At 63.0% G+C, this 55,942-nt stretch carries 56 protein-coding genes and 4 pseudogenes (2 of these 60 only partly in view); 23 read left to right on the top strand and 37 right to left on the bottom strand.

The window, feature by feature from the left end:
- Both tilS and HGQ17_RS08480 read right to left on the bottom strand, forming a co-directional pair.
- Positions 1 to 722, bottom strand: partial view of a tRNA lysidine(34) synthetase TilS gene (gene tilS / locus HGQ17_RS08485; RefSeq protein ID WP_324615224.1) — the 5' portion only. It extends 250 nt beyond the left edge of the window; 722 of the gene's 972 nt are visible here — the first part of the coding sequence; it begins with the start codon at positions 720 to 722; the stop codon falls past the left edge of the window.
- 56 nt (positions 723 to 778) lie between these two features.
- Positions 779 to 1,858 (bottom strand): zinc-dependent metalloprotease, encoded by a 1,080-nt coding sequence (locus HGQ17_RS08480; RefSeq protein ID WP_407670766.1) that lies wholly within the window; start codon positions 1,856 to 1,858, stop codon positions 779 to 781.
- A gap of 237 nt (positions 1,859 to 2,095) precedes the next feature.
- On the opposite strand from HGQ17_RS08480, the gene HGQ17_RS08475 reads away from it, so the two are divergent.
- Positions 2,096 to 2,392, top strand: a complete 297-nt coding sequence (locus HGQ17_RS08475; protein ID WP_168887504.1) for a hypothetical protein — start codon at positions 2,096 to 2,098, stop codon at positions 2,390 to 2,392.
- Between the two features lie 13 nt (positions 2,393 to 2,405).
- On the opposite strand, the gene HGQ17_RS08470 is transcribed toward HGQ17_RS08475, so the two are convergent.
- Genes HGQ17_RS08470 through HGQ17_RS08455 form a run of 4 tightly spaced genes read right to left on the bottom strand, consistent with a single transcriptional unit; the run spans position 2,406 to position 6,356 of the window.
- On the bottom strand, positions 2,406 to 3,509 hold the full coding sequence (locus tag HGQ17_RS08470) for a cysteine desulfurase family protein (RefSeq protein WP_168887503.1): 1,104 nt from the start codon (positions 3,507 to 3,509) through the stop codon (positions 2,406 to 2,408).
- Complete coding sequence (gene nadC, locus HGQ17_RS08465; protein WP_168887502.1) at positions 3,506 to 4,348, bottom strand: carboxylating nicotinate-nucleotide diphosphorylase; 843 nt, start codon at positions 4,346 to 4,348, stop codon at positions 3,506 to 3,508. The genes HGQ17_RS08470 and nadC overlap by 4 nt, the downstream gene beginning before the upstream one ends.
- Positions 4,349 to 4,353: 5 nt before the next feature.
- Positions 4,354 to 5,637: a quinolinate synthase NadA gene (gene nadA, locus HGQ17_RS08460; RefSeq protein ID WP_211090546.1), complete on the bottom strand. Its 1,284-nt coding sequence runs from the start codon at positions 5,635 to 5,637 to the stop codon at positions 4,354 to 4,356.
- 5 nt (positions 5,638 to 5,642) lie between these two features.
- Positions 5,643 to 6,356 (bottom strand): NUDIX hydrolase, encoded by a 714-nt coding sequence (locus tag HGQ17_RS08455; protein ID WP_168887500.1) that lies wholly within the window; start codon positions 6,354 to 6,356, stop codon positions 5,643 to 5,645.
- 146 nt (positions 6,357 to 6,502) lie between these two features.
- On the opposite strand from HGQ17_RS08455, the gene HGQ17_RS08450 reads away from it, so the two are divergent.
- Together HGQ17_RS08450 and HGQ17_RS08445 are read left to right on the top strand one after the other, a co-directional pair.
- On the top strand, positions 6,503 to 7,144 hold the full coding sequence (locus HGQ17_RS08450) for a GntR family transcriptional regulator (RefSeq protein ID WP_168887499.1): 642 nt from the start codon (positions 6,503 to 6,505) through the stop codon (positions 7,142 to 7,144).
- A gap of 49 nt (positions 7,145 to 7,193) precedes the next feature.
- A complete protein-coding gene (locus HGQ17_RS08445) occupies positions 7,194 to 8,144 on the top strand; it encodes a 1,4-dihydroxy-2-naphthoyl-CoA synthase (protein WP_168887498.1) in 951 nt (316 codons plus the stop codon).
- Positions 8,145 to 8,163: 19 nt separating this feature from the next.
- Here HGQ17_RS08445 and HGQ17_RS08440 read toward each other — a convergent pair.
- Positions 8,164 to 9,171: pseudogene (locus tag HGQ17_RS08440) on the bottom strand (glycosyltransferase); the annotation flags it as partial.
- Between the two features lie 51 nt (positions 9,172 to 9,222).
- Entirely contained in the window at positions 9,223 to 9,630 is a 408-nt protein-coding gene (locus HGQ17_RS08435; RefSeq protein ID WP_168887496.1) for a glycosyltransferase, read from the bottom strand.
- A gap of 209 nt (positions 9,631 to 9,839) precedes the next feature.
- Here HGQ17_RS08435 and HGQ17_RS08430 point away from each other — a divergent pair, with 209 nt between their 5' ends.
- Together HGQ17_RS08430 and HGQ17_RS08425 are read left to right on the top strand one after the other, a co-directional pair.
- A complete protein-coding gene (locus HGQ17_RS08430) occupies positions 9,840 to 11,318 on the top strand; it encodes an alanine/glycine:cation symporter family protein (RefSeq protein WP_324615223.1) in 1,479 nt (492 codons plus the stop codon).
- Between the two features lie 48 nt (positions 11,319 to 11,366).
- Entirely contained in the window at positions 11,367 to 11,861 is a 495-nt protein-coding gene (locus HGQ17_RS08425) for a small multi-drug export protein (protein WP_229503415.1), read from the top strand.
- Between the two features lie 95 nt (positions 11,862 to 11,956).
- Here the strand turns inward: HGQ17_RS08425 and HGQ17_RS08420 are convergent, their stop codons facing one another.
- The 4 genes from HGQ17_RS08420 to HGQ17_RS08405 all read right to left on the bottom strand — a co-directional run bounded on the left by HGQ17_RS08420 (position 11,957) and on the right by HGQ17_RS08405 (position 13,250).
- Complete coding sequence (locus tag HGQ17_RS08420; protein ID WP_168887495.1) at positions 11,957 to 12,463, bottom strand: hypothetical protein; 507 nt, start codon at positions 12,461 to 12,463, stop codon at positions 11,957 to 11,959.
- A 54-nt stretch (positions 12,464 to 12,517) separates the two neighbouring features.
- The gene (locus tag HGQ17_RS08415) at positions 12,518 to 12,763 is read right to left on the bottom strand and encodes an SRPBCC family protein (protein WP_168887494.1); all 246 of its coding nucleotides are present in this window, start codon (positions 12,761 to 12,763) and stop codon (positions 12,518 to 12,520) included.
- A 64-nt stretch (positions 12,764 to 12,827) separates the two neighbouring features.
- On the bottom strand, positions 12,828 to 13,031 hold the full coding sequence (locus tag HGQ17_RS08410) for a type II toxin-antitoxin system death-on-curing family toxin (RefSeq protein WP_267873174.1): 204 nt from the start codon (positions 13,029 to 13,031) through the stop codon (positions 12,828 to 12,830).
- Between the two features lie 12 nt (positions 13,032 to 13,043).
- Positions 13,044 to 13,250: a CopG family ribbon-helix-helix protein gene (locus HGQ17_RS08405; protein ID WP_229503413.1), complete on the bottom strand. Its 207-nt coding sequence runs from the start codon at positions 13,248 to 13,250 to the stop codon at positions 13,044 to 13,046.
- Positions 13,251 to 13,330: 80 nt separating this feature from the next.
- Between HGQ17_RS08405 and HGQ17_RS08400 the strand changes: the two genes are divergently transcribed.
- On the top strand, positions 13,331 to 14,548 hold the full coding sequence (locus tag HGQ17_RS08400) for an AMP-binding protein (RefSeq protein WP_211090537.1): 1,218 nt from the start codon (positions 13,331 to 13,333) through the stop codon (positions 14,546 to 14,548).
- 34 nt (positions 14,549 to 14,582) lie between these two features.
- Entirely contained in the window at positions 14,583 to 15,497 is a 915-nt protein-coding gene (locus tag HGQ17_RS08395) for a 1,4-dihydroxy-2-naphthoate polyprenyltransferase (RefSeq protein ID WP_168887492.1), read from the top strand.
- A 21-nt stretch (positions 15,498 to 15,518) separates the two neighbouring features.
- Here HGQ17_RS08395 and HGQ17_RS08390 read toward each other — a convergent pair whose 3' ends face one another.
- Together HGQ17_RS08390 and HGQ17_RS08385 are read right to left on the bottom strand one after the other, a co-directional pair.
- Complete coding sequence (locus HGQ17_RS08390; protein ID WP_168887491.1) at positions 15,519 to 16,292, bottom strand: hypothetical protein; 774 nt, start codon at positions 16,290 to 16,292, stop codon at positions 15,519 to 15,521.
- 48 nt (positions 16,293 to 16,340) lie between these two features.
- Positions 16,341 to 16,781, bottom strand: coding sequence for a PLDc N-terminal domain-containing protein (locus HGQ17_RS08385; RefSeq protein ID WP_168887490.1), 441 nt, complete (start codon positions 16,779 to 16,781; stop codon positions 16,341 to 16,343).
- 51 nt (positions 16,782 to 16,832) lie between these two features.
- Between HGQ17_RS08385 and HGQ17_RS08380 the strand changes: the two genes are divergently transcribed.
- The 6 genes and pseudogenes from HGQ17_RS08380 to HGQ17_RS15290 all read left to right on the top strand — a co-directional run.
- Positions 16,833 to 17,126 (top strand): DUF4229 domain-containing protein, encoded by a 294-nt coding sequence (locus HGQ17_RS08380; RefSeq protein ID WP_168887489.1) that lies wholly within the window; start codon positions 16,833 to 16,835, stop codon positions 17,124 to 17,126.
- A 58-nt stretch (positions 17,127 to 17,184) separates the two neighbouring features.
- On the top strand, positions 17,185 to 18,576 hold the full coding sequence (locus tag HGQ17_RS08375; RefSeq protein WP_168887488.1) for an IS30 family transposase: 1,392 nt from the start codon (positions 17,185 to 17,187) through the stop codon (positions 18,574 to 18,576).
- 187 nt (positions 18,577 to 18,763) lie between these two features.
- Positions 18,764 to 18,970 (top strand): annotated as a pseudogene (locus HGQ17_RS08370) (IS3 family transposase); the annotation flags it as partial.
- Between the two features lie 167 nt (positions 18,971 to 19,137).
- Positions 19,138 to 20,061 (top strand): F510_1955 family glycosylhydrolase, encoded by a 924-nt coding sequence (locus tag HGQ17_RS08365; RefSeq protein ID WP_168887487.1) that lies wholly within the window; start codon positions 19,138 to 19,140, stop codon positions 20,059 to 20,061.
- A gap of 516 nt (positions 20,062 to 20,577) precedes the next feature.
- Positions 20,578 to 21,787: pseudogene (locus HGQ17_RS08360) on the top strand (IS1380 family transposase); the annotation flags it as partial.
- 287 nt (positions 21,788 to 22,074) lie between these two features.
- Positions 22,075 to 23,044: pseudogene (locus HGQ17_RS15290) on the top strand (IS110 family RNA-guided transposase); the annotation flags it as partial.
- A gap of 72 nt (positions 23,045 to 23,116) precedes the next feature.
- Here the strand turns inward: HGQ17_RS15290 and ccsB are convergent.
- From ccsB to HGQ17_RS08325, 5 genes are all read right to left on the bottom strand, one after another.
- Positions 23,117 to 24,199, bottom strand: coding sequence for a c-type cytochrome biogenesis protein CcsB (gene ccsB, locus HGQ17_RS08345; protein WP_168887485.1), 1,083 nt, complete (start codon positions 24,197 to 24,199; stop codon positions 23,117 to 23,119).
- Positions 24,196 to 25,944, bottom strand: a complete 1,749-nt coding sequence (gene resB / locus HGQ17_RS08340; RefSeq protein WP_168887484.1) for a cytochrome c biogenesis protein ResB — start codon at positions 25,942 to 25,944, stop codon at positions 24,196 to 24,198. Before resB ends, ccsB begins: the two co-directional genes overlap by 4 nt.
- A complete protein-coding gene (locus HGQ17_RS08335) occupies positions 25,941 to 26,702 on the bottom strand; it encodes a cytochrome c biogenesis CcdA family protein (protein WP_168887526.1) in 762 nt (253 codons plus the stop codon). The genes resB and HGQ17_RS08335 overlap by 4 nt, the downstream gene beginning before the upstream one ends.
- 2 nt (positions 26,703 to 26,704) lie before the next feature.
- Entirely contained in the window at positions 26,705 to 27,322 is a 618-nt protein-coding gene (locus tag HGQ17_RS08330) for a TlpA family protein disulfide reductase (RefSeq protein ID WP_168887483.1), read from the bottom strand.
- A 68-nt stretch (positions 27,323 to 27,390) separates the two neighbouring features.
- A complete protein-coding gene (locus HGQ17_RS08325) occupies positions 27,391 to 28,236 on the bottom strand; it encodes a hypothetical protein (protein WP_168887482.1) in 846 nt (281 codons plus the stop codon).
- 30 nt (positions 28,237 to 28,266) lie between these two features.
- On the opposite strand from HGQ17_RS08325, the gene HGQ17_RS08320 reads away from it, so the two are divergent.
- Positions 28,267 to 28,932, top strand: coding sequence for a histidine phosphatase family protein (locus HGQ17_RS08320; protein ID WP_168887481.1), 666 nt, complete (start codon positions 28,267 to 28,269; stop codon positions 28,930 to 28,932).
- Between the two features lie 120 nt (positions 28,933 to 29,052).
- Here the strand turns inward: HGQ17_RS08320 and purN are convergent, their stop codons facing one another.
- On the bottom strand, positions 29,053 to 29,640 hold the full coding sequence (gene purN, locus HGQ17_RS08315; protein WP_168887480.1) for a phosphoribosylglycinamide formyltransferase: 588 nt from the start codon (positions 29,638 to 29,640) through the stop codon (positions 29,053 to 29,055).
- A 29-nt stretch (positions 29,641 to 29,669) separates the two neighbouring features.
- Here purN and HGQ17_RS08310 point away from each other — a divergent pair, with 29 nt between their 5' ends.
- Positions 29,670 to 30,047: a cytochrome d ubiquinol oxidase subunit II gene (locus tag HGQ17_RS08310; protein WP_168887479.1), complete on the top strand. Its 378-nt coding sequence runs from the start codon at positions 29,670 to 29,672 to the stop codon at positions 30,045 to 30,047.
- Here HGQ17_RS08310 and HGQ17_RS08305 read toward each other — a convergent pair.
- The gene (locus HGQ17_RS08305) at positions 30,025 to 31,326 is read right to left on the bottom strand and encodes a cell division protein PerM (RefSeq protein ID WP_168887478.1); all 1,302 of its coding nucleotides are present in this window, start codon (positions 31,324 to 31,326) and stop codon (positions 30,025 to 30,027) included. The two genes, HGQ17_RS08310 and HGQ17_RS08305, sit on opposite strands and share 23 nt — an antisense overlap.
- A gap of 259 nt (positions 31,327 to 31,585) precedes the next feature.
- Here HGQ17_RS08305 and HGQ17_RS08300 point away from each other — a divergent pair, with 259 nt between their 5' ends.
- A complete protein-coding gene (locus HGQ17_RS08300) occupies positions 31,586 to 32,800 on the top strand; it encodes a glycosyltransferase family 4 protein (RefSeq protein WP_168887477.1) in 1,215 nt (404 codons plus the stop codon).
- 30 nt (positions 32,801 to 32,830) lie between these two features.
- Here the strand turns inward: HGQ17_RS08300 and HGQ17_RS08295 are convergent, their stop codons facing one another.
- On the bottom strand, positions 32,831 to 33,985 hold the full coding sequence (locus tag HGQ17_RS08295) for an App1 family protein (RefSeq protein ID WP_168887476.1): 1,155 nt from the start codon (positions 33,983 to 33,985) through the stop codon (positions 32,831 to 32,833).
- 56 nt (positions 33,986 to 34,041) lie between these two features.
- Positions 34,042 to 34,521: an Lrp/AsnC family transcriptional regulator gene (locus tag HGQ17_RS08290; protein WP_168887475.1), complete on the bottom strand. Its 480-nt coding sequence runs from the start codon at positions 34,519 to 34,521 to the stop codon at positions 34,042 to 34,044.
- A 126-nt stretch (positions 34,522 to 34,647) separates the two neighbouring features.
- Between HGQ17_RS08290 and ald the strand changes: the two genes are divergently transcribed.
- Complete coding sequence (gene ald / locus HGQ17_RS08285; protein WP_168887474.1) at positions 34,648 to 35,736, top strand: alanine dehydrogenase; 1,089 nt, start codon at positions 34,648 to 34,650, stop codon at positions 35,734 to 35,736.
- 16 nt (positions 35,737 to 35,752) lie between these two features.
- Here ald and HGQ17_RS08280 read toward each other — a convergent pair whose 3' ends face one another.
- The gene (locus HGQ17_RS08280) at positions 35,753 to 37,192 is read right to left on the bottom strand and encodes an MFS transporter (protein ID WP_168887473.1); all 1,440 of its coding nucleotides are present in this window, start codon (positions 37,190 to 37,192) and stop codon (positions 35,753 to 35,755) included.
- Positions 37,193 to 37,418: 226 nt separating this feature from the next.
- Between HGQ17_RS08280 and HGQ17_RS15885 the strand changes: the two genes are divergently transcribed.
- From HGQ17_RS15885 to HGQ17_RS08260, 4 genes are all read left to right on the top strand, one after another.
- A complete protein-coding gene (locus HGQ17_RS15885) occupies positions 37,419 to 38,252 on the top strand; it encodes an AAA family ATPase (protein ID WP_168887472.1) in 834 nt (277 codons plus the stop codon).
- Complete coding sequence (locus tag HGQ17_RS08270) at positions 38,224 to 38,463, top strand: hypothetical protein (RefSeq protein WP_168887471.1); 240 nt, start codon at positions 38,224 to 38,226, stop codon at positions 38,461 to 38,463. Before HGQ17_RS15885 ends, HGQ17_RS08270 begins: the two co-directional genes overlap by 29 nt.
- Positions 38,464 to 38,519: 56 nt before the next feature.
- Positions 38,520 to 39,374, top strand: a complete 855-nt coding sequence (locus HGQ17_RS08265; RefSeq protein WP_168887470.1) for an inositol monophosphatase family protein — start codon at positions 38,520 to 38,522, stop codon at positions 39,372 to 39,374.
- An 82-nt stretch (positions 39,375 to 39,456) separates the two neighbouring features.
- Positions 39,457 to 40,554, top strand: a complete 1,098-nt coding sequence (locus tag HGQ17_RS08260) for a VIT1/CCC1 transporter family protein (RefSeq protein ID WP_168887469.1) — start codon at positions 39,457 to 39,459, stop codon at positions 40,552 to 40,554.
- Between the two features lie 12 nt (positions 40,555 to 40,566).
- On the opposite strand, the gene eccCa is transcribed toward HGQ17_RS08260, so the two are convergent.
- From eccCa to HGQ17_RS08235, 5 genes are read right to left on the bottom strand one after another with little or no spacing between them, the layout of a single operon-like run.
- On the bottom strand, positions 40,567 to 44,511 hold the full coding sequence (gene eccCa / locus HGQ17_RS08255; RefSeq protein ID WP_168887468.1) for a type VII secretion protein EccCa: 3,945 nt from the start codon (positions 44,509 to 44,511) through the stop codon (positions 40,567 to 40,569).
- Positions 44,508 to 45,392: a P-loop NTPase family protein gene (locus HGQ17_RS08250; protein ID WP_168887467.1), complete on the bottom strand. Its 885-nt coding sequence runs from the start codon at positions 45,390 to 45,392 to the stop codon at positions 44,508 to 44,510. Before HGQ17_RS08250 ends, eccCa begins: the two co-directional genes overlap by 4 nt.
- Complete coding sequence (locus tag HGQ17_RS08245) at positions 45,392 to 46,702, bottom strand: EsaB/YukD family protein (protein ID WP_168887466.1); 1,311 nt, start codon at positions 46,700 to 46,702, stop codon at positions 45,392 to 45,394. The genes HGQ17_RS08250 and HGQ17_RS08245 overlap by 1 nt, the downstream gene beginning before the upstream one ends.
- Complete coding sequence (locus HGQ17_RS08240) at positions 46,699 to 47,217, bottom strand: OCRE domain-containing protein (protein WP_168887465.1); 519 nt, start codon at positions 47,215 to 47,217, stop codon at positions 46,699 to 46,701. The genes HGQ17_RS08245 and HGQ17_RS08240 overlap by 4 nt, the downstream gene beginning before the upstream one ends.
- Entirely contained in the window at positions 47,214 to 48,020 is an 807-nt protein-coding gene (locus tag HGQ17_RS08235) for an FHA domain-containing protein (protein ID WP_168887464.1), read from the bottom strand. Before HGQ17_RS08235 ends, HGQ17_RS08240 begins: the two co-directional genes overlap by 4 nt.
- 557 nt (positions 48,021 to 48,577) lie before the next feature.
- Here HGQ17_RS08235 and HGQ17_RS08230 point away from each other — a divergent pair.
- Positions 48,578 to 49,147, top strand: a complete 570-nt coding sequence (locus HGQ17_RS08230) for a T6SS immunity protein Tdi1 domain-containing protein (RefSeq protein ID WP_168887463.1) — start codon at positions 48,578 to 48,580, stop codon at positions 49,145 to 49,147.
- 200 nt (positions 49,148 to 49,347) lie between these two features.
- Here the strand turns inward: HGQ17_RS08230 and HGQ17_RS08225 are convergent, their stop codons facing one another.
- The 7 genes from HGQ17_RS08225 to HGQ17_RS08195 form a co-directional block, all read right to left on the bottom strand.
- Positions 49,348 to 49,779 (bottom strand): hypothetical protein, encoded by a 432-nt coding sequence (locus tag HGQ17_RS08225; RefSeq protein ID WP_168887462.1) that lies wholly within the window; start codon positions 49,777 to 49,779, stop codon positions 49,348 to 49,350.
- Position 49,780: 1 nt separating this feature from the next.
- Entirely contained in the window at positions 49,781 to 52,042 is a 2,262-nt protein-coding gene (locus HGQ17_RS08220; protein WP_168887461.1) for a polymorphic toxin type 15 domain-containing protein, read from the bottom strand.
- Positions 52,042 to 52,428, bottom strand: a complete 387-nt coding sequence (locus HGQ17_RS08215) for a DUF6507 family protein (protein ID WP_168887460.1) — start codon at positions 52,426 to 52,428, stop codon at positions 52,042 to 52,044. Before HGQ17_RS08215 ends, HGQ17_RS08220 begins: the two co-directional genes overlap by 1 nt.
- A gap of 53 nt (positions 52,429 to 52,481) precedes the next feature.
- Positions 52,482 to 52,796, bottom strand: a complete 315-nt coding sequence (locus tag HGQ17_RS08210; RefSeq protein WP_168887459.1) for a hypothetical protein — start codon at positions 52,794 to 52,796, stop codon at positions 52,482 to 52,484.
- A 36-nt stretch (positions 52,797 to 52,832) separates the two neighbouring features.
- Positions 52,833 to 53,195, bottom strand: coding sequence for a hypothetical protein (locus HGQ17_RS08205; RefSeq protein WP_168887458.1), 363 nt, complete (start codon positions 53,193 to 53,195; stop codon positions 52,833 to 52,835).
- A 269-nt stretch (positions 53,196 to 53,464) separates the two neighbouring features.
- Entirely contained in the window at positions 53,465 to 53,803 is a 339-nt protein-coding gene (locus HGQ17_RS08200; RefSeq protein ID WP_168887457.1) for a hypothetical protein, read from the bottom strand.
- On the bottom strand, positions 53,803 to 54,828 hold the full coding sequence (locus HGQ17_RS08195) for a DUF6177 family protein (RefSeq protein ID WP_267873171.1): 1,026 nt from the start codon (positions 54,826 to 54,828) through the stop codon (positions 53,803 to 53,805). Before HGQ17_RS08195 ends, HGQ17_RS08200 begins: the two co-directional genes overlap by 1 nt.
- A 201-nt stretch (positions 54,829 to 55,029) precedes the next feature.
- On the opposite strand from HGQ17_RS08195, the gene HGQ17_RS08190 reads away from it, so the two are divergent.
- Positions 55,030 to 55,485: a pyridoxamine 5'-phosphate oxidase family protein gene (locus HGQ17_RS08190; protein ID WP_168887455.1), complete on the top strand. Its 456-nt coding sequence runs from the start codon at positions 55,030 to 55,032 to the stop codon at positions 55,483 to 55,485.
- A gap of 82 nt (positions 55,486 to 55,567) precedes the next feature.
- Here HGQ17_RS08190 and sucD read toward each other — a convergent pair whose 3' ends face one another.
- On the bottom strand, positions 55,568 to 55,942 hold the 3' end of the coding sequence (sucD, locus tag HGQ17_RS08185) for a succinate--CoA ligase subunit alpha (protein ID WP_168887454.1). 597 nt of this gene lie beyond the right edge of the window; only the last 375 of its 972 coding nucleotides appear in the window; its start codon lies off the right edge, out of view; its stop codon occupies positions 55,568 to 55,570.

The raw sequence follows: 55,942 nt of genomic DNA, 5'->3' as shown, positions 1-55,942 counted from the left end.
GTCCCTGTCTCATCGGGGTCCTCCAACAGCGTGGGGAAGATCTCCTTAGCCTCAGCCTCGAGGTACTCAGCATCGGCCGCTGCAATCTGCGCGGTACGCGCCAGCGCATCCCGGATGGACTCCCCCAGCCGCTCCTGCAGCAGAGGCATGACCTCGGTCCGGATCCGCGAGCGCAGGTACTTCGGATCCGCATTGGCCGGATCACTCCACCAGTCGAGGCCCTCGTACTGGCAGATCGCCTCGGTCTCCCCCCGGCTCAGCTGCAGCAGAGGCCGGTGAAACGGCCCCCGGGAGGCCGGAATCCCCGCCAACGACCGGGTCCCAGATCCCCGCGCCAGGCCCAGCAGCACCTGTTCGGCCTGATCATCCCGGGTATGGGCCAGCAGGATCCGAGACGCACCCAACTCCCCCATGGCTTTGCGGAAGGCCTGATACCGCCCGGTACGGGCTGCCGCCTCGGGACCATGCGGGGATTCGGGGTCCACGTGGGCCGGATAGATCCGCACCGGACCCAGGCCGAGATCTTTGAGTTGCCGTACGGCCCGCCCGGAGACCTCGACAGAATCTGGGTGCAGGTGATGATCGACGACGACGGCGCCCACCCGCGCATCAGCAAGCGGCCCCGTGGTGCGCCTGTGATGCCATGCGGCCGCCGCGGCCAAGGCCAGGGAGTCCGCACCCCCGGAGCAGGCCACCAGGGTCAACCCTTGAGGCTCGAGCACTTTCCCCACAGCTTTACGCGCGGCGTGTACCGCCTGGGGGGCGCGACCGCGGTGCCTCACAGCAGGTGCATCCGCTCGATCCACTGGTCCGGGTTATGCAGTTCCTGCTCGGTTGGCAGGTGCTCGGGGGCTTCCCAGATGGTGTTGAACTTGGCCATGCCGACCTTCTCGACAATATGGCCCACGAATTTCTGGCCGTCGCGGTACTGGGCGGCCTTGGCGTCGAGCTGGAGGATTTTGCGGACCAGTTTCTCCAGCTGGGAGCGGTGTTTGCCGCGGTCCTCGAACCGACTGCGAATGGTCTTCACCGTGGGAACGATCGAGGTGTCCACCGCGTCCATCACCACATTGGCGTGCCCCTCCAAGAGGCTCATCACCGCGGTGATATGGGACATGATCTCCCGGTCCTCCGGTGACTGGATGGCTTCCAACAGCCGGTTGCGCGGCACGGGATTAGTCGCAGTGCCGGCGTCGTCGTCGCTGCCGTTCTTCTTCTGTTTTTTCTTCTCCGCACGCAGGGACTTCAGCGCCTCGGCCAACCGCTGGGGCAGCCCCTCGGTGTTGCTCATCGTCGAAGTCGACAGCTGTGTGATCTTCTCCCGCAGGTGATCGCCCAACCAGGGGGCGGCAGTGAACTGGACCCGGTGGGTCTGTTCGTGCAGGCAGACCCAGAGCCGGAAATCAGTGCGGTCAACCTGAAGCTGCTCGGCGATGCTGACAATATTGGGCGCCACCAGCAGCAGGCGGCCGTTGGGGGCCGAGGGCGAGGAGTGGAATGGATCGAATTGGCCCAGCACATTGGCTGAGAGGAACCCCAGGATCCCTCCGAGTTCCGCTCCGGTGACCGCGGAGCCGAAGACCTGCGAGTTGGAACCTTCGCGCAGGAGGTCCGGTTTTTTCTCTGCTGCGGCAGCCAGGGCGGGTGCAAGGAGTTCGCGGAAGCTGGCGGCATTGGCCTCCGACCACCCTGGCCGGTCAATCACCAGAACATCGGAGGTTGCCTCACCGAGCCCGCGGGCTGCTTCGAGGCCGGTGATCTCGTAGACGTGGCCCACGGAGTCCTTGGCGGCCTGCCGGAGGTCGGCGACCTCCTTGGCGGCCTCGCGGCGGCTGAGCCGGGGCCCGGGGGGTACCAGGCGGCGGGCCGCAGTTGTGGCGACCTCCCAGTTGATGAGGAGATCGGCGGCCTCANGCCGCAGTTGTGGCGACCTCCCAGTTGATGAGGAGATCGGCGGCCTCAGCCTGTGCGGTCGGCGCTGATGTCATTTATCCATCACACCATATGTATCTGAGTGACAGCAGGGGGTTGTTAGTCTGAGGTCACGGGGCTTGAGCGGGCTCCGGCACAGGATTGATGCGGAACGGAGTGGGATATGCCGGGTTGGGCCATTGTCGCGATCGTAGCCATTGTGATGCTGACGATCGTTCAGGTCGTAGCGATGATCACCAAACGTCCACTGCCGGGCACCCAAGATCCGGCTGAGCTGGAAGAACTGCAGAAACGGCTCGAGGCCCTGGAGAACCGGCGTCCCGAGATCGAGGCTGAACCGACTATCCCCACTAAAGCTGAGGCGAATCTCGCTGCTGAGGACCGTTGGCGTCTGGATATGTTGGAGGCCCGGTTGGAGGAGTTGGAGAAAAAGCGCGACGACGGCGCCTCCCCCGCCTGAGCCGCCCCGCGCCTCAGAGCCTGCTGAGCTGATCCACGGTGCGGTCCAGTTCCTCCGCCGTGGTCTGAGCACCAAAGGTGAACCGTACTGCTGTTTGGGTCAGTTCCGGACTGTAGCCCATGGCGATCAGTGTGGGGCTGGGTTCGCTGCTTCCGGCCGCGCAGGCTGAGCCCGAGGAGCAGGTGATGCCATGCCGCTGGAGGTCCAGCAGCACCGATTCCCCACTGCGGCCGGCGAAGACGAATGAGGCATGCCCCGGCAGCCGATGCTCCCGGTGCCCGGTCAGCTCAGCCGCGGGGACTTCTTCCTCCACCCGGGTGATGAAAGCATCCCGGAGGCCCCCCAACTGTCCGGACTCGCTCTGGGCCAGTTGAAGGGCTGTGGCCATACCCACTGCTGCAGCGACATTCTCAGTTCCTGACCGCAGGCCGCGTTGCTGACCACCACCGTGGATCAGCGGTTCAAACGGGGTCCGACGACGAACATAGAGGGCCCCGATGCCCTTGGGTGTGCCGATTTTATGGCCGGCCAGGCTCATCGCTTGGACTCCGAGGGCCTCTACTGAGAGCGGGAGTTCCCCGGCTGCCTGGACGGCGTCGGTGTGGAAGGGCGCCCCGTACTTCTGAGCCACTGCGGACAGAGCTGGGATGTCCTGGATGGTGCCCACTTCATTGCTGGCGTATTGGATGCTGACCAGGGTGGTCCCCTGCCGCAGGGCAGCCTCCAGCACCTCGGGGGTGACCCGACCGGTGGCGTCCACCGGGAGGTGTTCAACCTCGTAGCCGAACCGCTGCAGCCAGGCGGCCGATTCCAGCACTGCGGGGTGCTCAGTGGCCGATACCAGGACGTGCTGGCCCCGGGGCTGGGCCAGGGCGATTCCTTTAATCGCGGCATTATCGGATTCGGTACCGCCGGAGGTGAAGACGATCTCTGCCGGGCGAGCCCCCAGGAGGTCGGCCAGTCGTCGTCGTGCCTCTTCTAAGACTGATCTGGCTTCTTCGCCGGGCTCGTGCTGGGCCGCGGGGTTGGCGAAGGCCCCGGTGAGATAGGGCCACATGGTCCGCAGCACCTCGGGCCGCGGTGGGGCGGATGCGGCGTAGTCGAGGTATGCGGTCACCGGAAGTCCAGCCCCAGGTCCAGAGCGCGGACCTGGTGGGTCAGGGCCCCGACACTGATGATGTCCACACCGGTTGCCGCGATATCGGCCACTGTCTCCAGGCGGACTCCTCCGGATGCTTCCACCAGGGCTCGGCCGTCAATGAGCTCGACGCCGCGGCGGAGGTCTTCGAGACTGAAGTTGTCCAGCATGATGGTGTCCGCCCCGCCATCGAGTGCCCCGGGGATCTGCTCGAGGTGGTCGACTTCGACCTCCAGGTGCACTGTATGCGGCAGCCGGGCTCGGGCCTCTCGGATGGCCCCGGCCAGATCCTGACCCTGCCCGCTGACCATGGCGAGGTGGTTGTCCTTGGCCATCACCGCATCGGAGAGGCTGAACCGGTGGTTATGGCCGCCGCCGCAGCGCACGGCGTGACGTTCCAGGGCACGCAGCCCGGGGGTGGTTTTGCGGGTGTCGACAATACGGGCTCTGGTGCCAGTTGCTGCTGCCACATATTTCGCGGTGGTGGTGGCGATTCCGCACATCCGTTGCAGGAGGTTCAGCCCAATGCGTTCGCAGGTCAGGATGGGCCGGGCGGGGCCTTCGATACTGGCCAGCACCTGGCCCTGGCGGAATTCGGCGCCGTCGTCGATGGTGAGGCTGACTTCCACCTGGGGGTCCAATGCGGTCATGGCGCGGCGGAAGACCTCACCGCCACTGAAGACTCCGGCTTCCCGGGCGGTGAGCTCTGCTCTGGCCTGGGCTCCTGCCGGCACGAATGCCTCAGTGGTGAGATCACCGAAGGGGACATCCTCTTCCAGGGCCAGTTGGATCACATGGTCGATCTGGGAGGGCTTCATGACAGTCACCTCGGTTTGGCCGCCAGCATCCGGTCCAAGGCGATCTTGGCCGGAGTGGCGATGCGTTCGGGCACGGTGATCTGGTTGCTGACCTCTCCGGCCACGAGGTCCTCGAGCACCCAGGCGAGGTAGCCGGGGTGGATGCGGTACATCGTGGAGCAGGGGCAGATCACCGGGTCGAGGCAGAAGATGGTCCGGTCGGGGTATTCGGCGGCCAGCCGGTTGACCATATTGATCTCGGTGCCCACGGCGATGACGTCCTCGGGCTGGCTGGCTTCGACGAATTTCCGGATGGCATCGGTGGATCCGGCCTCATCGGCGGCGTCGACCACCGGCATGGGGCATTCGGGGTGGACGATGACTTTGACCCCGGGGTGCTCCTGCCGGGCTTTGTCAATCTGCTCGACGGTGAAGCGTTTATGCACTGAGCAGAACCCGTGCCAGAGCAGGACTTTGGCTTCTTGCAGGTCCTCAGCGCTGTTGCCGCCCAAGGGCTGCCGGGGGTTCCACATGGGCATCTGCTCCAGGGGGATGCCCATGGCTTTGGCGGTATTGCGGCCCAGGTGCTGGTCGGGGAAGAACAGCACTCGGTGGGCGCGCTCATAGGCCCATTCCAGCACGGTGGTGGCGTTGGAGGAGGTGCAGACAATGCCCCCGCGCTGACCGCAGAAGGCTTTCAGCGCTGCTGAGGAGTTCATATAGGTCACCGGGATGACCGGGAGTTTGCCGTCCTCGTCGGGCTGTGGGTTCTCCGGGTCGAAGCCGTAGACCTCGGCGATCTCCTCCCAGGCGGTTTCCACTGAGTCCTCATCTGCCATATCTGCCATGGAGCAGCCGGCGGCGAGATTGGGCAGGATGACCTTCTGTTCGGCGGTGGAGAGGATGTCTGCGGTCTCAGCCATGAAGTGGACTCCGCAGAAGACGATTGCTTCGGCCTCGGGGCGGGTCAGTGCGGCATTGGCCAATTGGAAGGAGTCGCCGATGAAATCGGCATGCTGGACGACTTCATCGCGCTGGTAGAAGTGGCCGAGGATGACCAGTTTCTCCCCGAGGGTGGCTTTGGCTTCCCGGATGCGGCGGTGCAGTTCCTCATCGTCCATCTTCCGGTAGGCCTCGGGCAGTTGGCCGGGCCGGGCGGTGGCATTGGTGGGGGCGAATCCGGGGACGGTGTCCTCCTGGGAGGATCCGGGTCCGTAGCCGGGTGCGGTGTCGAAGGCCCAGGGGTTCTCGGCCAGTGAGGTGTTGCAGGTTTTGGTGGGGGCCAGTTCGATGCGGGTGCGGATGGACAGTGCGGTCACTGATCGGTCTCCTGGATGGTGAGTGCGTAGCGGGAGCGTCCTGGTGCGGAGCGGTAGAGCTTAGGTGGCCGGTGGGCGGTTCCGGTCTGCCGGCGTCCGGTGTCCTCCACGCTGCCCTGGGCGAGGATCTGTCGGCGGAAGTTGGAAGGGTCCAGGGCCCGGTTGAGGACCGCCTCGTAGACCCGGCGCAGCTGGGCCAGGGGGAATTCCTCGGGCAGGAAGGCGTGGGCGATGGGTGAGTAGGTGACTTTTGCCCGCAGCCGGCGCAGGGCGTAGTCAAGGATGACCCCGTGGTCGAAGGCCAGAGGTTCGGCCTCTTCGGCGATCTCATCCACCGGAAACCATTCAACGTTTTCGCCGTCGACTGCTTCAGCATCCTCGTCTTCTCCAACCAGGGCCCAGTAGACGATGGAGACCACCCGGGCGTGACCGGCGGCATCGGCGCTGTGGGACCGGTCGACGTCTCCGAAGGCGTAAAGCTGCTCGAGGTGGCGTGGGGTCAGCCCAGTGGTGCGTTGAAGGGTCGCCCGGGCTGATTCCACGAGGTTCTCCTCCGGGGCCAGGGGTCCACCTGGTAGGGCCCAGCGGCCTTCATAGGGTTCGCGGATACGCCGGACCAGGGGCAGCCAGAGGGTCAGTTCCCCGGTTTCAGGATGCGGCCGAAGTGAGAAGACAACGGTGGACACTGCCAACTCAATACGGTCCTGCATTCGCCCTCTCCCCTCTTATGGTGTGAGTGACACTATGCACTGGGTCATAAGGTCACGTCAACCTGAAGTAGGGATGAGAGAAGAAACGACGACGCCGAGGGGGTCACCTTCTCCCGTAGGATGACCGCGAGCAGTAAGGAGTCTTGATGCCCAGCCAGACCCAGGAGAGCTCGGCAAGCAGAGTGGCCGCGGAAGTCAAGGCGCGGATCGTCTCCGGACAGTTGAGGCCGGGACAACGGCTGACCGAGGACCGCATTCGCGGCGACCTCGGGGTTTCCCGAAGTACTTTGCGCGAGGGATTCCGAACCCTCGTGCAGGAACGGCTCGTGGTCCACCACTTAGCCCGCGGATTCTTTGTCCGCGAGCTGACCCGAGATGACCTGGTGGACATCTATGCCCTGCGCCGAATTCTGGAGTGCAGTGCTGTGCGAAACATCGGCGAGGTCAGTCCAGAACAGCACAAACAGCTGGCTGAGGTGGTGGCCAAGGGTGAGGCCGCCACAGAACAGGAGTCCTGGCAGGAAGCGGCCCAGGCCTCGGTAACCTTTCACCAAACCCTGGTGGATCTCGCTGATTCCCCTCGGCTCAGCGATGCGGCCCATCGGACCCTCGTTGAGTTCCGCCTGGCCTATGTCTTTATGGACGATCCCTTCTCATTCCACGTTCCGTTCATCGCCCGGCATGCAGGTATCGCTGAATTGATCATCGGCGGTGAGAACCACATGGCTGCTGAGACCCTCGAAGAGTATCTGAGGGACTCCAAAGAGGCGCTGTTGGCCGGGATCTGACTTTCCAGCACACTGCCGCTGCCCGCGAGGCTCTGTAGACTCTTCTGCTGTGACTGACACGCTTCCTGAGAAAGTCTCTGACGTCTTTGATCCGCAGCAATGGCGGCCGGTGGAGGGCTTCGACTTCGCCGATATCACCTATCACCGCAGGGTCGAGCGCGACGACGACGGCGTCGTCGTACGTGATCTGCCGGCAGTGCGGATCGCCTTCGACCGCCCCGAGGTCCGCAATGCTTTCCGGCCCGGCACGGTGGATGAGCTCTACCGGGCACTGGACCATGCGCGGATGACCCCGGATGTGGGCGCCGTACTGCTGACCGGCAACGGCCCCTCCGCCAAAGACGGCGGTCATTCCTTCTGTTCCGGTGGGGATCAGCGCATCCGTGGCCGCGATGGCTACCGCTACGCCGATGGTGAGACCGCCGAGACTGTGGATCCGGCCCGCGCCGGGCGCCTGCACATTCTGGAGGTGCAGCGGCTGATCCGGACCATGCCGAAGGTTGTCATCGCAGTGGTCAACGGCTGGGCCGCCGGCGGCGGGCACTCCCTGCATGTGGTCTGCGATCTGACCATCGCCTCCCGTGAGCACGGGAAGTTCAAGCAGACCGATGCCACAGTGGGCTCCTTCGACGCCGGCTACGGTTCCGCTCTGCTGGCCCGCCAGGTCGGCCAGAAGAAGGCCCGCGAGATCTTCTTCCTGGCCCGTGAGCATTCGGCCGAGGATATGGTCGCCGCCGGGGCGGTCAACGAGGCCGTGGACCATGCGCGGCTCGAAGAAGTCGCCCTGGAGTATGCCGATGACATCGCCGGACAGTCCCCCCAAGCGGTGCGGATGCTGAAGTTCGCCTTCAACGCCGCCGACGACGGGCTGGCCGGCCAGCAGGTTTTCGCCGGTGAGGCCACCCGCATGGGGTACATGACCGATGAAGCAGTGGAGGGCCGGGATGCCTTCCTGCAGAAGCGCGACCCCAATTGGTCTGACTTCCCGTATTACTACTAGTGACGACTTAAACGCCTGGTCAGACCCGGAATCCGCGGTGCCGGCGGAGCACTTTCGTCAGCATTCCGAGAGTCAGGGCTATGGTGATGACCATCAGGACCGGCCAGCCCATGGCGATCACGCTTTCCTGCTGCTGACTGTTCAGCTGCTCCCAGGAGTAGATGAGCACGCCGCCAATCATGGCGGTGACCACCAGTGGCCAGAGCATGCCCTTGCCACCTCTGCCGGATTCCGCGCTGGCTTGTGCGCCCCAGTTGTCCCGCTCGACTTTGAAGAGCACCTGCCACCAGGAGGCGGTGAAGTGGATCATACGCAGCCACATATATATCTCGGCAGGGAAGAACAGCAGGGAGTACAACCAGTCTGAGACCGTGCGGTTCTTCATCGACCAGGTCACGCGGATGGCCAGCAGCCATGCGGCCAGAGGGGGAATCAGCCACAAGGGATGGAACTGGAAGACTCCGATGGACAGGGAGGCTGCCAGCAGGATCACGAACAACAGTCGACACAGAATGTTGAAGACCATCGAGGTGGTCTCTTTCCACCGGAGCCGGAGATTGGGGTGGAAAGGTCGTGATTTCATCAACTCGATGCCACCGGTTGTCCACTTCACCTGCTGGGCATGCAGAGAGCGGATTGTTTCCATGGCTCCCACATTGGCCCGAGCCCTGCTGCTGATTTTGGTCAGGAAGCCGGCGTCGCGAATCTGAAGCGACAGCAGTGAGTCTTCAATTTCGCTGTCGGTGGTCCACGGGTGTGACTGGTGATACCGGGTGGCTGCCTGCTGAAGGGCATCGACGCGGAAGATGCTGGCCTGCCCGCCGAGCACGGCCATATTTCTGCTGCGCAGCAGGTTATCCATGTTGAAGTCGGCGAACTGCGCTTTCTGCGCTGAGACCAGGAATTGGCGGACCGGGCTCTTGGACTTGGGAGGAGCGAAGCTGTAGATCGCCGAGAGTCCGCCGATGCGGGTGTCCCCCTCCATCTCTTCGAGCAGGTACTCCAAGCAGTGCTTATCCAGTGTGGTGTCGCCGTCGACTCCTAAGAGGTACTTAGCACCTTCAGCTCTAGCGACGTCTCACCCGTAGTTCAGCGCCCCGACCTTCTTATCTGCGTTCTTGCCGATGTCGTGGACGATCACCTCGGTCTCGTAGAAGGTGTTCTTGTGACGGGTGTGGTACATCCCGGCATACTTCTCCGCTTCCCACACAGTGTCATCGGTGACGTTATTGGCGATGACGTGGATCGTCTGCGGTGGACGAGTCTGGACCAGGAGGGACTCCAGTACATGGCCGATGGAATCTTCCTCGTTATAGGCCGGGATGATGCAGGTGACATGCGCTGTGGGGCGGATCAGTTCCGTGCTGGGTGGACGGTGGATGGTGTTGCGGAGGTTGTGTGCCAGCGCAGTGAGCATCATGGTCAAGCTGGTGCGTGGAACGACTTGCTGGGGTGCGGGGGTCAGCTCCCGGATGGGGGTCCTCATGGACGTATCCTTTTGCTTCGGTGAACGGTGAACCGAGACCTAACGTATGTAGGCGAGGTCGCCTCCGTATCCGTATTCGCGCGATTTCAGTGGCTGCCACTGAGTCCGTTCCGTGCCCAGCACGGAGTCATGAGTACCGCACTGAGATTGCCAGGGTAGGCAGGCTCTGACGCGGGGGTTTGGGCCAACATCGGGTATTGTCCCCGGTTGTGAATACTGAGACTTTCGCCGAGTTGCTCGGCCAGATCGAGGATATGTCCTGGGAACTTGTGGGCATCCCGGTCATCATCGCCATCGGCTTCTACCTGACCGTGCGCACCGGAGTGGTGCAGATCCGGCATCTGCCCGATATGTTCCGCACGATCACTGACCGAGCCACCCGGGATGAAGAGGGCCGCACACGGTCGCTCTCAGCCTTCCAAGCATTTACGATCACCGCTTCTGCCCGCGTGGGTACCGGGAACATCGCCGGTGTGGCCGGGGCGATCGCCCTGGGTGGCCCCGGAGCGGTCTTCTGGATGTGGGTGATGGCGATCTTCAACTCCGCCGCCTCCTTTGTGGAGTCCACCCTGGCGCAGTTGTATAAGACTCGGCGCTTCGACACCTTCAAGGGTGGGCCGGCCTACTACATCGAACGCGGTCTGGGCTCTCGCTCCGGCGGAATCGTCTTTGCGGTGATCTTCATCTTCTGCTTCGCGCTGAGCTTCACCTCTCTGCAGGCCAATACGATCGTCGACTCCGCCACCGGGGCCGCCTCCGAGCTGGGCATAGAGGACACCGCCGCCCTGAAATGGGGCCTCGCCGTCGTGCTCGTTGTGCTGACCGGAATCATTGTGATCGCCGGTCTGCGACGGGTGGCCAAAGTCGCCCAGAGCGTTGTGCCAGCGATGGCCATGCTCTACATCCTGCTGGGACTAATCGTGGTGATCGTGCATATCGATCAGCTGCCCACGGTGATCGCACTGATCTTTGGCGAGGCCTTCAACTTCAACGCAGCCGCCGGCGGTGCCTTCGGCGCGATGATTATGGCTGGTATCCAGCGCGGCATGTTCTCCAATGAGGCCGGTATGGGTTCAGTGCCCAATGTGGCGGCCACTGCGGATGTCTCCCACCCGGCCAAGCAGGGCCTGGTCCAGACCCTCGGGGTGTACCTGGACACTCTGATCATCTGCTCAGTCACTGCATTCATCATCCTGGTCACCTACCCAGACCCCACTGCGACTGCCGATGCCAACCCCGGCGCTGAGCTGACTCAGATGGCGCTGACCTCAACCTTTGGGGCGTTTGGTGCTGTGGCCTTGGCGGTGATCATTCTGATGGTGGCCTTCACCTCAATCTTGGGCAACTACTCCTATGGTGAAGCCAACGTCCTGTTCATCTCCGATTCGGAGACCCTGCGCAAGGTCTACGCCGTCGGGCTGACCGGGGTCGTGTTCCTGGGTTCAGTGATCTCCGTGGAGCTGGCCTGGGCGATCGCCGGGGTCACCATGGTTATCATCGCCCTGTTCAACCTGGTGGTGATCACTGAGATGGCCGGCACAGCGGTTCGCCTGCTCAAGCATTACCAGGCTCAGCGGCGCGAAGGCCTGGATCCGGTGTTCGTAGCCTCCGATATGCCAGACCTTCGGAACGTCGAATGCTGGACCGAGGAAGACGCTGCCGGACACAGGGAACCCCAGCGGCAGTAGTCTCAGGAGCCAGGAAGCAGTAGCCGCGAAGGGAGGTGGCAGTCTGCTTTGAACGCCTCAGACTGGTGGGGCCTGCTGGCGATGTTCCTCGGCGGGGCCTTCCCCTGGCTGGAAGCCGTCGTCGTCATTCCTGCCGGGATCATCGCCGGGCTACCGACTGTCCCAGTAGTTATAGCCGCCACCGCCGGCAATCTGCTGACCATTGCTCTGTCAGCTTGGTTCGGTGAGCATATCCGCAGCTGGTTTTCCCGATGGCGCGACCGCCGCGAGGCTCAGAAGCACGATCAGGAGACCTTGGCCCGCAAGGAGACCAAGCGTGCCAAACGCCAGCAGCGGATCGAGCGGGTGATGAACCGCGGTGGGATACCTGCCCTTGCTCTGTTCGGGCCAATCATCGGCACTCAGATCATGGCGGTAGCTGTGGTGGCCATGGGCATTTCCGCCGTCCGGTCCTTCTTCTGGATCAGCCTGGGCACTATCGGCTGGGCCATCCTGGCAGCTGCCGCCACTCGCGGCGGATTCCAGATCTTCGGCCTCGGGTAACCCTGAGGGATAGACCGCCCCCCTGGTTCAGACAGAGCTAAACTGCTTCTCTCAATTGAGGAGGCCCTAGCCTGCGCCCTCTTCTGGAGGTTGGCTCACTGCGTCTTAGTGAGGCTCTCCACCCATTCACGCCAGCGAGGCTCCACCTGATCACGCACCGCCGGCCCTTCGGGACCGTAGAAGGACCCCTGGATAATGACGCCGACAGAGGTCCCATACCCCGAGGCAGCGATGCCGAATATGCCAGCAGTCGGCTCCGAGGTGCGGATGGCCAGGACGTCGTCGTGAACGTACTCGACCGTCCCGCGGAGGGTGGGCGCGCCTGATGCGGTTTCCACCTCATCCCCCACCGAAACTCCGGAGAGCCCGAGAGCTTCGCGCACATTCGGGGCCTGCTCGACACCGGAGATTTCATGCTGGACCAGCATCGTGGTGGTCGGCATCCCACGGAAGTGGGTGAGGTAGACCTGAAGATTCCGCATGGCCGGTACCCAGCCGTGCATCGTGCCATCGATCATGTCCTTCCATTCCTCACCGCGGTCGAGGAAACCGGAGGAGAGCCGCACTCGGCAGGCACCGCCTGAGACCGCCTCGACAAGCATTTCGGTGTTCCACGCCGGAACATCGCTCCGCTCCTCATGCCAGTCGACCTCCTCCTACTCCAGACGGTGCGGCGGCTCCCAGGCGGTGATAGTGCCCTCGGAGTCACCGTAGTCACCGTGATGGGTCACGATCTTCCCGCCTTCGCGCTCCTCGACGCTGGCCGGCACGAACAATGCCTCGATGCCGGGACCGGTGGCGATGGCAGCCCAGACCCCCTCGGGCGTTCCGGGGACCTCGGCTTCGAGCACGGCGCGGCGCCGCCCGTCCTCGCTGTCGATCCAGTGGTTGATTTCGCTCATGCTTAGTTCTCCTTCGGAGGCTGCGGGTCTTGATCGGGTTCGGGCACGGGATATGCACTGGCCACTAGTCGGCCCACCTTTGGAGGTTGGCCTCCAGGAACTCTGCCGAGGCCTCCAGCGCCAAGTTTCCCTGAGCGACGTCGAGGATGTAGTCGAAGACCGCATCATCGTCCGCGATAAGCCGCGCCCCATTTCGGCGGAGGAAGATGATCAAAAGGATGAGGGCAGTGCGCTTATTCCCATCCCGCAACGGGTGGTTTCGCGCCAGTGATTCGCCTCATCAGGCATCAGCGAGACGCTCGATGACCTTGCCATAACGCTCGAAGGCGTAGTCGAAGGCCTCATCGACCTGCCGCCTCTCTTCGTCTTCCCGGACGAACTGCTCCACGCTCTGGGCAATCAAGGCATGTTTGGAGATATGCCGACGTTCAGCGATTTCCTCGATCTTCTTGTCGAGTTCCTCCGGCAGCCTCAGCGTCATAGCCATACCAAAATGATACCAACGCCGGATTCGCTAAGCTGACTGGGCACACTCGACCCCTGACACCAATGAGGTGAGAGGCCCCTATGACCGAGTGGGTCAGCCAGGCCCTTACAGCCCTGCGCGCGATGATGGACCCCGCCAGTGATGCCCCGCCCCTGGAATTTCTGCCGGCCGAGGCCGGCCAGCCTCCAAAATGGCTGGATCGCCCCGAAATCAGCGCGGTCCCCGAGGGCCTGGCACACGGTGATGAGAAGGTCGCCGTCGTGGTTCGAACCTCCGGGTCCACAGGCACCCCTAAGCAGACCCTGCTCTCGGCCGGGGCCCTACGCGCCTCCGCCCGGATGACCGCCGAGACTTTAGGCGGACACGGACAGTGGCTGTTGACCCTGCAGCCCTCCTATGTCGCGGGCCTGGCCATCCTGACCCGCAGCCTCGAGGCCGAAACCACTCCCGTAGCCCTGCTGGAGAACACCACCGATGCCGAGGCCTTCACCCGCGCCACCGAGCAGCTGACCGGCAGCCGACGCTATGTCTCCTTAGTCCCGACCCAGCTGCGGCGCCTGCTGGAACAAGCCCAGCACTCCCCCGAACTCCTTGCCGCCCTGCGCAGTTTTGATGCCATCCTGCTCGGCGGTGCACCAACGCCAGCTGAGCTCTTCGACACCGCCCAGGAATCCGGACTGAATGTCACCCGCACCTATGGCATGGCCGAGACCTGCGGAGGTTGCGTCTATGACGGCTACCCCCTGCCCGGGGTCACAGTGGAACTGGGCACCCACGGACGGGTTCTGCTCTCTGGCCCCATGGTCGCCTTGGGCTATTACGACGACGCCGACCTCACCGCCGAGAAATTCGAGACCGACCCCCTGACCGGGCAGCGGAGGTTCCGCACCGATGACCTCGGCCAACTCAGCCGTCCCGAGGAGGATGGTCAGCGACTGCCCCGCCTCAGTGTCACCGGCCGGGCTGATGATGTGATCAATACCGGCGGGATCAAGGTCTCGGCCGAGGAGGTCCGCCGCGCACTGGAATCCCATCCCAGCATCCGTGAGGCATTCGTGGCCGGTATCCCAGATAATGAATGGGGCCAAAAAGTCGTTGCGGCGGTGGTCTTGGCCACCGCCTCCCGCTCGGGCAACACCCTGCCTGAGCTTGAGGACTTGGTCCGCGAGCGCCTGGGCGCCCCCGCTGTGCCCAAGCACTTCGAACTGCTGGGCGCCCTGCCCCTGCTGCCCAATGGCAAACCAGACCGGCAGACCCTGCTGCGCCAGCTGAGCACCGCTGGGCGCTCATCAGCATGAACTGGCATCAGGCACCGAATGAGAAAGGACCAGTGTGGCGACACTGAGTGAATGGTCAGCCGGCGCCCGGCCCCGGACCCTGCCGATGGCGGTCTGCCCGGTGCTGATCGGCGCGGCAGCCGCCTTTGCCTCACCGGCAGAGCTCCGCCTGGCACTGCTGCTGGGGATCACAGCCCTGGCCCTGGTGGTATCCCTAGCCCTGCAGGTGGGGGTCAACTACGCCAATGACTATTCAGATGGCGTCCGCGGCACCGATGACGTGCGCGTGGGACCCATGCGTCTGACCGCCTCAGGTGCAGCCCGCCCGGGCCAGGTCAAGGCCGCCGCCTTCCTCAGCTTCGGCATCGCCGGTATCGCCGGCCTGGTCATCGTGCTGGTCACCGCCCAGTGGTGGATGCTGGCTGTCGGTGCGGTCTGCGTCCTGGCCGCCTGGTGGTACACCGGCGGCTCCAAACCCTATGGCTACCTCGGCCTGGGCGAGGTGATGGTCTTCATCTTCTTCGGTCTGGTCGCCACCCTCGGCACCACCTATGCGGTTCTGGCGGCCGCTGAGGCACAGGATGGCTTCCCCTGGGTTGCCGCGAGTATCGGTGCGGTCTCCCACGGGCTGATCGCCTCGGCACTGCTGATGGCCAATAACGTTAGGGATATCCCCACTGACCGGGAGTCAGGCAAGATGACCTTGGCCGTCCGTCTGGGCGACACCAAGGCTCGCTGGGCCTATGTGGTGATGGTGGCAGCCGCAGTGCTGCTGCCCCTGTGGATGCTGATGGATAACCCCTGGGTGGTCTTTGTAGCTCTGAGCTGGGCGTTGGCGGTTCCTCCCGCCCAGCGGATCCTGAACCAGCAGCATACTGGCCCAGCGCTGATCCCGGTGCTGCAGCAGACCGGAAGCCTCGGACTGGTCTTCGCCATCACCTATTCGCTCGCCCTATTGATCGGCGCCTAAACACCCGACGACGACGGCGCCCTATCCTCCGGACTGGGCAAGGATTCGGACGAGGTCCTCAGCCACACCCTGATTGCCGTGGTCGATGCGCAGCTCCTCATCCATGGAGTGGATGCGCAGCTGGATCAGCGCCTCAGTTTCCTCGTCGTAGTAGAGGGCTTCGAGGTCTCCCCCGTTTCCGTCGTTATTGGGGTAGTCGCGTTGCACAGTGTGCACCTCAGTCCCGGCGATCTCGATGGTCTCGATCTCATGAGTTCGCTCCGGCCGATCGGGTTGGGTGAGGAAATTCTCAACGGTCTCTTCGGCCTGCGCTGGGTCACCAGGGACCATCAGCTGGAATTCGGCACCCCACCGCGGTGTATCTTCGGAGTCCCGCTGCTCGTCGGTGCGGGTGAGCCCGCAGAGGTACCGGTATTCATCCTCGGTGGAAGGCTCCCCACCGTAATTGGTGGTGGGGCTGCCAAAGGGGCCAAATCCGTTGGACTGGAACCGCGGGGTCATATCGAAGAACTCCGGTGGCTCATCCAGGAACAGGCACTCCTCATCCATCCGCAGGATGGGTTGGTTCTCCCCGTAGGCGGCGGAGCCAGGCCATTCCTGGGCGGTCACATCCACCCACTGCTGGGGAATGCTGATCTCCTCGACCTCGGAGGCATCCACTGGCGCGGCCTGGACCCCGGGGGCGTCCTGGAACATCGGGGAACCACTCTGCCCGCCCTCTGATTCACTGCCGCAGCCGCTGAGGATCAGCGACCCCAGGGCCGCTGCAGTTACTACAAAAGCTCTGTTCTTCATAAACAGAACTTTGCCACACTTTGCAACAGCAAAGCAAATGGGGTGGGATCAGTTGTTCTCCGGATTGGGGCCCGGCTGAGACTCGGGGCCTGAGTCGCCGTCGACGTCGCCGTCGTCCTGCTGGCGCTTCTTCTCCTCAGCCCGGCGCTCGGCTTCGCGCTTCTTCCGCTCTTCTTCGGCGCGTTTGCGGGCTTCTTCCTCGCGGCGCTGCTGCTGGCGGCGCTGGAACTCGATATTGCGCAGGAACTCCGGATCGTCGTCGGGGGCTGCCGGTCCTTTGCGCGGGCCACCCCCGCCATTGCCGCCACGGGCTTTGCCGAAGCCAAGCCAGAGTCCGGGACCCAGCAGCGGCAGGAGGATGATGATGGGGATCCATGCTGCTTTGCGCAGCACCCGCACCTGACGCTTGGGTGTCTGGATGCAGTCGACCGTGCAGTAGATCAGCAGGCCGAGGGCAACGACACCGAGACCCATGAATACGCGAACCATGTCTTCCAGGGTAATTGACCAGCGCTGAGGTCCCCCAATTACACTGGACCGATGGCCGTTCTGAAATATTCGCTGCTGCGCCTCGGTGTCTTCGCCGTGGTGTTTTTCGCCTGCGCGCAGCTGCGCCTGGGAGAGTTCACCCTGATCTTCGCACTGCTGATCGGACTGGTGGTCTCCTGGGCTGTGGGATACCTCTTCTTCAATCGCCTGCGGCTGCAGGCTGCCGAGCAGCTGGCCAATCGAGTCAGCAGCAATTCACGGAAGAAGTCCTCCGCTGAGGCCGAGGATAACGCCGCCGAGGACGAACTGGCGGAGAAATTTCACGACGACGAACCGATCCGCTGAAGCTGCTCCAGAGCGGCTTCTATCGGTGGTTGCACCGGCTTGATCTTCAGGAGCCGCAGTGGAACCTGCCGAACCCGAGTCCGGTGTCCTTCGCTACGAGGATGATGTCTTCGATGCAGTGATCGCCCTGGTCGGTCAGGGAATGAGCACTCGCAAGGCCGCCGCGGCCTGCGGGGTCTCACCCTCGACAGTGTACCGCTGGGTGGCTCAGTCCCGGGCGGGGAAACCACATGGTGCTAATGGCAGGCCTGGGCACCCTGCTCGGGAGACGTTCCACCAACTGCGGCAGCAGGGCCAGTCAGTACGTGCAGCGGCAGCGGCTGTGGGGGTCTCCTCGATGAGCGGGTACAAGTGGGATCAGCAGGTCCGCGCTGGTGCCAGCGCGCCGGAGCGTACTGTGGGCCAGTCCCGGGCGTATAACCAGAAGATGCGCGTTCATCAGCTGTTGGCCGGCACCGATACCAACCCCCGCTTCCTGACTCTTGCTGAGCGGGAGAAGATCCGGGACCTACGTGCCGCTGGGAACTCGATGCGCCAGGTGGCCACCCAGCTGGGCAGGCCGCATTCAACGATCAGCCGGGAGGTCGCCGGTAACAGTGATGCTGCCGGGAAGTATCTGCCGTATAGGGCCCAGAGGATGGCCGCAGAGCCTCGGGCCCGGCCCAAGGCCGCCAAGCTGACCACAGACTCCAAGCTGCGAAGCTGGGTGACCCAGAAGCTGGCGTTGCAGTGGTCCCCGGCTCAGATCAGTGCCACCCTGGTCAAAGAGTTCCCCGAGGACACGGAGATGCGTGTGTGCCACGAGACGATCTACCAAGCCCTCTACCTTCAGGCCCGAGGCGGGCTGAAGAAAGAGGTCGCCGCGGCTCTGCGCACCGGCCGTGCCCGCCGGAAACCACAGGGCACCCAGCCCAAACCACGCACCTTGGGGGAGACCATGATCATGATCAGTGACCGGCCCGCTGAGATCGAGGACCGGGCCGTGGCCGGCCACTGGGAAGGAGACCTGATCATGGGAGCCGGCAACCGCTCAGCCATCGCCACCTTGGTGGAGCGCCAAAGCCGGTACGTGATGCTCTGCCACCTGCCCGGGGACCACACCGCTGAGACTGTCGCCGCCGCGGTCACTGCCCAGATGAAGACTCTGCCGCAGCACCTGCGCGGATCACTGACCTGGGACCAGGGATCGGAAATGGGCGCCCACCACAAGATCACCATCGACGCCCAGTTGCCGGTCTATTTCTGCGACCCGGCATCCCCATGGCAGCGGGGGTCCAATGAGAACACCAACGGGCTGCTGCGCCAGTACTTCCCCAAAGGCACCGACCTGGCCGTCCATGGGCCTGAGGACCTCGAGCACGTGGCTCACCTGCTCAACGGAAGACCCCGTGAGACACTCCAATGGAACACCCCAGCCGAGAAGATCAGAGACCTCATCCTCGCCAGCTAATCACCCCGCTGGTGCAACGACTCCTAGAATCCGCCGTTCACTCGACGCACAGCTGAAGGCAAGTGCAAACGCGACATCATCCGGTGTCTCAAACGCTATGTCATCCGCGAGGTCTATCACCTGATCAAGGCACGACCTCCTGCCGCGGAGCCGGCCTCAGCGACTACTTGACAACTATAGGAGCATCAATGCCGCGATGGAGAGCTTCTTCTCGACGTTGCAGAAAAACGTGCTCAACAGGCAGTCCTGGGCCACCAGGGATCAGTTGCGAGCCCGGATCATTCACTGGATCGAAGCGACCTATCATCGCCGCCGCCGACAGCGGAGGCTGGGTAAGCTGACTCCGGTCGAGTACGAGACCGTTCACAAGGATGCCGTCGCCCTGGCGGCATAAGCCCGACGGTCAACCGAACCTTCAGCAGACCCCATCAGAGACGACGTCGGCGCGAAGGCTGCTGGACCCCAACACTGCTGACCAGTCGATGTTGGTGCGGAGCTGGACCGTGTTTTCTACGCTGCGTAGAATTGGACATCCGACACCCCGAGATGGAGGAGCTAACCATGAGCAGGAAAACGCCCAACCTGAGGCGTGCGTCTTTGAGGAATCCGGATGGCTGGTCGGGTAAGCGGTCAGTGATGATATTCGCCGTCTCAGCTTTAGTGCTTACCGCGTGCGGCGCTGAAACCAACGGTGCCGATCCGGAAGGTCCGGTTGAGGACGGAGAGGGTGAAAACCTGGAGCATGTCCATGATTTAGACGTCGATCCTTCCGATGGCTCGCTTATGATCGCCAGTCACTACGGTTTGTTTCGGCTTCACGACGATGGCCCCCGCCGCGTCTCTGAGATCCAGGATTTCATGGGCTTCACTGTGGCGGATGAAGACCTGCTGCTGGCCAGCGGCCACCCGGGCGAAGGGCAAGACGCTCCGGCCAACCTAGGGTTGATTGCCTCCTCTGACGGCGGTGCTACGTGGGAGGACGTCTCGCTTAGCGGCGAAGCAGACTTCCATGCACTGGATGCGATGGGAGACCGCATTTACGGGGTGAATGCCACCTCAGGGCAAGAGCTGTTGATCAGCGACGACGCCGGCGAAACCTGGCAAAGTCCGGGTGCGCCAGCGATGGCAAGCCTCACCATAGATCCTCGCGACGCCGACACCGTGTTGGGTACCACCGAGAGTGGCCCTGTCATCAGCACAGACGGGGGACAAAGTTTCACGCCTGTAGCTGAGGCTCCGATCCTTCACCATGTCGACTGGGCCCCTGACGGGACGATCTTCGCCCTCGACCCCGATGCCGGGGTACACCGAAGTGAGGACAACGGATTCACCTGGGAACAAGTCGGTGAGGTCGATGCGGGTGTGGAGGGCTACCCTGAGGCGCTCCACGCTGTGGACCAGGATGAAGTATGGGCCGCTGTCGGGGGCAGCATTCTTCACAGCACCGACGGCGGCGAGAGCTTCGACGTCATCCACGAGAGCTAACCCTCTGGCTATTTAGTCCCTCTGGATTTTACGAGTCGACTCATGGCCTTCCAGCAGGCCCAGGGCAACGTCCTCTTCACGCACTACACGCGCCGACAGAGCCCCAACTCTAGTTCGCGATCTGAACCTTCACCACCGAGGCTACAACGACGCTGCGGACAATTCAGCACTGCGATGAACACTTCGAAATGTAGGTCAGCAGCCAGACCAGACGGACCACGCGATGGCTTATGGGTCTGTCACCAGTCCGCTGCCGGTATTTACGTGGGCAATGGACAGGTCATTTCCGCTACCCTCAGCTCCGGAGTGACTCTGCACGGCATGGATGATAGCTGGCACGACGTCAACGCTATCGTGAGCCCAAACTGATCGGCGCTCAACGCTAGTTCAGACTAACCTCGGTGTTTCATGGCGGGGCTTGATTTTGGGGTGTAGATAGACGAGAGTGCCACTCCGACCTGGGATGATGGGACTTGCGAAGGTTCCATATCTCCGAGTCGAGAGGGCACTCTCAAAGTGAAGCGTATCGCTGGTACTGGTCGTATGAAAGTCTCTGCTGATGGGGCAGGTGTCGTGTCGCATGCCGGGGTCGGGATGCTGAGAGAACTTGCAGAGCGCACTGGCCTGGTGGCTGGGCTCTTGGAACCATTATTGGACTCGTATAAGGGGCTGCCGGTGCATGCCCCGGGCCGGGTTCTCACTGATTTGGCGGTCGCGGTTGCTGATGGTGCCACCAACATCTCAGGGATCCAGACGTTGACTGATCGCCAGGATGTGTTCGGACCCGTAGCTTCGATGCCAACTACCTGGCGTGTGCTGGACCGGGTCACCGAGGACCGCCTGCCGGCGCTGCGGCAGGCGTGCGCTGCTGCTCGCAGCCGGGCGTGGGCCGCCGGTGCTGAGCCTGATCTGGATGGCGAGGATGGTGGGCCGTTGGTGATTGATGTCGATGCGACCATCAGCCTGGCCCATTCAGAGAAGGAGAACGCGGCTGCCACCTGGAAACGGACTTTCGGGTTTCATCCGTTGCTTGCGTTCCTTGACCGACCCGAAGTCAGCGGCGGTGAAGCACTGGCCGGATTCCTACGACCGGGGAACGCGGGGGCGAGTACGGCTGCTGATCACATCACCGTCATCGACCAGGCCCTGGAGGCTCTTCCGGCTGGAGTGCGTCCTGGCGCCGACGCCAGTCCCGGTGTGTTGGTGCGCAGCGACTCTGCCGGGGCCTGGCATGCTTTCGCTGATCACTGCCGAGAGATCGGGGTGGAGTTCTCTTTTGGCTACTTCATCAACCAGCCGATCCAGAAGGTCGTTGACAAGATTCCAGCCGAATTGTGGATGCCAGCCATCAGCACCGACGGCTCGATCCGCGACCGCGCCTGGGTGGTTGAGGCCACTGACTATGTGGACATCAGCAGTTGGCCAGTCGGGACCCGCCTGATTCTGCGCAAAGAGCGTCCGCATCCTGGTGCGCAGCTGTCCTTCACTGATGCTGATGGGCACAGGGTGACGGCTTTCATCACTGACACCGCGCCCAGAGTGGTGGATCATCAGATCCAGGGCCTGGAGCGCCGTCACCGCCAGCATGCCCGAGTCGAGGACCGGATCCGCCCACGCCAAAGCCACCGGCCTGGCCCGCTTCCCCGCTGAAGGGTTCGCCGAAAACACCGCGTGGTTGCAGGTGGTGATGATCGCCAATGACCTGATCACCTGGACAAAACTCATTGTGAGTCTTGGTAGTGGCTGGTCTGGGACTGGCTGGCAGGATGGCTACTGGCCGTTCCGCCCCATGGATGTGACTCACAAACTCATTGACCTTTGATTGTCTTTAGGCGGACTTGTCCGTTCATCGGGGTGGTCGGCCGGCACCTGTCCGGCCCACCTCGGTAACTTGATCAGAAGATTGTCCACCCGCTGGGTGTGACCCGTCACAGTGCTGTTCCGAAGTGACCACGACCCGGACTGGTACCGGCCGGTAACGGCCGTAAGAACCATGTCCATCACGTTGGAAGGGACTCCCGGGAGTTTCCCACCAGTTCCGCCGGCATCAAACGGGCCATGGCTTGGGTCGCCCGCCGCACCGAAGCAGACGCCGACACCCTGTGGGTGATCGAAGGCGCCGCCACCTACGGAGCGATCCTGGCCGGCACCGTGGCCGCTCACCGCTATCCGGTGGCTGAAGCCCCGCGCATGGAGGCCAAGATCCGCCGTGGCGTGGGTAAGTCCGATGCCCTGGATGCTCACCAGATCGCCACGGCCACCCTGGGGCTGCCCGTGGAAAAGCTGCGCCGACCCCGGCTAGATGATGGGGTCCGCCAGAGCGTGCAGATCCTGGCCACCGCCCGGGAATCGATGAGCAAGGACCGTACTCGGTCAGTCAACGCGCTGACCGCCCTGGTTCGGGCCAACGAGTTGGGCCTGGATGCCCGCAAAAAAACTAACCAGCACCCAGATCACCGAGGTCTCTCGGTGGCGGGACCGCGAGGAAGAGCTCTCCATCTCGATCGCCCGGTCTGAGGCCGCACGGCTGGCCAAGCACATCCTGGACCTGGATGAACAGCTCACCGCCAACGAGAAGCAACTCGATGAGCTGGTCAAAGCCAGCGAGGCCGCACCCCTGCTCCAGGAGAAGGGGTTCCGAGCCATCAGCGCCGCGAAGTGCCTCGCCGCGTGGTCCCACCACGGCAGAGTCCGCAACGAGGCGGCGTTCGCTTCCCTGGCGGGGGCCAATCCCATCCCCGCCTCGTCCGGGAACACGATCCGACACCGACCGAACCGCGGCGGCGACAGGTCCCTGAACAACGCCCTGCACATGGTCGCCATCACCAAGATGACCCACGATGCCGAGACCCGCCAGTACGTCGAGAAACGCCGAGCAGAAGGCAAAACCGACCGAGAGATCCGCCGCTGTCTCAAGCGCTACCTGACCCGCCGGGTCTACCGAACCCTCAACACCTCAGCAGCAGCCATGAACGCGGCTTGACAAACATAGAAGAGTCTGGGAGTTCACCGAGCATTCACCGAACGGGGCAGCGCGGTTGGGTACGGGACCTCGTTACTGGGGCAGGCCAGCGTAGGAGTGCAGGCCGGGGAACCAGACGTTGACCACGGTGTAGTTGATGATGATGCACACGAAGCCCACGATGGACAGCCAGGCAGCCCGGTTGCCGGTCCAGCCGCGGGTGGCCCGGGCGTGCAGGTAGCCGGCGTAGACCACCCAGATCACGAAGGTCCAGACCTCCTTGGGGTCCCACCCCCAGTAGCGGCCCCAGGACTCATTGGCCCAGATCGCGCCGGTAATCAGCGGACCAACCGTCCAGAAGACGAAAGCCACCGCGTTGATCCGGTAGGCCCAGTTCTCCAGGGAGAAGGCCTTGGGCACCAGGCGCAGGAAAGTCAGCTTCTGCAGCCGTCCGCCCTTCTCCCGCTGGCTCTGAATCAGCTGCAGGACGTTCATGGCGAAGGTCAGCACGAACAGGCCGATGGACAGCGAGGCCAGGGAGACGTGGATGACCAGCCAGGGGCTCTGCAGGGCCGGCTGGACATGGCCGATCGGGGTCGGGAAGCCGATGGTGGCAGCGACCATCATGGTCACCACCAACCCCAGCACGAAGACACCCAGGAAGCGCAGGTCACGGCGAATGAGGCTGGCCAGATACACCAGGGTGACCACCAGGGCGGCACCGACCAGGAACTCGTACATATTCCCCAGGGGCCAGCGGCTGGCAGCAATTCCGCGGGAGATCACCGCGAAGGCATGTGCGGCCACGGCCACCACGGTCAGGGCCACCGCCACATTGGCGAAGGGGCGCCGAGTGCCGATATAGGCCATATCGTCATCGACGAGGTCCTCATCGGCGACCTCCGGCTGCTGAGCGGAATCATCGCCGGCATCGGCGGTCAGTCCGGCATCGGAGCCACCAGCACCGGCGCCGACCAGTTCGCGGGGACGCTGATGCTCGGCCTCGGCGGCCAGCTCGTTCTCCACCCGTTTGATGGTCGCCGAACTGCGCGCGGTGTCCACAGTGAACAGGATGAACGCCAGGGTATAGATGAAGCCGCTGATCATCATGAACAGCTCAGAGTATTCGGCCAGCTCAACATTGATCGGCTGAAGCGCACTTGCCACTGTGCTCATGGGGTATCCTTCTCCACGTTGTTCTCATCTTCCGGCGGGCGGACCGGCCAGATCTTTTCAAACTGGGTGCGCAGAGCGATGTTCTCATCACGCAGACGGAAGTCCTCACCGCGGGCGAGGAGGCCGTAGGTGACCAGTGTACGCCCCGATTCAGACTCCTCGACCTTGACCCAGGCCCGTCGCCTGCGCATGAACAGGCTGGCGGTCAGGCCCACTGTCGCGGTGATCGAGAAGGCCAGAATCCAGCCGGTTGCGGGGTTATAGGTGATGTCCAGGGCCACATAGTCCCGAACACCTTCGAACTCGATCGTGCCGAGTCCATTGGGAAGTTCCAGGGTCTCGCCGGGGGCCAGCACGATGCCGCCGTCCTCGGACTCCCGGGAGTTCAGCTCAGTGAGGTCCTCAGTGTCGAGGACGTACACGTTCTGTGGCAGGCCGTCGTCGAGCCCGAGGTCTCCGTAATAGGAGTTCAGATGCAGTTCGGGGTTCAGCAGCTCGGGGTCGGCCGAGATGGCCATCCCGTCACCGGTGTCATGGGCGCTGGGCAGGAATAGGCCCACGAAGCCCAGCTGTTCGGGGACGGCATCGGGGGCTTTGATCACCATCATCGAGGTGTAGGAGCCATCGTCGGGACGGGTGATGACCGGCCCAGATAAGGCGACCTCACCCTCGCCGTCGCGCACGGTGACCACCGGGGCGTAGCCATTGCCGACCAGGTAGATACTAGCCCCGCCCAGGGAGAGGGGGTCGTTGACCTTCAGCTCGGTCTGCTCCGGTTCGGCATCGGGGCTCTCCCGGACGGTGACCTCGGCGGTGAAGTCCAGGGCCTGACCGTAGTTGGGATTGGGCTCGCCGTCGAAGAACTGCCGGTCGAAGGCCCGGTCGAAGGAGTCCAGCCGGATAGAGAAGGGATCCAGCAGGTCCTCGCTGAACCAGGTGCCGGGGAAGAAATTGTCGTAATCGGCCAGGGCGTTGACGAAGCCCTCATCCTCCACCAGGACCTTCTGGCCGCGGTAGCTGAAGAAGGAGCCCACGGCCACCGCCACCAGCACACCGACCAGGGAGACGTGGAAGAGGATATTGCCGACCTCTTTGAGGTAGCCCTTCTCGGCTCCGACCGATCCCGTCCCGTTCTCACCGGGGCGCCTCTCGGTGCGATAACGACGACGACGCAGCACGCCTTCGGCCTGCTCCAGCACCTTCTCGCGCTCTGGGGAGTCCTCGTCGAGCTCCAGGGCACCGTATTCGGGCAGTCGGGCCAGCCGCCGTGGGGTCCGCGGCGGCGGTGAGGTCATCTGCTGGTAGTGCTTACGCGTCCGCGGGATGATACAGCCGATCAGGCTGATGAACAGCAGCAGGTAGATCGCGGAGAACCAGACCGAGGAGTAGACGTCGAAGAACTGGAAGAAGTCCAGGATCGGTCCGGCGGTGGGGTTGTCCTCGATCCAGGTCTGCACTGCGAAGGAGTCCTGGACCCGCTGCGGGAAGATGGAGCCGGGCACTGCGGCAATCGCCAGCAGGAGCAGTAGCATCAGCGCGGTGCGCATACTGGTCAGCTGGGTCCAGGCCCAGCGCAGCATCCCGGTGAGGCCCAGGGTGGGGGCGGTGACGTCCTTCTTGGAGGTGCCCTTCTGCTCTGTGCTCTGCTCTGTGCCCTGGGCGGTGTTAATCGCGTCTTCGCGCGCATTGTCCCGGTGGGCGGAGGGCTGGACCTGCGGAGCGTCGTGGTCGTTGTTCTTACTCATATGGGCATCACGACCTCGGATTCGAACCAGTCCTGCAGCGCCCAGACCCAGGTGTTCCAGATGCCGCTGGCCATCAGCAGACCGATCAGGATCAGCATGCCGCCGCCGATGCGCATCACCGCCAGCTTATGCCGCTTGAAGAATTCCATGGCCCGCATTCCGCGCTGCAGACCCAGGCTGATCAGGATGAACGGCAGGCCCAGGCCGATGCAGTAGAAGAAGACCAGCAGCGCACCGCGGGTGTGCTCAGCCCCGGAGGGGTTGCCGACTACCAGGGCCAGCACTGCCGCCAGGGTGGGGCCCATACAGGGGGCCCAGCCGATGCCGAAGGTGGCCCCCAGCAGGGGTGCCCCGAGCAGGCCGTCGGGGGGCCGGCGGTGGATTTTGCGTTCGCGTTGGAAGGCGCTGAAGGCTCCCATGAAGACCAGTCCCATGAAGATCACCAGGATGCCCAGCACCTGGGTGAGCCAGTCGCCGCCGCCGAAGCGCAGCCAGGTGGAGACCTGGACGAAGATCGCCCCGATGAGCACAAAGACCACGGTGAAACCCAGGACAAAGAGTGTTGCACCCAGCGCCATCCGGGAGCGGGCACGGTCGGCCAGATCCACACCGGAGAGTCCGGTGACATAGCCGAGATAGCCGGGTACCAGCGGCAGCACACAGGGTGAGAGGAAGCTGATCAGCCCCGCCAGCAGGGCAATCGGTGCGGCCAGCAGCAGGGTGCCGTCAGTGGCGATCTCGGCGAAGGGGTTGTTCACCATCAAGCCTCTTCAAGGGCGGTGTCGATCAGGGCGCGCAGTGTTCCGGGGTCCACGAGGCCGCTGATCCGGGCCGAGACCCTTCCCTCGCGGTCGAGCACCAGGGTGGTGGGCACCGCCGAGGGGTGGACGTAGTCGGTCAAGGACATCAGCACATCCCCGCCACGGTCCTCGATGGAGGGGTAGGTGATCCCGAAGGTCCGCTCGAAGGCCTCTGCGGTGGGCTGGGTGTCGCGGGTGTTGACCCCGTAGAACTGGACCCCGTCGGCCTCGAATTCCTCGTGAATCTCCTGCAGGTCCGGGGCTTCCTTACGGCAGGGCGGGCAGGCGGCGTACCAGACGTTGATCACGGTGACCTCGCCCTGGAAGGTCTCGGCGGTGACGGCCTCGCCCTCGAAAGTCTCAGCCTCGAAGACCACCGGCTCGCCGCGGTTATCGGCCCCGTACTCCTGGACCGAGCCGTCTCCGGCCACGTAGTTGGAGCCGTCATTGGAGGCGTTTTGGGCCAGGTCCTCGTTATCCGAGCCGCAGGCGGTCAGTGCGAAGGCAGAGATCAGCACCGCAGCCACGAGGCTGCGGAACCGGCGGCGGGAGGGGCCCTGCGGGCGTGGAAAATGCATCAGTCGTCAATTCTACCGTTTTCTACGGTGTGTAGAAAAAGCGGCGGTATGAGCGGCTGAGCGTCGGGTCAATACCCCCGACGACGCCGCGCTTCCTTCCACCAGCGGCGGTGCCTGACGAAGTGGTTCGACGGCGGCAGCCACATGGCCACAATCGCTGCTGCCGAGAGCAGGACCACCAGGAAGATCAGCGCATAGCTGGTGCCGTTATGGCCCAGCAGCAGGAAGAACAGGCTCAGCCCGGACCAGATGGTGGCCAGTACGCGTCCGGGCGTTCCGGCCATGGATCCCAGGAAGGCCATGGTGATGTAAAGCCCCAGCAGAATGATCGACCAGATCAGTGCCACCAAGGCGAAGGTGATCACGGTGAACTCCAGGATCTCGGCCTGGGTCATATCCGACAGCTGGGGGTCGTTCTGGGTGGCTGCCAGCATGGATTCCTGCATATACGGGCTGAGCACCTCATCGGGGTGCTGCCCGGGCAGGGTGGCGAAGACGTAGATACCCCAGGCCAGGGAGGTCAGACCGGCCACCAGCAGCAGGATCAGGGTGGCGTAGAGGCTCCCGGGTCGGCTCGGCGGAGTTTGGGCCGGCTGCTCACCCGAACCCTGAGGGAAGGGGGCGGGGCCGCCTTCGGCTGCCCGCAGCTCCTCCTCGGTGGGCGTTCCATAGGGGCTGGCCACCTGGGCCTCGGAGCTCTTGGCCGGTTCCGGGCTTGCCCATGGGGAGGCGGCCGGCGAGCGCTGCTCTGCCGGCTGCTCAGCGCGCTCTTCGGTGTTCTCCCTCTCAGCGCTGTCGGCTGCGGATTCCTTGGCGGTCTCCTCGCCGGTGGGTTTAGGAGCATAGGCCCCATAGCGGGGGCGGGGCCGCTCATCGGGGGCGCTTGTGGCGTCGTCGTGCCCAGAAGTACTCATATGCGCAACTTTACTGCCAGACTTGGGGCTATGGCTCAAACTGCAACTGTCCACTTGGTCCGGCATGGTGAGGTCTATAACCCGCAGAAGGTGCTCTACGGGCGGCTGCCCGGTTTTGGGCTCTCTGATCTGGGTAAGCAGATGGCTGAAGGGATTGCTGAGTATTTCGGCCAGCGTGCGGAGGCCGGTCAGCCGGTGCATCTGCTGGCAGCCTCTCCCCTGCAGCGGGCCCAGGAGACTATCGCTCCCCTGGCGGCCCGGCTGGATCTTCCGGTGATCACCGAGGACCGGGTGTTGGAGGCGGAGAACGCCTTTGAGGGACTCTCGAATGTGAAGCGGCACCTGCGCAGCCCGCGGTACTGGCCGCTGCTGCGCAACCCCTTCCGGCCCTCCTGGGGTGAACCGTATAAGCAGCAGGTGGAGCGGGTGCTACAGGCGGTCAAGGACCTCTCGGACCGGGCGATTGCCGAACATGGCGATGGCGCCGAGGTGGTTCTGGTCTCCCATCAGCTGCCGATCTGGGTGACCCGGCTATGGGCTGAGCAGCGTCCGCTGTGGCATGACCCGCGCAGTCGTGAATGCACTCTGACCTCGGTGACCAGCCTCAATATCGGTCCCGGGGGTGTGGAGTCGGTCAGCTATGCCGAACCGAATAAGCAGCTGAGCAAGCAGGCCCTGGCCCTACCCGGGGCTTAGTCAACAGAGGCTGGGCCCTCCGCTCCGCGGCGTCTGGCCTCCTCCGACCCCGAGTTTCCCAGCGATATTGCAGTATCTCGGTGAAATTCCCCCGGGAATCGGTAATTTCGCCCGGTAACCTCAGCTCAGCTGCAGCCGCCCGGCGGCCAACCGCTCGAGGGTCTCTAACAGCAGGCGGCGCTCCTGGACCTTGATCCGCTCATGCAGGCTGTCCTCGGTGTCATCCTCGGTGATCTCCACCGCCGCCTGAGCGATGATCGGACCGGTGTCCACCCCGGCATCGACCTGGTGGACCGTGCAGCCGGTGACTTTAACCCCGTGGCGCAGTGCATCGCGGACTCCGTGGGCCCCGGGGAAGCTGGGCAGCAGGGCGGGATGGGTGTTGATGATCGGAACCCCGAGGCTGGTCAGGAACTCCTCGGAGAGGATCCGCATGAACCCTGAGGTCACCAGCAGATCCGGGGCATGCTCCTGGACTGCCGCGCATAGCTGACGGTTCCATTCGCTGCGCTCCTCCGGACTGGCGCACTTCTGCAGGGGGACCGCGAAGGTGGTGATTCCGGCGCCCTCGGCCCGCTGCAGCCCCTTGCAGCCGGGAACATCGGAGCCCACCGCGGCGATCTCCACCGGCAGCGGACCGGCGGTGACGGCGTCGATGATCGCCTGAAGGTTCGAGCCCGAGCCGGATACCAGCACCACAATTCGCATAGAGGCAAGCCTATAAGCTTAGGAGCACCATGGATGAAGAAACCCGCGCGCGCTACCGACGGTGGCTGGGCTGGCTGGTGCTGGCCCTTGTACTGGGCTACGCAGGCCTCGAGATGCCGATGCCCTGGCGGGTGGTGACCATTGTGGCCTCTCTGGCCGGGGTGATCGGCGCCATCGTGCTTCTGGTGAAATGTCTGCGCGCCAAGGCCCCGGCCATGCTGAGCGTCTCCGCGGTGGTGGTGATGGTCTGCTGCGGGTTCTTCCTACTCAGCGCGGTGATGCAGGCGATCTTCTGGAATGCCTCAGTGGAGTTCGACGAGTGCCTGCGCACCGCGGTGACTGAACGGGCCACCAACGCCTGTTACGAGGACTACGAGCAGAGCATCACGAGCCTGCAGTTGCGCTGAACTCCTCGGAGTCAGCATTACGACGACGCCGCGGCAGACTGATCATCTTCACCCCAGGGGCGGCGAGGTAGCCGATCATGGTGCCCAGGCCCACCCAGCAGGCCAGCAGCAGCGCGGTAAGCATGCCATGTGGGCCGATATCGGTCATCCGCCCCACGCCCAGGGAGATATGGGACAGCCAGAGGGGGCCGATAAGTACGACGGCGGCCACCGCCCCGGTCAGCGCCCCGAGCACCAGGGTGGAGACGGTTATGGAGACTGCACGGACTTTCAGCCGCAGCTGGCACCAGTCATCGAAGTGGTTCTCCCCTTCGCGCATGAACCAAACCCCGGCGATGACACCGGCGAGAACTGGCAGAACCAGTACCGCAGGCGCATAGGTATAGGCCTCCTGGGGTACTGCACCGAGCACCGGTACCTCCGGGATGCCGCCGAGTTCAGTGGTGAAGGGGGTGACCGGGGCATCGGTGCCGAGGGTGAATCCGGAGCCGGTTGAGTAGGCCAGGGCCCAGAGCACCATATTCGGGGCCAGTCCCAGATGCAGCAGGGTCAGCCCGAGTCCGCCGAAGATACCGGCGCCGAGTTCCTGATAGGAGTTGGCGACTTCCATCCACTGCACAGCCAACCAGCCGGCCAGCAGGACCGCGGCCAGGCCCAGGGCTGCCACGGAGGCGACCAGCCCTGCCCGCAGCACTGCCCAGATATAGGCCCCAGCCCATTTCAGATGCTGGGAGAATTCCTCCACCCGGGCCTCGAGGTCCACCCCGATCATCCGGGTGGCACTGCGGGCTTCGGCATAACAGCCGGCCAGGGAACCGATCCCGACCACGGCAGTGCAGGCGACTCCGGCCCAGACCATAGTTCCGGGGTCCTGGGCGGCGAAGCGTGCCAGGCCGACCCCGGCTGCGGCATAGCCTGCGGTGAACAGGGCCAGGCCCTGCCAGAGCTGGCTGGGATAGGAGCCCTGGGCCAGCCGGCGTCCGGTGCGCCAGGCCAGCAGCACCGGGATGAGGGTGAAGCCCAGGGGTACCAGGTGGAACCAGCCGGTCTCCCCTTCGGAGAGGTAGAGGGGTACGGCGTGGATGACCAGCCAGGCCTGTGCGGCCAGTTCCCCGGCGGCCAGGGGGTCGAAGCCCTGCCAGTTGCGTGCGAGGCTGATGCCGGTCACCGGGATCACCACCAGCAGCACAGTGGCCAATACCGCCTGGATCGCCTCAAATAGGCCGAAGAGCCACAGTGGCGGGGTGGGAAGTTTTCGCATCATTTTCAATGGTGCCACAGGGGCTTATCTCCCCCGCGGACGCTCACCCCATTGCCGGCGAATCGCACCCCAGGAGGCGACCCCATGAGGCTCGAGGCGAAGCCGTTGAGCCGACTTCAGGCGTGAAGCTCGGCAAGGCTTTGCCGAGCGAGAGGCCGCGCGACATGCGCGTGCGGCCGGGACCAGCTCTGGATCTTCCATGAACGTTCATACGGTGTTTACCGGACACGAACCGCCTCGTTGAGGTTTGGCTACTTGACCCCCGCACTCTGTAAGCGTGAAGGTTGTAGTGGTTGCTGAATCCTTTCTTCCGCATATGAACGGGGTGACCAACTCCGTTCTGCAGGTTCTCGCCCATCTTCGGCGTCGTGGGGATGAGGTGACCGTCATCGCCCCCTCGGATTCCTTCCTGGAGACCAATCCGCTCTCCGAGGATCTGCCTGATCAGCCCGAACTCTGCCACGGCTACCCCGTGATCCGGGTGCCCTCCCTGCCGCTTCCGGATTATCCGAAGGTCCGGGTGGCCGCCGGGTTCGTGATGCGCATCCGCCATCTCCTGGAGGATCTCGCCCCGGATGTGGTGCATGTGGCCTCGCCCTTTGTCCTGGGTTGGCGGGCCATCCAGGCCGCTGATGCCCTGGGCCTACCCACGGTCTCGATCTACCAGACCGAGGTCCCGACCTATGCCGGGCGCTATAAGCTCCCCTGGGCCGAATCCCTGCTCTGGCAGCATGTTCAGCGCATGCATAATGCCTCCACACTGAACCTGGTGCCCAGTTCCTTCTGTAAGTATCAGCTGCGCGCCCGGGGCATCCCCCGGCTGAAGACCTGGCGCCGCGGGGTGGACACTGACCGGTTCACTCCCACCCGCCGTTCGGCCCACCTGCGCGAGAAGATGGCCCCCAATGGGGAGAAGCTAATCGGTTTCGTGGGCCGGCTCGCCGCGGAGAAGCAGATCGAGGATTTGGCGGTGCTGGATGATCTGCCCGGGACCCGACTGGTGATCATCGGCTCCGGCCCCCAGGAGAAGGCCCTGGCCAAGCAACTGCCGAACGCATATTTCGCCGGCTTCCAGTCCGGTGATGACCTCGGTGCTCATGTGGCCAGCCTGGATGTCTTCGTCCACCCCGGTGAGGCAGAGACCTTCTGCCAGACCATTCAGGAGGCCTTCGCCGCAGGTGTCCCCGTAGTCGCCGTCGGACGTGGTGGCCCTCTGGATCTGGTGGATCCCGGCCGCACCGGCTGGCTCTACCAGCCCGGGGATCTCACCGGCCTGCGCGATGCGGTGAAACACCTCATCGACGACGACGCCGCCCGCCTACGTGCTTCTGCCCAGGCTCACCTGGAGGTCCAAGGCAGGACCTGGGAGGCGATCTGCAACCAGCTGGTGGGTCATTATTCCGGGGCCATTGAGGTCAATGCCCGGCTGCAGACCTCTCGGGCCAAGACCTATATCCAGACCGGCTGGCTGGGCAATCTGCTGACCCGCTGAACCACGCTGACCGCCTGAACCCCTGAGCCCTCAGATGAGGTCGTATTCGGCCAGCATCTCTGAGATGTCTTTGCCATCGGGTCCATAGATCCACGGGATCTCGTAGTCACCGACGCGCTGGACACCCGGTGGGTGTTTGCCGTCCTGGGTGGCCTGCAGCAGCTGTTCGCCGTCGGGCTGTTCTGCACGACCACCGGCCAGTACAGCCTCTGAGTAGGTCAGTTCCCGGATGATCACGGCTTTGACCTGGTGGGGGTGAGTGCGCACGAAATCGGCGTAGATGACCGGGTCGTGTTGGCCGTCGTCGCCGATGAGGATCCACTGGATATGCGGGAACTCCTTAGCCAGGCGGGCCAGCTGCTCGACTTTATGCTGCTTGCCGGAACGGAACCAGCGGTCCTCAGTGGGCCCCCAGTCGGTCAGCAGCAGCGGCCCATAGGGGTAGAGGTTGCGGGTGAGGAACCGGGTCAGGGTCTGGGCCACATTCCAGGCCCCGGTGGAGAGGTAGAGCACCGGTGAGCCGGGGTCCCGGCTGAGCAGCCGTTCCATCATCACCGCCATCCCCGGGGTGGGGGTTCGGGCGTGCTCGTCGAGGACAAAGGAGTTCCAGGCCGCGAGGAAGGGTCGGGGCAGTTTGGTGACCACTACCGTGTCATCGATATCGCAGATGATCCCGTGGGTGACCTCATCGCCGACCACCATGACCTCGGCCCGGGTGGCCTCCTGGCCCGGGGTCTGGAGGGTGACTTCCTGCCAGCCGGGTTCCAACTCTGTGCCTTCGGGCAGGTGGATGAGTTCATCGACGATGCCGCCCCGGTCAGCTGAGATGGGGAATTCATGGCCGGCCACGGTGATGGTCAGCTCGGCGAAGGGCACCGGTGCGGAGACGAAGTTGCGCCAGCCGCGCACGCCGTCGGCGATGACTTTGGCGACCCTGCGGCCGCCTTCGAAATCGGAATCCGGGGCCATAACCACCCGGGAGAAGACTCTGACCCAGCGTGGTGTGCCGTAGCCGAGCAGGGAGAGGACAGTGACGTGTTGGCCGCGTTTACGGGCCATATTCAGCCGGACTTCATGCCAGCGATCTTCCAGTCGCATCGCCCGGTTGCGGTCACTGGTGTAGTAGTCCCGCAGCGCCTCGATGTCCTGATGCACATCCGTGGGGGCGGGCTTTTCAGTCCTCATCACCTCCATCCTAATGAAAGGTTTCACCGGTGATGGCACAGCTGGCTTCAGTCCCGTCAGGAGAGGACATGTTGGGCGGCGTGATGCTCGAAGACGATATTGGTCTCAGTCAGTGCCACCGCGGGGTTGCTGGAGAGATTCTCGAGGACGAACTCGCGGACGTGGTCGGCGTCGCGGACCTGAACATGAACAATGAAGTCCTCTGTTCCGCCGAGGATGAACAGCTGGGAGACCTCGGGCTGTTCGCGCAGTTCCTCGGCCATCTGACCCATCAGGTGCCGGGCGCCGGGACGGATGCGGACACTGACCAGTGCTTGGAGGGTGTAGCCCAGTGCCTGGGCGTTGAGCTCTACGGTGAATCGGGAGATGACCCCGCGTGCCTTCAGTGACCGCACCCGGGCCAGACAGGCACTGGGAGACAGCCCCACTGCCCGGGCCAGGGCACTGTTGGCCAGGCGGGCATTGTCGTTCAGGCGCCGAATGATCTCCCGGTCAATGGGATCCAGCACCGCAGAATCAGAGGGTTTGGCAGGCATAACACCACACATCATCGCATAATTCACGGGATTATCCGGATAAAAAAAATTTTCTGCGGCATCAAACCAGTTCTGCCGAATTTTGGGTGACCATGTAGGCAACTGGCATCGATCGCGGGAGAGCTTATGCATATCGGAGTACCCACTGAGGTCAAGAACCACGAGTACCGGGTGGCCCTGACCCCTGCCGGGGTGGACACCTTGGTCAAAGCAGGTCATAGCGTTGACATCCAGGCTGGAGCAGGCAGCCGTGCCGGTTATACCGATGAGGAATACGCCGCAGCCGGTGCCGGTATCCTCGCCGAGGCTGCCGAGGCCTGGGCGGCTGAGATGGTCCTGAAGGTCAAGGAGCCCATCGCCCAGGAGTACGGCTTCCTGCGTAAGGACCTCATCCTGTTCACCTATCTGCATCTGGCAGCCAACCGTGAACTCACTGAGGCGCTGCTGGCTGCCGGCACTGTCGCCTTCGCCTATGAGGGGGTTGAGGAGGCCGATGGGAGCCTGCCGCTGCTGACCCCGATGAGTGAGGTTGCCGGCCGGCTGGCCCCGCTGGAGGGGGCTAACCATCTGCGCAGCCCCGCCGGGGGCCGTGGTGTGCTGCTGCCTGGTGTGCCGGGCACTCCTGCGGGAAAGGTCACCATCATCGGTGGCGGTATCGCCGGTACCAATGCCGCTCGGGTCGCTCTGGGCCTGGGCGCTGAGGTCACCGTCCTGGATGTCTCCCTGCGCCGGCTGCGGGAACTGGATACCCAGTTCCAGGGCCGGCTGCGCACCCGGGCCTCGACCCCCTATGACATCGCCGCACATGTGGCCGAATCCGACCTCATCATCGGGGCCGTTCTGATTCCCGGCGCCCGGGCTCCGAAACTGGTCACCGAGGACATGGTGCGCAATGCCAAGCCCGGTGCAGTATTCGTCGATATCGCAGTGGATCAGGGTGGTTGCTTCGAAAACAGCCGGCCGACCACTCATGATGAGCCGGTCTTCGAGGTCCATGGCACCCAGTTCTACTGTGTGGCCAATATGCCTGGGGCCGTGCCGGCGACCTCCACTCCGGCGCTGACCAACGCGACCCTGCCGTTTGCGGAGAGACTGGCGACTCTGGGCTGGGAGCAGGCCATGCGCTCTGATCAGCGCCTGGCCCATGGGCTCAGCACTGCCCATGGCTCCCTGCACAGCCAGGCGGTTGCTGAAGCCTTGGACCTCATGGCCTAGTCCGGCCCAGTCCGTCTCAGACTGTGGTGCGCAGCGGGACCTCTTTGATCGCGATATTGGTGAATACCGCCACTGAGGTGATGCATGCTGCGATCAGGAACAGGGTTCCGGTGGCCTCGGCGTAGACGGGGTTAGTGCCGTTGGTGGGGGCCACGGCGGAGGTGCCCACCGCTACGGCCATCACTGATCCCAGGATCGCGGTGCCGGCGGCTCCGCCGAGGATTCGGCAGAAGGCGATGAGGCTGGAGGCCTGGCCGACCCTGGTGACCGGGACGGTGTTCTGCACAACGAGCATGAGGTTCTGCATCTGTGCGCCGAAACCGAGTCCGACGACGATCAACGCTCCGATGATCAGCCAGATGGGGGTATCGGCTCCGAGCACGAAACCCAGGCCGAACATGGCGGTGCTCATCACGATCGCGCCGGTGACGATGTAGATCTTCCATTTCCCGTAGCGGGTGATCAGTCGACCGGTGATCAGGGCGCCGAGCATATTGCCGCCGACTACCGGCAGCAGCATGAGCCCGGCCTCCGTGGGGGTGAAGCCGCGGCCGATCTGGAAGTACTGGGCCAAAAACAGCAGGCAGGAGAACAGTGCCGGTGCGATGGCGGCCGAGGAGATCGCCGCCAGGATGGTGGTGCGATCCCGCAGCATGCCCAGCCGGACAATGGGGTTGGCGATCCGACGTTCGACGATCACGAACACGGCGATGACCGCCAGCGCCCCACCGATCAGCAGGGCTGAGGGCAGTGAGATCCATTCGAAGAATTCGGGGGTGCCGGCGAAGGAGAGCCAGATCAGCAGGGCGCTGCAGCCGGTGACCAGCAGGATCACTCCGAAGACGTCGATCTTGCCGGGAGTGCCGTAGCGAGGGACCTTGAGTTTGGTGTGCACGACCACCAGGGCGGCCAGGCACAGCGGGATGCCGACCCAGAAGCACCAGCGCCAACCGAGGGTGTCCACAGTGACCCCGCCGATCAGGGGGCCGGCGGCGGTGGAGGCGGCCAGCACCGCACCGATATAGCCGGCGTATTTACCGCGTTCACGTGGGGAGACGATGCTGCCCATAATCGCCATGGCCAGCGAGATCAGCCCGCCCATGCCGATGCCTTGGACCACGCGGGCGCCAATGAGGAACTCCATATTCGGTGCCAGGCCAGCGGCCAGTGATGAGGTGAAGAAGATGATGTTCGCCGCCTGGAACAGCACCTTCTTGGAGTACATATCGGCCAGCTTCCCCCAGACCAGAGTGGAGGAGGCATTGGCCAGCAACAGCCCGGTGAGCACCCATGCGTATTGGATCTGCGTTCCACCGAGTTCGGAGACGATCACCGGCAAGGCGGTGATGACGATATTCATCGAGAGCATAGCGGCAAAGAAGACCACCAGGATGCCCGTGATGGCCCAGATCAGTTCTGCTTTGCTCGCAGTCTCTTCCGAAGATTTTAGTTGCATCTGCGAACTATCTTAGGTCCACTCCACGAAATCTGCAATTAGACAATAAGCCGAGCAGCCAACCAGAAGACCTCCCTGCACACAGGTACGCCAATGCACTCGGTTCGATGTTGAAAGTTCTCATCATATGATGCAGGAAGTTCTCACTGTCATGTGGTCTACCTAACCCACGTACGTCGATAGGTACTTAGAGAAGAGACTGGTCGAATCTCTTCGGTCTGATCCGGTGACGGTTCTGCACGGAGCACGCTCAGTTGGAAAAACCAGCCTGGTACGCAGGCTCAAGGAACAAGGAGTCCTTGCTACTGCTGTCAGCCTCACGGATCCAGATGTACTGCACCTGGCCAAACAGGACACCTCCGGCTGGTTGAGGGCCCTACCCCAACCCTTCGCCATAGACGAAGCCCAACTCCTCCCAGATCTACCCCTCGCGCTGAAGAATTACCTCAATGAAACGGGGGATGACGTCCAAGCAATTCTGACCGGATCCGCCCAAATCGGCCGAAGTAGTCTCGGTGGTTCAGATCCACTGGCCGGCCGCACGACTACATTGACTCTTCAGCCCTTAACAGAACCTGAGGTGCACAGCTCGGCCCAGACAGCTTGGTCCGTTGCGGACATGATGTTTCAATCCCCACCTCAAATCGGACACCGAGCCAATGACGCCTTCTGGTGGCATAAAGCAGTGCTCTATGGAGGTCTTCCTCGCACCCGCTTGCGAAAGCCCAGCCGCGCGACCTTACGAGACCAGCTATCCGCCACGATCGAAGCAATCCTTAGCGATCATGTCCTACCGGACGAACGGTTTGATGCCGATAATGCACGCCGAATTCTCGATTACATCCTTCGCCACCCGGCCGGAGAACTTAAGGTTCAGGTAATCGGCAGGGAGGTGGGCCTTGACCCCCGAACAGTCGATCGGTACATCGATGTCTTAGAACGCCGCTTCTTGGTGACCGAGCTGCATAATCTGCGACCCCCCGCCAAGAAGACTCCTCGCACGATGGCTAAGGATCAAGAATGGATGTGCGATGGAAGTCGACCTGGTTCTGGAGGATGACGCCGGTCATCTCATCGGCATCGAAGTGAACTCTGGATCATCTGTGCGCAAAGACACTCTCAAGGGGTTAAGTGCCTTCAAAGAGGTCTACGGTAACCGGATGGTAGGCGGTTATGTGGTGACCGGAAATGCTCCGGTCACGCCCCTCGGTGAGGGGTGGTGGGCCATACCGGCAGACGCTCTGCGCAATCGCCTGGCGTGGAGCAGTTAGCGGCTCAGCGATGTCACGAAGCATTACTGAACAGTTCCAGTCATAGAGTGGGAGCCATGAGTCACTCCCCCGCTGCTGCTGAACTCCGCCAGGTCGCCATCGCTGCTGCGAAGAAGGCCGGAGAACCACTGAAGACTGCTTTCCGCTCGCAGATGGATGTGGAGCTGAAGACCTCTTCCCATGATCTGGTCACCATCTGGGATAAGCGCACTGAGGAGACCCTGATCGAACTGCTCACCGCCGAGGTTCCGGACTCCCGGATCACCGGTGAGGAGGGCGGCCAGCAGGGCAGCGGCACTGTGGAGTGGATCATCGATCCCATTGATGGCACCTCCAATTTCGCCCATGGTTTTGACCTGTTCACCATCTCCATCGGTGCCGCCGTCGAGGATGAGGTCATCGCCGGTGTGGTCTATGACCCCATCAATGAGCTGGTCTTCTCCGCAGATGACCAGGCCGCCTACCTGCAGAACGGTACGGGGACAGAATCCGTGCTGAAACCACGGCCGAAGACTGGAGTCGCTGAGGAGAATCTGAATCTGGTCACCAGTTTCCCCGGCCCGGTGATGGTTGAACGTCACGGCGACGACGCCCTTCGCGCCTTCGGAGAGTTCGTCACCACTTTCGCCACCACCCGTCGGATTGTCTCTGGGGCCCTGGAGCTCTGCCATGTGGCCGCCGGCTGGGCCGATGTGGTGCTCAACTGCCGTACCAATCCCTGGGATATTGCCGCCGGTCAGCTGATCCTCACCCGCGCCGGGGGCCGCTTCCACCCCTATGGCACCCGCGGTGAGCTGCGCTTCGACGGAACTGAGACCTCCAATGCGCATCTGGCACCGGGCTATGTGGGCTTAGGCCCGGGCGTCGAGTCCACCGCCGTGCAGCCGGTGGCTGCCCGGTTCACCGAGTAAGCGCCACTCTTAGGTGTGCCGAAAGATCGTCACACCCACCCACTGGGCCCCGCCGGGCGGAATCTCCGGGCACTATGGAGATGTGGATACCGAGCCCACTGATGCCCAGCCGACACCGCAGCAGATCCGGCGTTGGCGGAAGTACCTTGCCGATGAGATCGCCGAGGCGAAGCTGTATGAACAGCTTGCGACCAAGAAATCCGGTGAGGAACGCCAGGTCCTGCTGGGCTTAGCCGAGGCCGAGAAACGTCACCAGGAGCATTGGCGGACCCTGCTGGGTGAGCATGCCCAGAAGCTGCCCTCCCCCTCCATCCACCGGGTCCTGCTGGGCTGGATGGCCCGGGTCTTCGGTTCAGTCTTTGTCCTCGCCCTTGCCCAGAGGGCCGAGGGTGACTCGCCCTATGGCAAGGACCAGGACGCCACCCGTGGCATGGCCGCCGATGAGGAGGTCCATGAGGAGGTCATCCGAGCCCTGGCCGCCCGTGGCCGGGAGAAGCTCTCCGGTGGTTTCCGCGCCGCAGTCTTCGGGGCCAATGACGGTCTGGTCTCCAATTTCGCCCTGATCATGGGCATGGGCGGCACCGGGGTCGGTGCCACAGTGGTGCTGCTGACCGGTATTGCCGGACTGCTCTCCGGGGCGCTTTCTATGGCCGCCGGGGAGTTCATCTCAGTGCGCAGCCAGCGGGAGCTGCTGGATGCCACCCGGCCCACCCAGGTGACCCTGCGGGCCGCCCCGGATCTGGACTTCGACCATAACGAACTGGTGCTGGTCTACCGTGCCCGCGGGCTGAGTGAGGAGGACGCAGAGCACCGGGCCCTGGAGCGGCTGGGTGTCTTCACCTGCGACTGCAAACCCGAGCGGTCCTTCAACCCGGAGGCCGAAGAGGATGAATATGCCGCAGTGGGTTCGGCCTGGACCGCGGCCGGTTCGAGCTTCTGCTTCTTCGCCGGCGGTGCGCTGATCCCGGTGCTGCCCTATCTCCTGGGCGCCGAGGGCTGGTGGGCGGTGGGGCTCTCCACCGGGCTGGTAGGCATCGCCCTGCTGTGCACCGGTGCGGTGGTCGGCCTGCTCTCCGGGGCTTCCCCGCTCAAACGCGCCCTGCGCCAACTGGCCATCGGCCTGGGGGCTGCGGCCATCACCTACACTCTGGGCACCTTACTGGGCGTCGGCGTCGGCTGATACCAAATCTGACTACTCTTCTTCGTCCTGCTCCTCGGCCTTGTCCCAGGCGGTCTGGATGATATGCGGCTTCTCGCCACGGCGGACAAACCGACCGCGTCCAGGTGGGAAGTTCTCGGGGTAAACCTTGGGCAGGATCTGGCCCTCCCCGCGGTCACCGTCCATCACCAGCACCGCACCTCCAGTGTCCTTACTGACCTGCACGATGGGATCGAAGAAGGCGCGGGAGGAACCTGCCACGGGGCGGGCCAGAACCACATGCAGTTTCAGGTCACGGGCAGAGGGCAGATGCGGCACCAGCGCCTGCAATGGTGAGCCTCCGCCGGCGGAGAAGATGTCGTAGTCGTCCACCAGGACCACAATCCGGGGTGAGTCCGCGAACTCCTGGGGTGAGCGCTCGGGCCGCTGGTCCAGCTCCCCGGAGACCGATTTCGCCAGCGCCTGGCCCTGTTTGGGGTTCCGGGCGTGGTTGCCCACATATTCCTCGGGGAGCCCGGCGGCCAGCTGACCGCGGGAGTCGAAGACCGCGAAGACCAGCTCGTCTTCATCGAAACGTTCCACCAGCTGCGCGGTGATATGGCGTAAAAGGGAGGTCTTCCCGGACTTGCTGTCGCCGAGCACAATGAGGTGTTGATCCCGGTCCATGAAGTCCCAGAATGCGGTACTCATGGTGTCCTGCCGGATACCCAACGGGACGGCGTCGGGCTCTGTGAAGACATCGGGCAGCTCAGCAGGGGACAGTACTGTCGGCAGCAGACGGATCGGTGCCGCCCGGGGCCCGCTCCAGGATCGGGTGGCTTCCTCGCCCAGCTGCCGCAGGGTATCGCCCACGTTCTCCGCGTCGGCGATATCCAGCACCGGCAGAGCCGTGTGGGCGAAATTCTTATTGGTCAACAGCACCCTGCCGGGGGTATCGGCCGAGATAGTCTTCATCAGTTTCTTATCTACTGTGGACTCGGTCTCATCATTGAGCTTCAACTCGGCCTTCCAGCCAAAGAGAGCCTGTTCGGAGGCCCGCAGCTCATTCCAACGGGTCAGGCCCAGCACCATGTGGACACCGAAGCTTGCCCCGCGGTGCATGATGGTGTTGAACCGGTCCTTCAGTCGGTCGAAGTCCTGGCCCAGCTGTCCGTACCCGTCGACCAGCACCATGACCTCGGCACTGGTCAGCTCGGTGATCTCCCCGGTGCTGTGCCGGTGACGCAACTCTCCCAGGGAGTCGATGCCGTACCTGCGGAAGACACTCTCACGCTGGTTGAGCATCATCTGGATCTCATCGATGAGTCGGCCCAGCCGGTCGGGGTCTGAGCGGGTGGCCACTCCGCCGACATGGGGAAAACCTTCCAACCGCTGCAGGGCCCCGCCAGTGAGGTCCATCCCGTAAATCGCGCATTGGCTGGGAGTCCGGGTCAGCGCCAGGGAGAGCGCCACAGTCCGCAGCAGGGTGCTGCGCCCGGAGCGAGGACCCCCGACAACGGCGGCGTGGCCCGCAATGCTGCCCAGGTCCATGGTCCAGGGCCGCTGCTGCTGGTGTTCGGGGTCGTCCTCGAGCCCGAGGACCAGTTGCAGGCCGCGGCCGCCCTGCTGGCTGGAGTCAATGAGGCTGCCCAGGGCCAACTGTTCCGGCAGGGGCGGTAGCCATACCGGCCGGACCCGCTTGTCCTCATCGGTGAGCCGGAAGATGACCTCATCGATGAGCTCCGGTGCGGTCTCGGCATGCGGGGTGGGATCGAAGGATTCATCAGCCACCTCCTCCCGTTCTGCCGCGGAGAGCCCATTATAGGCCGGCAGCAGCCGGGGCAGCGGGCGTGCATCATCGGTGGCCTGAATCTGCTGTTCGGCAGGGACGGGACCGGACACATATCCGGCGCGGAACCGGGTGTAGAGGGAGGTGTCGACTTTGAGGTAGCCGTAGCCGGGCAGGGCAGGCAGGTGGAAGGCATCCCTGCTGTCCAGCACCATGCGGGATTCCGATTCGCTGAAGGTGCGCAGGCCCACCCGGTAGGAGAGGTAGGTGTCGAGACCCTTGAGTTTTCCGGCCTCGAGACGCTGGCTCGAAAGCAGCAGGTGCACGCCGATAGACCGGCCGATTCGTCCGATCTGCAGGAAGAGCTCGGCAAAATCGGGTTCGGCGGTGAGCAGCTCACCAAATTCGTCGATCACCAGGAACAGATGCGGCATCGGTTCCATCTCGGGGTCCTGTTCCCGCATGGTCCGATACTGGGTGATCGATGCCAGGGATCCGGCGTCTTTGAGCATCTTCTGCCGGCGCACCACTTCTCCTTGGATGGAGGTTCTGGCGCGCGCAGTCAGCTGTGCATCGTCTTCAAGGTTGTCGATCAGCCCGGCCACATGGGGCAGCGGGGCAAATGGCGCGAAGGCGGCTCCACCTTTGTAGTCGACCAGCACCAGGGAGAGGTCCTGGGGGGAGTGTCGCATCACCAGCGAGAGAATCAGGGTGCGCAGCATTTCGGATTTGCCGGAGCCGGTGGCACCGATGCATATGCCATGGGGGCCCATACCTCCCTGAGCGTTCTCTTTGAGGTCCAGGTCCACGGGGTTTCCGGCGTCGTCGACGCCGAAGGGCACCTTGAGGAAGTCCCCACTGGTGCGGGGTTTCCAGAGCCGGTCCGGGGCGACGTCGTTGACTGAACTGAAGCCCAGCAGATCAGTGACATCGAAGCTGCTGGTGGTCTCCATCTCGTCGCGGATATCAGGGCGCAACCGGTATCCGGACATAGTGCGTGCCGCGGCCGTGAAGGTGTCCGTGCTCAGAGGATCGGGCTGAAAAGTGATCCGCTGCGGTTCTGCACTTGAGGCCCGGGTGGTCAGCACCGCGGATGCTTCCTCGAGGGTGATCCGCATATCGACATTGCGGGGTTCCTGCCGCTGTTCGGAGAGCAGATAGACCACGGTGATGTTGAGCCCGAAGAGGTCGGTGACTCCCTCGGGCAGCGGCAGTGGTGTGGCATAGCGGCCGTGATCATCGACGACGACGATCAACCGGGAGGTGTGGGCCTGGTGGAGGCCGTTGCGTCTAGCCTGCTGGTAGGCGGCCATCCGCTGGGTCAGTTCATTGCGCAGCAGGGCCGCAACCTCCTGCATGGACGGTGCGACCCGCCGGGCCGGCACCGGTCCGTCGTAGACGGCGGCGTCTTGGATATGCGGCAAGAGATCCACCCCGCGCCAGTGCTGGGCCCGCTCCGGGGCCCAGATACCGGCGAAGATGATGTCATCAGGTGAGTGGAAGGTGGCCAGCTGCAGCAGCATGCTGCGGGCCAGTTCCACCCCTTGGAGGTGGTCGCCGATGATCGCGACTGTTCCGGTCTCCCGTAGGGCTGCCTGGATAGGCATGGCCTCCACCTGACCGGAGGTCTCGGCGACCAGCTCGGCCTCGCGTTTGAGGAACGGGTCCTGCGGGTGGGTGGGTGATTCCTCGGGCGGGATGCTCATCGGCTGGTGGGTGACCCGTCCGGTGCCCAGTCGGGCCTGGAGGAAGTCGGCGTCGGTACGTCGTCGTTCCCAGAACCTTTCGGGGTTCTGGATGACGCTGACCAGGTGGCTGGGATGCGGGTGCAGGCTCAGCGCCTGGGCTTGGACCTCCGACATCTGGTTCTGGAGGTCCGCGCGAGTCTCTTCGAGGTAGTCCAGGTAGAGCTCACGCTGTTGGCGCTGCTGTTTGGCCTGCCGACCGCGGGATGAGAGGGCGTAGCCGATGCCGCCGACGATCGCGACCAGGAAGATCACTCCGGCCATCATCATGAACAGCGGGTTGCCGTGGCGCAGCACCACCATCATCGTCACTGAGGAGAGGGCGCCGATGATGGGCAGGATCATCTGCATGGGCATCGCCCCGCTGTTGCCCTCAAGCTCAGGCGGCGCGGCCAGCATTGTCGGTGCAGCCTGCGGGACCGGGGCGGTGGTTCGGGTCGGGCGGTGAACGAGCTTCAGGGTCATGCTTCTGCCCCCGTTCTCGTGCGCTCTGTGGTGGTGTTCTCTGGTCCGGACGACTGTGCGGAGGGGCCTTGGACAGCCTGTTTTTCGGCCTGTGCAAGGGTGGAGACGGTATCGGCGGCCAGATGCGCCACGGCGGTCCGGGTGGCCAGGGGGAGTTTTCCGCGCAGCAGCCGGGCCCGGCGTCGTTCTGGTTCGTAGCCGAACAGGTGCCGGGGAACCTCAATGCTGCCCATGGCCATCCGCAGTCCGGTGGAGGCATTGCCGTCGAGGTCGCTGATCACCAGTTTCACTGGGGCGGAGGTGCTGGTTTGGATCTGGTGGACCAGGCGCTGGGCTCGGCGCAGGGCTGCCATATCCAGCCGGGTGGCTACGCAGATGATGTGACTGGAGTCGATGAGGCTTTCCACGGCAGTCTCCACCCGGTGGCCCCAGTCGGTGAGCACGAGGTCGAAGAACCGGCTGGTGGGGGCCACATTGGTCCACCAGGACTGGGGAGAGAAGTCGCTCAGGGCGGTGAGGTCGTGGCAGTAGAGCCCATTGGGGGTTTGTACCAGGCCGGCGCAGGCCTCCTCGGCGGCGGTTGCGTTGCGACGGACACGGCGCAGGTCGGAGTCGGAGACGGTGCCCGACTGCAGACCAGCGTGCCAGATCATGGACCGTCGGCCCTGGGCTGGCTCTGGGCTGGCCGCGGCGTTGACGGCCAGGATCCGGCCCTGTCGGCGGTGGGCGAGACAGGCTGCGATGAGCCCTGCGGTCCGGGAGCAGCCGCTGCGAGCTTCGGCGCTGATGAATCCGATCCGGCGGGGAAGCACCAGCGGTTGACGAATCGCGCGGTCGGCCTTGAGGTATTCCAGGGCTGGCTGGGTGGTCAGGGGGAACATCAGCGGAAGACCTCCACGAGGTCGGCGAGAACACCCAGGTGAGCCAGCAGCAGCGGCACGATGGCGAGCACCGCTAGGAATTCAATGAGGTTGGTGTAGCGCCGGAGTTTGGCGGCTGAGGGTTGGGAGGGGTTCACCCCGACAATGAAGACCGCGATGACGCCGACGAGTACTGAGGCCAGGATCACCACAGCTGCTTCCTGCTGCCAGGTGATGGCCAGGGTGGTGGCCACCGTGAGTCCGGCCACAAAGACGCTGCCGCGTGCTGGTGCCAGCGGTAGGATCTTGGCCCGGGCGATGAGGACGATAACGATGCTTCCGGTCAGCGCGGCGGCGATGCGGGTGCCTTCTGCGGCGGTCGCGCAGAGGGCTGCTGTGGTGACTGCGGTGAGACTGATGGTCAGCCACTGCATGGAAGCGTAGGCGTCTCCGACTGCCGCACGGATGACGGGGGCTTTGAACCCGCGGGCTTCGATAGCTCGGTCGTCCAGTCCGGTCAGTCCGCTGATGCTCAGCACAATCAGGGGAATGCAGCCCACTGCGACGACGCCGACGACAGCGATGATCGGTGGGATGTCAGTGGGGTCGATTCCGCCGGCCTCGAGGCCCGCCCAGAGTCCGAGCAGGCCGACACCTGCAGCTCCGCCGGCCATGATGGGAATATGCCGTGCTGCAGTTCCGATGATGAGGGCGATAGCAAAGACGGCGGCGGCCCAGGTCAGCGCGGTGGCGGCAAGCGGCGGCAGCTGGGTGTCGAAGAGTTCATCAGCCCAGTGGCTGGCTGCGGGTCCGGCTGCCCCAATGCTGCTCACTGCGGCTAGGAGGCCGACCCGGGGACGGGACACGAGGAAGAGGATGGCTGAGATCAGCACCAGCAGTCCGGGGGCAGCCAGTTCGAGGAATCTGATCTCGACGGCGTCATCGAGGGTTGTGGCGATCACCCAGCCGGCTGCTGCGCTGAGCGCTCCGGCCAGGGCGGTGGTGTAACTGGGCCGCCATCGGTCGGGTCGCTCTTCCAGGGAGGTGCTGACCGTTTCGGTGAGGTCAGAGACCTCTGGAGGTGCCGGTGCCTCTGCCAGGGGAACCATGCGAAGGATGGCTCCATGGGGTATGTGCAGTTCTTCGAGAGTGAGGCTGCTGTCGAGCCGTTCGCCCAAGAGTGTGGTCAGGGTCATCGCATCGGCGGAGGCCCGGTGCTCTTCGAGAAGTCGGAGCATTTCGGGCAGCAGTTCGATGAGCGGCTCGTTGCCGGGTACAACGAGTTCGGCTTTGTGCTCGGCACCGGCCAGTGTGATCCGGGTATAACTCATTCCTCGTCCTCATCTACCACTGTCAGGTTGACCGGGTCTACGGTGACTCCGGATTCGGGGTCTGTGTAATAACCAGTGTCGGGCTCGTAGTACCAGCCGGTTCGGGTATCGACCAGGTTGCCTTCGGGATCCTCTGCCAGTCCGGTCTCTGGGTCGACGACGAAGCCGGTCCGAGGGTCGATGAACTCTTCGGTTTCGGTATCGATCAGCAGGCCGGACTCCTCGGGGTCCTCGATGAGTGTTTCGCCGTCGGGTTGGAGGGGGTTTTGGGATTGGGCGGCACGGAAGGAGGTGATGGCTTCTTCTTCCCGGTTACCGTCGAGGTGGCCCATCACGAAGGAGAAGCCCACACAGCCGACCCCGATGACCGCGGCCAGCACCACGGAGCCGAGGAATCGTTTGAGGTTGTTGTTGACGGGCCGGCGGTTTTCGTGGGGGCCGTGGACGAAGGCTGCCACCAGTCGGGAACGGTGAGCTTTGGAGGTGTCGACGAGGATTTTGTCGCGATCGATCATTGATCCTCCTCCTGCCGTCCGGTGCCTATGGTGTATTTGCCGCGGCCTAGGTAGATGATGGTTCCGGGGTCGAGGCCTGTGGGGATTCCGGGTTTGAGCTTCTGGTAGTGGGTCTGCACGTCGATGGTGGTGCCGTGGGTGGACCCGAGGTCGGTGTATTCGAGGTGGCCGTTGCGGATGCGGAAGATGCCGTGGGTCTTATCGATGGTGCGGGTGACATCCGGCAGGGTCAGGGGCTGGATTTCGTCGTTTGAGCTATGGGGTTGCCGGCCGACCACGCTGTCTGCGCTGATGGGGTGGCGCTCGCCATAGGGTTCGACCAGTGCGAAGACTGCTGTCTCTGCTGCAACCCGACCCCAGTGTCCTCCCCGTGAGGGCAATGAGGCTTCGGCGGGGATCCCGGCGAGGTCGAGGGGGTCGACCCCGCGGCGGAGGTCCGCGGCCAGTGCTGTTTTGGCCGCCCGGGTTTTGACTGTGCCGGTCAGGGCCGTGAACCAGGAGCTACCGGTTGGGGGCAGGGAGGTATCGGGGTCTGCCCAGCGGAATCGGAAGATGAGGCCGAAGAGTGTTTGGCCTGTGGTGCGCAGCAGGACCAGTTGGATGATCAGCAGCAGGGCGGCGCCGAGGAGGGCACTGACCCAATGGGGGAGGGAGTCGGGGAAGGTAGTGAAAGCCGCCGCGGCGCCGGCGCAGATCAGCAGGAAGTCCAAGAAATGCGCAGCAAAAACTATCCGGCGGTTGGCCAGCACTGCTCCGTCAGGCAGGCCGGAGAGCGCCAGCACGTGGTTATTCGTATAAACCAAGGCAGTTGCTTTCGGCTTGGGTCCGTCCCTCAGTCGGCCATCCTAGTCAATAACTTTCTGAATGAGGTCACTGGTCACCGGTAGCACGTCACATCCCTTCTGCGGAGTCAGCCAGCTGGTCGGCGGTTTGAGAGCTCAGTGCCGGTTTCTGTGACCTTCCAGTGCACACCTTCAAACTCAACAACACCGAGCTCGGGGAGATACACAATAGATGTTCGGCCACTCGGCGACCATGAAGTTCGACGATACCCTGATCCTGTTCCCTAGGCACATCAAGGCGAGGCTCGTCAAAGAATGACAGTGCCTGCTCCCCAGTTGATCCATCTCGGAGCCAGATCTCATTGCTCAAAGGAGCCTCTCTGCCTCGCCGGTAGAGGCGTGGATTCGAGCAATCATGCTGTTGAGATTTGCTGACAACGTCGGTTTATCGGAAGCCGCTTCCTCGGGGTGACACGTTTGGGGCTCTGGGCAGACCGGTCAATGGTCAAACCCCGCAGTTCCTGCCCGGTCTGCAGTAAAGTGAATCTGAGGCCAAGTTTCCGCAACGGGAGATAATAATGACTGAGATTGAGCACTTTCAGGCCTGGGGCCCGATCCCTGAGGAATCCATCCAGCAGTACGAGGCAGTCGCTCCGGAGGGCCTGCCCGAGCTCTGGCGGGAGAAGGGCCGCGGAGCCATTGGTGAGCTCGGTTTCATTCGTCTGGTTGACCCCGCCCGTGCTGCCAACATGGTGCGCGGGATTGTGAGCCTTCCGGAGGGTTCTGTCGTCGTCGGCGTTACAGCACTTGCTGACCTATTGGTTGTGTTGCCGGGAAACACCTGGGCTGCGATCAAGTATCGCTGGAAAGTGATCGACCCGTTGCCCCCGGGTGTGACTCTAGATGCCTACCTGGATGCCGTCGAGGACCCGGGAATGCTCCAGGACTTCTTCCAGTGGGATGTATATCCCCAAGCCGTCGAGAGGCTGGGTATCCCCGGCGAGGATCGCTGCTTTGGCTATGTCCCGCTTCTGGCGCTCGGTGGCCGGATGGCGCCCGAAAGCCTGGAGGAAATGGGACTCTGGGAACATATGATGCTCAACGTGCAGTTGGCTGGCCCTCCGACACCTCGACAAGCTGCCGGCTGAGGCCCGGTCCAGAAGGCCCCTGCTTTAATTTTCAGAGATAGATCCCGAACCTCAGGCGCGATTTGCTCCGCCTGTTCAACCGTGAGGTTCTCCACCGCTGAGATGAGTGCCTTCACCTTTCCAAGTATCTGCCATCGACTGGCTTACGGGCGGAGTCGAAGTCCAGGGAGCTCACGTTATGCACCGGTCCATGGAGGCATCTATCCGGGATGGAAGATCTCCCGGGGAAAGCCTGCGTCCAAGAATGGAAGAGCAAGCCAGTTGAACTCCTCCTCGGTGAGCTTTTCTCTTGCAAGCAACGCACGGGCCGAGAGCTGCGCCGTATCGTGAACATTGATGCTCAGTAGGTCACCTCTGACACCTTCAAACATGCTAAATACACCTGCTTCACGTACAGCTCGGTTCACGAGCTTATCGAGGCGAGACTGCACAGATGCCGAGAGCTGGGTTTTCTTATTAGCATCCTTGAATTCGTTGCGCCTGCCCTCTGTACGGAGCCGCTTCATTAATGAGTTGCTCTCACTATTTATGATTCGACACTGATCTTCGCTGAGTCCTTTCAACTGGGCCAGGAACTGCTCCACCGGTTGTGGAAACTCACCGTTTGGCTCGATTGGCTCAAGTTGATTCACGCTAACCCTCAGCTCTCAATCGGACGTTGATATGAACATGCGCAAGCAGGTCATCTGGGATGTCAATAAGTTGCTCTAGAATCTCCCGGCGCATTCCTGCAACTCTGTCGTTATTGACCCACTGGTTGCCAATATGCTGATTAACTCGAGAACCCCCAACTCCGTCGAAGCTCTCCAATCGCCCGCCAGCCACAGCATCCGGGCCATGTAGCGCATCTCCATCTGTATCTAGGCCATTCCGTTCACGCCAATTTCTGTAGTTAGTTCGTGCCTTACTGGTCTCGGCTTCTACAAAACCACCCGGACCTCGGTTTTCATCGAAGAACCACGTGTTGTGAGCCCATTCTTCTGCACTGAGCTGATTTAGTCCGTCCTGCTGGAGATCCAGCTGTTGCTGCATCTCCTGGGCAGTCATTCCTTCTCGGGGTGAGAATTCAACGGTTACGTCGTGCCCCAGCTCATATCGACCAGTCTCTTGGTTAAATCGCACCGGCATATCAGGATCGAGGTCAGCCTGACGGAGCGTTTCGAGCTGCGCAGGTGTGGGATCGCCCTTAATCGTGTAGCCGTTAAGGGTGGTATCGCCTGCCTGATACTCCCGTGGACCAGAAACTCCGCCGGTTTCACGGTTGCCGGTAACGAAGTTGCGTGCGTCCGGGTCGATATCGCGCTTTGCGATGCTCTGACCATTGGCGTCGATCTGTCGTTCACTGTGCGATGGCGTCCTGGAAGTATCACCAGAGTTCGAACCGTCGCGCTGGTTTGCAGACCCGCTGCCATTCTCATTGCCACGTCCAGCGCCATCGGCGCCGGCCTGATTGTTGAGGTTCGAACCACCGTCGCCCGAATTGCCGCTGCCCTGCTGCTGTGCATTGGACTGGCCGGATCCGGGCTGGCCAGCGTCACGGTTGTAGTAGCCGTCAGTCACCGGCCTCTGCGTCTGGGCAGTATCCAGCGCCTGGTGCATGCTGTTGCTCAGGTTCAGTGTTGTTCCACCTGGAGTCACTCCCGGTGATCGTCCGCCCAGTGGCGTTGCGGCGTCAAAAATCCTCACAGTAGGTACGAGCCTGGACCCGCCGGGGACGATGGCTTCTGCCGTGAATCGCGCAGCATTAGCGGTAACCTGCGCTGTTCGCGCCCCTGCCGTTCCCGCCCGGGCTGTTCCGCCGGCGGCCCCTCCGACCGGGACGAAGAACAGCGCACCATTGGCGGCGGCCTCTGTAAACGCCTCGACCCCGTTTTCCCGATACATGTGAAAGGGGTCATCGTCCATGAGATCGATATTGAACGCATGGTAGAACTGCGCAGCGGATTCGGCCCTGTTGTACCGGTGGTCTTGAAAGCCCTGGTACCAGCCTTGGTCCTCGATTCCAGGGATGTGATCCGTTAACAGAGTTGGCGAATAGAGGATCATCTGCCCCATACCAGCTAAGGTGTCACCCATCCCGTACCAGGACTGTCCCGCGTACTCCCAGTCTCCCCAGCCGGTTTCGGGGTTGTAGCTCACTAACGCCCCGGCACCAAGAACCAGCCCCTCACCTGCGTTATAGAGCCCTTGCCCGGCCTGCTCAACGCAGTCGGGCTCATAATCAGGAGCGGCACCCCACCCATGGGGGTTCTCGGGGTCAACCAGGTCCTCCGGCTCCGGGAGCTCAACTGGTTCCGTTTCGACACCGGCCAACTCATGGATCGTTTCGCTGCAGTCCAGAGCCGCCTGAACAAGATTCAGGTAGATCGTGGCATATTCAGTGACAAGCTCGTCGTTACGTTCCTTGGCAGGCCCATGCTCATGCCATTCGATGTCCTCGGTTCTCGTCGTATTCGGCCGAACCAACGTTTTGGTATAACCCGACAGAGCCTCCTGTCGGAACTCCAGTGCCTCGTACTCCAAATCTCGGAGCTGATCCCGGTATGTCCGCAGCGATTCCGCATACGTGCCTAGGGCTGTGGAGGCTGAACTGAGTTTGGACTCTACGCCTTCTGCAGATGATTGCGCCGGATCCATCACCGAATACACTTCGGAGGCTTCAGGGGCCTGGTAATGGTCCTGAAGGCCTTTCCATTTGGTGTGAATGGTGTCGACCTTGGAGTTGATGTCTTCGCCAAAGCTCTTGACCTGGTCCGAGGCGGTCTCCGTCGGGATGACGTTGATATCGGAGCACCGGACAGGAAAAAGCTCGATATTGATGAGCCCCATCCCATCCGTGACGACATTGGGGATTTCTCCCTCCGCGTAGCATTGGTCGGCAGTAACAACGCTCATCAGGCCTGATCCTCAAACTCCAACTGGTTGTTCTCTTCGAGATACGCGAAGTCACCGGATTCGGCAGCGCCGACCAGCTGGGTGTTGAATTCCCCGGCCATATCAGTCTGACCATTGGCGTAGGAAACCGTCGCATTGGCCACACCAAGGATCCCTGCCTCAATGCGATTGGTAATGTTCTCCAGATTTTCCTGCTGGTCCTGCAACAAGAGCCCCATTGCGGCATAAACTGGACCGTTGATCTCCGGGGTCCAGTCCAGATTCCCATCGATATCTTCGAGTGTGCTGCCGGAAAGCTTCTCGTAGAGCTCCCCGCGCTCCTCCTCGACATCTGACAGTACTGACTGCACCTGTTCCGGGTTTACATTCCATCCCGTGTTGGCCATCTAATTCCCTCCGTGCACTCCAGTTCTCTTGCAGCCGTTGACCCGTTATCGGCTTAGTTGGGAATGAAGCCGGCAGCCTTACGCATAGCGCCATCGGCGATGCGGTCGTTCTCAGCCAGGGATGCACGCAAGGTGTTGATCACGTTCCGGACCTCGCGTCCGGCCTCGTTCCACTGGTGTTCCATGGACTCGTACCGCTCCGAGACGCCATCGGCCTGGTAGGCAGCCATCGTGTTCTTCACATCCTGATCACGCTGGTCGAGGCAGCGCAGCAGTTCCCGCGCAGCGGTTTCGAAGTTCTCCTGCACCTGCTCGGAGGCGTTGATGTCGTAAGAGTTCCGGCTTGTGTCGTTCCTGTAGTCCTGCATGAGGGTCTCCTGTCGCTCAAATAGTCCGAAGAATGTTCAGCGGCCGATGTTTGCCGGGCCGAAGGCAGCGGAATCAGCACCGTCCCAGTTAGCCGTGTTCATCTGGGACTGGTGGTAATCGGTCGCATCGGAGACGCCGCTGCGGAAGCTGGTGTTCTGCCCCTCAATGGACTGGCAGATGCCCACCAGGGCGTTGTTCAGAGTCGTGCTGATCTCGTCAGTGCGAACTTTGAAGTTATTGAAGGCTGCTTTTGCCGAACCATTGAACTTTCCCTCAAGAGGAGCCGCTGCAGCCTTGAAGTTCTCGATGGCGCGATTGAGTTCCTCGGACTCCGTCGATGAACGGTTCATCTGCCGCTCGAGGATGTCCTCTTCCATATCAAACCGGATTGTGCCCATTACCTCTCCCTCCGTTGTCCGGTGGCCTGCCTCGTGCCACCACCGGCTCCAATGTGGCGGTTCGTACTGACATGCCAACTCAAGTCCAGCCGACATCCAGGCCCATAGAGACCTGCCTAGACAATGAAAAAACGATTACCGCGTACTGTCAATAGGGTTAGCTGACCACGACGTGCACACAACCTTAAATTAACCTGAACACAGGGAAATAATTTGCCCTGACCTGGAGAGATGGTCAACATTGGCCAGCGATCGTGATAGAGCTCACACTATCGACGAGAATGAACGCTTCCACCCACCCGGGCGGCCAAAGTCTCTGCTGCCTCCCGGGCAAGCAGTTCATCTGCCCCATACGGAATTACCAGATCAGTCCACAGCCCGAAGGCCTCCGGCGGGTTCTCCACGGCTTGCCGAACCTGATCGGGCACTTCCACATGCCGCGTGCTGTAAATGGCCAACAGGGGCTCCTGTGTGCTCTCAACCAGTAAGCGCATCTGCATGGAATCGAAGGCCACCACTTTGCCCTGGGGATCGATATCTCCCAAGGCCAGTGCCACCGCTGAGTCATCAGGTGCCACTTCGGATAAGAGCGCCAGTTCGACAGCCATCAGGGCTCCTTCACCAGACCCATGACCTTCATGAGGTCCTCGAATCCGAGTTCCACGGTCAGCTCTGCTGCCTGGTGCCACCGTTCATCGGGCGCGGCATTGAATTTCACCAACAGGCTGGCGACACGACGCCGCCCCAGCATCTCGATCTCGAACTTCTCAGAGAGGCTCTTGAAATCAATCTCAAGCAATTTCACCGCTCGCGGACCGATCAGCACTGCCAGCGGCAGTTCGGGACGCTTGGACCCGGGTGAGTAGCGAAGCCCCGGGTCGATTTCTGCCATAGATACGAAACCCACGTTGGGTTGGAACGAACCAGCAAGGTCTCGCAGCAGCTTGGCGGCCTGATCACCCACCCCTGCGAGATCTTCGGGGTACTGGCCTGTCGAAACCGCTCCGCGGGTTTGTTCGACCATCCCGTGGGGGGTGCGTGTGATACTGATTTCACCGATTGCCTGATCCCCCGTGGCGAAAAGCACCGGTGTGCTCACTTCCAGAGCCCGTTTGGTGAATTCGGTGATCTGATTGAGGTCCCAGTCTCGGGTCAGAGGTTCGTATATGTCCCAGAGATTCGGCGGGGGGACCCCCAACCCCTCGAGTAGCTTTTCTGCCACCCGGCCGACGAGGGTTCTGTCATCGGCCCGCTGGTGGATCATCGTGTCAAACAGCAGGGCGCCCTCAGTGGCCGGACCCTCTGTCATGAACCAAGGGTGCCGAGCTCGGGAGACATCCGGCTCCTCCCAGAGGTCGGTGAATGCCAACGACTGAAATCCGTGCGCTGCGTTGTAGACATACCCGGACTCATCACGGAATGACCACAATCCCCCAGCCCGCCTCAGCAGGGAGGCCACAGGGCCAGTCAGAGCGGCCCTCCCATAGGTGGCCAACACCGGTCTGCGCGACTCGAGAATCGCGCTGCGCAAAAACTCGCTCAGGGGGTGAGTCAGACGGACAACGGGACTGGTGGATACATACGTCATGTAGTCCGCTGTCCACTCGTCGGCAATCGGATGTCTGATCGGCATCCACATCAGTTTAGCCACACTCGCGGATAGGCTGGTGAAATGAGCCACACTCCAGTCGAGACTGAGGACGTGGAAGTCTCCACTGTGGGCCCCAGGATCCACTGATCGGCTCTACAACTCTTTTCTACACGTTGTAGAAATTAGGCGTAGACTGAAGACATCAGGCAATGGGGCCTGATCAACTGGGAGAGGAGTATCGTTATGATGTTCGACCACCCCGATAACAACCCGGTCCGGAAACTGACCGAGGACGAATGCTGGCAACTGTTAGAACGGACCCAGCACGGCCGTCTGGTCGGCGTTGTCGCCGGCTATCCGGATATCTTCCCGATCAATATCGCTGCTGATCAGCGCAGTATTGTCTTCCGCACCGCCCCAGGCACCAAACTTGCTGAGGTGGCCGTCAACGAGAATGTACTCATTGAAGCCGATGGCATCCTCTCCGATGAGGCGTGGTCGGTGGTGCTGCGCGGCACCGCCGCCTTGCTGCAGACTTCCGGGGAAATCAGCGAGGCAGAACGGCTGGATCTCCAACCCTGGGTACCAGGCCCCAAGGAGCAATTCGTGCGCGTTACGCCTACCGAGGTCACCGGCCGGCATTTCGCCTTTGGGCCTTATCGGGACGCAGAACTGGGAGAAGGTTCCGAGGGCGGCTGACCTCCGAATTAAACGACTGAAGGGGCCGGCCCCGCTGTGCGCGGAAGCCGACCCCTTCAGGATGAAAGATCTGCTATGGGTGTCAGTCCTTCTTGAAGACGCCCTTTACCTTGTCCACCAGGCCCTCGGCCTTGGAGCCGCCGCCCTTGTAGACCTCGCGGAGCAGCTTGGCGGTCTCAGACGGAGTCTTGCCGACCTTCACGCCTGCAGCCTCCAGGGCCTCCTTCTTCGCCTCGGCAGTGCCGGAGGAGCCGGAGACGATGGCGCCTGCGTGGCCCATGGTCTTGCCCTCAGGGGCGGTGAAGCCTGCCACGTAGCCGACAACCGGCTTGGTGACGTTGTCCTTGATGAAGGCAGCGGCACGCTCCTCAGCGTCACCACCGATCTCACCGATCATCACAATCGCCTCGGTCTCCGGGTCAGCTTCGAAGGCTTCCAGAGCGTCGATGTGAGTGGT

This window comes from Nesterenkonia sedimenti (assembly GCF_012641515.1).
Classification (GTDB): Bacteria; Actinomycetota; Actinomycetes; order Actinomycetales; family Micrococcaceae; genus Nesterenkonia; species Nesterenkonia sedimenti.
This window is presented reverse-complemented; position numbering and strand designations above follow the sequence as displayed.

Coding starts and splice junctions, on each gene's coding strand:
- HGQ17_RS08475 (WP_168887504.1), top strand. CDS start 2,096: ATGCCGGGTTGGGCCATTGTCGCGATCGTAGCCATTGTGATGCTGACG.
- nadC (WP_168887502.1), bottom strand. CDS start 4,348: ATGAAGCCCTCCCAGATCGACCATGTGATCCAACTGGCCCTGGAAGAG.
- HGQ17_RS08455 (WP_168887500.1), bottom strand. CDS start 6,356: ATGCAGGACCGTATTGAGTTGGCAGTGTCCACCGTTGTCTTCTCACTT.
- HGQ17_RS08450 (WP_168887499.1), top strand. CDS start 6,503: ATGCCCAGCCAGACCCAGGAGAGCTCGGCAAGCAGAGTGGCCGCGGAA.
- HGQ17_RS08435 (WP_168887496.1), bottom strand. CDS start 9,630: ATGAGGACCCCCATCCGGGAGCTGACCCCCGCACCCCAGCAAGTCGTT.
- HGQ17_RS08420 (WP_168887495.1), bottom strand. CDS start 12,463: ATGCTTGTCGAGGCGGTCTCAGGCGGTGCCTGCCGAGTGCGGCTCTCC.
- HGQ17_RS08415 (WP_168887494.1), bottom strand. CDS start 12,763: ATGAGCGAAATCAACCACTGGATCGACAGCGAGGACGGGCGGCGCCGC.
- HGQ17_RS08405 (WP_229503413.1), bottom strand. CDS start 13,250: ATGGCTATGACGCTGAGGCTGCCGGAGGAACTCGACAAGAAGATCGAG.
- HGQ17_RS08400 (WP_211090537.1), top strand. CDS start 13,331: ATGACCGAGTGGGTCAGCCAGGCCCTTACAGCCCTGCGCGCGATGATG.
- HGQ17_RS08390 (WP_168887491.1), bottom strand. CDS start 16,292: ATGAAGAACAGAGCTTTTGTAGTAACTGCAGCGGCCCTGGGGTCGCTG.
- HGQ17_RS08385 (WP_168887490.1), bottom strand. CDS start 16,781: ATGGTTCGCGTATTCATGGGTCTCGGTGTCGTTGCCCTCGGCCTGCTG.
- HGQ17_RS08380 (WP_168887489.1), top strand. CDS start 16,833: ATGGCCGTTCTGAAATATTCGCTGCTGCGCCTCGGTGTCTTCGCCGTG.
- HGQ17_RS08365 (WP_168887487.1), top strand. CDS start 19,138: ATGAGCAGGAAAACGCCCAACCTGAGGCGTGCGTCTTTGAGGAATCCG.
- ccsB (WP_168887485.1), bottom strand. CDS start 24,199: ATGAGCACAGTGGCAAGTGCGCTTCAGCCGATCAATGTTGAGCTGGCC.
- resB (WP_168887484.1), bottom strand. CDS start 25,944: ATGAGTAAGAACAACGACCACGACGCTCCGCAGGTCCAGCCCTCCGCC.
- HGQ17_RS08330 (WP_168887483.1), bottom strand. CDS start 27,322: ATGCATTTTCCACGCCCGCAGGGCCCCTCCCGCCGCCGGTTCCGCAGC.
- HGQ17_RS08325 (WP_168887482.1), bottom strand. CDS start 28,236: ATGAGTACTTCTGGGCACGACGACGCCACAAGCGCCCCCGATGAGCGG.
- HGQ17_RS08320 (WP_168887481.1), top strand. CDS start 28,267: ATGGCTCAAACTGCAACTGTCCACTTGGTCCGGCATGGTGAGGTCTAT.
- purN (WP_168887480.1), bottom strand. CDS start 29,640: ATGCGAATTGTGGTGCTGGTATCCGGCTCGGGCTCGAACCTTCAGGCG.
- HGQ17_RS08310 (WP_168887479.1), top strand. CDS start 29,670: ATGGATGAAGAAACCCGCGCGCGCTACCGACGGTGGCTGGGCTGGCTG.
- HGQ17_RS08295 (WP_168887476.1), bottom strand. CDS start 33,985: ATGAGGACTGAAAAGCCCGCCCCCACGGATGTGCATCAGGACATCGAG.
- HGQ17_RS08290 (WP_168887475.1), bottom strand. CDS start 34,521: ATGCCTGCCAAACCCTCTGATTCTGCGGTGCTGGATCCCATTGACCGG.
- ald (WP_168887474.1), top strand. CDS start 34,648: ATGCATATCGGAGTACCCACTGAGGTCAAGAACCACGAGTACCGGGTG.
- HGQ17_RS08280 (WP_168887473.1), bottom strand. CDS start 37,192: ATGCAACTAAAATCTTCGGAAGAGACTGCGAGCAAAGCAGAACTGATC.
- HGQ17_RS08270 (WP_168887471.1), top strand. CDS start 38,224: ATGGAAGTCGACCTGGTTCTGGAGGATGACGCCGGTCATCTCATCGGC.
- HGQ17_RS08265 (WP_168887470.1), top strand. CDS start 38,520: ATGAGTCACTCCCCCGCTGCTGCTGAACTCCGCCAGGTCGCCATCGCT.
- eccCa (WP_168887468.1), bottom strand. CDS start 44,511: ATGACCCTGAAGCTCGTTCACCGCCCGACCCGAACCACCGCCCCGGTC.
- HGQ17_RS08250 (WP_168887467.1), bottom strand. CDS start 45,392: ATGTTCCCCCTGACCACCCAGCCAGCCCTGGAATACCTCAAGGCCGAC.
- HGQ17_RS08245 (WP_168887466.1), bottom strand. CDS start 46,702: ATGAGTTATACCCGGATCACACTGGCCGGTGCCGAGCACAAAGCCGAA.
- HGQ17_RS08240 (WP_168887465.1), bottom strand. CDS start 47,217: ATGATCGATCGCGACAAAATCCTCGTCGACACCTCCAAAGCTCACCGT.
- HGQ17_RS08230 (WP_168887463.1), top strand. CDS start 48,578: ATGACTGAGATTGAGCACTTTCAGGCCTGGGGCCCGATCCCTGAGGAA.
- HGQ17_RS08220 (WP_168887461.1), bottom strand. CDS start 52,042: ATGAGCGTTGTTACTGCCGACCAATGCTACGCGGAGGGAGAAATCCCC.
- HGQ17_RS08215 (WP_168887460.1), bottom strand. CDS start 52,428: ATGGCCAACACGGGATGGAATGTAAACCCGGAACAGGTGCAGTCAGTA.
- HGQ17_RS08210 (WP_168887459.1), bottom strand. CDS start 52,796: ATGCAGGACTACAGGAACGACACAAGCCGGAACTCTTACGACATCAAC.
- HGQ17_RS08205 (WP_168887458.1), bottom strand. CDS start 53,195: ATGGGCACAATCCGGTTTGATATGGAAGAGGACATCCTCGAGCGGCAG.
- HGQ17_RS08200 (WP_168887457.1), bottom strand. CDS start 53,803: ATGGCTGTCGAACTGGCGCTCTTATCCGAAGTGGCACCTGATGACTCA.
- HGQ17_RS08195 (WP_267873171.1), bottom strand. CDS start 54,828: ATGCCGATCAGACATCCGATTGCCGACGAGTGGACAGCGGACTACATG.
- HGQ17_RS08190 (WP_168887455.1), top strand. CDS start 55,030: ATGATGTTCGACCACCCCGATAACAACCCGGTCCGGAAACTGACCGAG.